Source organism: Actinomadura soli, assembly GCF_005889715.1.
In the GTDB taxonomy this organism is placed as follows: Bacteria; Actinomycetota; Actinomycetes; order Streptosporangiales; family Streptosporangiaceae; genus Spirillospora; species Spirillospora soli.
Window position 1 is genome coordinate 1 of record NZ_VCKW01000009.1, and the last position, 56,290, is coordinate 56,290.

Genomic DNA, 56,290 nt, shown 5'->3' on the forward strand with positions numbered 1-56,290 from the left:
CGGCTGGAACGGGTCGGGCTCGAACAGGTCGTCGGCCAGGTCGCGCTGCCGGCGGTCGGCCTTCTTCGGCTCGTCCTCCAGCAGGGGCGTGTCGTAGGGCGGGGAGTGCTCGCCGACCTCCAGCTCGTCGCCCTCGTCCTTGACGGACTTCCTCTTGCGGCGGCGCTTCTTCGGCGCCTCGCCCTCGCCGTCGCCCTCGCCCTCGTTCGCGTCGCGGGACGGGCGCTGCGGGCGGCCCTGCAGCGTCGCCACCGCCCACAGGTCGGAGACCCGCTCGGGCACGCGGTTGATGGGCGTCGCGGTGACGACCAGGAGGCCGAACCCGGACAGGAGCAGCAGCAGCGGGACGGCCACCCACCCGCTCAGCGCCGCGTCCAGGGGGGCCGACACGACCCAGCCGATGACGCCGCCCGACTCGCGGACGCCGTCCATGTCCTTCGCGGGCGACGGGACCCCCGCCGCGATGTGCAGGATGCCGAGGACGCCGACGCCGAGCGCGGTCATGCCGATGACGATGCGTCCGGTGTCCTCGTGGTGCTCGGGGTGGCGAAGCGTCCGCCACGCCAGCAGGGCCAGCAGGATGGGCAGGATCATCGCCATGATGCCGATGCCGCCGCGCACGACCTTCTCCAGCGCGATGGTGACGACGCCGTCCGGGCGGAACCAGGTGACCGAGGCCAGCACGATCGACGAGCCGAGCAGCGCGAGCCCGAGCCCGTCTCGCCGGTGCTCGGGGTCGAGGCTGCGGGCGCCGTGCCCGTAGGCGCGGAAGATCGACCCGACCGCGACCGCCGCGAGCAGGTACAGCTTGAACAGGAGCTTGAAGAACCCGAGCACCGCCTGGGAGATCGGGTCGGGCTTCTGCGGGGAGCGCCCACGGCCCGAGCCGCGGTTCCCCTTCGAGCTGCCGCTCGAACGCTTCCGGGGGGACGACCCGGCGGACTTGCGAGCCGTGCTGCCCCCCGCACGCGAAGAGGTTTTCGTTCCCCCAGACGCACGTGTGGCCATGGTTATGAGAGTAACCAAGGACCCAAGAGGTTCCCGGGATGGCGGACGGGCGTGTTGACGCGCGTCCGCCGTCCCGGTACCGGACCTCCGGCTACACCTCGACGACCACCGGAACGATCATCGGGCGGCGGCGGTAGTTGTCGCTGACCCACTTGCCGACGGTGCGGCGGATGAGCTGGCCGATCTGGTGCACGTCGTTGACGCCGTCGCCGGCCGCGTCCCGCAGCACGCCCTCGATCCGCTCGATGATCTCCTCGAAGTCCTCGTTCATGATCCCGGCGCCGCGGGCGTGCACCTCGGGCCCGGCGACGAGCTTGCCGGACGTGGAGTCGATGCCGACGACGATGGACACGAAGCCCTCCTCGCCGAGGATGCGCCGGTCCTTCAGCGAGGTCTCGGTGACCTCGCCGACCGACAGGCCGTCCACGTAGACGTAGCCTGCGGGCACGGCGCCGACGATCTTGGCGCGGCCGTCGACGAGGTCGACGACGACGCCGTCCTCGGCGATGACGATGTTCTCGTCCGGGACGCCGGTGAGCGCCGCGAGCTTGGCGTGCGCGCGCAGGTGCCGCCACTCGCCGTGGATCGGGACGAAGTTCGCCGGCTTGGTCACGTTCAGCACGTACAGCAGCTCGCCCGCGGAGGCGTGCCCGGACACGTGCACGAGCGCGTTGCCCTTGTGGATGACGCGCGCCCCCCACCGGGTGAGCCCGTTGATGACGCGGTTGACGGCGTTCTCGTTGCCCGGGATCAGCGACGACGCGAGCATCACCGTGTCGCGCTCGGTGATGCGGATCGAGTGGTCGCGGTTCGCCATCCGCGACAGCGCCGACATCGGCTCGCCCTGCGACCCGGTGCACACCAGCACCAGCCGGTCGCCGGGGATGTCGTCCAGGTCCTTCTGGTCGACCATGATGTCGTCCGGGACGGTGAGGTAGCCGAGCTCGCGCGCGACGCCCATGTTGCGGACCATCGACCGCCCGACGAAGCAGACCTTGCGGCCGTTGGCGACGGCGGCGTCCAGGACCTGCTGGACGCGGTGGATGTGCGAGGCGAAGCAGGCGACGATGAGCCGCTCCTGCGCGGTGCGGAACACCTCGTCCACCACCGGGCCGATGTTGCGCTCGCTGGTGACGAAGCCCGCCACCTCGGCGTTGGTCGAGTCGGACATCAGCAGGTCGATGCCCTCGGCGCCGAGCCGCGCGAAGCCGGGCAGGTCGGTGAGCCGGCCGTCCAGCGGAAGCTGGTCCATCTTGAAGTCGCCGGTGTGCAGGACGAGCCCGGCGGGCGTGCGGATGGCGAGGGCGAGCGCGTCCGGGATCGAGTGGTTGACGGCGAGGAACTCGATGTCGAACGGCCCGAACGTCCGCCGCTCGCCCTCCACCACCACGTCGGTGACCGGTTTGATGCGGTGCTCGGTCAGCTTGGCCTCGATCAGCGCCAGCGTCAGCCGCGAGCCGACCAGCGGGACGTCGCGGCGCTCGCGCAGGAGGTACGGGACGGCGCCGATGTGGTCCTCGTGGCCGTGCGTGAGGATGACGGCCTCGATGTCGTCCAGGCGCTCCCTGATGTACTCGAAGTCGGGCAGGATCAGATCGATTCCGGGTTGCTCGGTCTCGGGGAACAGGACGCCGCAGTCGACGACGAGCAGGCGGCCGCCGTACTCGAACACCGTCATGTTGCGGCCGATCTCCCCCAGCCCGCCGAGCGCGACGATGCGCAGCCCGCCCTCGGGCGGGGCGGGCGGGTCCGAGAGCTCCGGGTGAGGATGACTCACCGGGTGACCTCCGGCACTTTGACTCCCCCTATCGTGAGGTCTTCACGCAGGCGCGCCGCGAACTCCGGCGAGGCCTCCACGAGCGGCGCGCGAAGCGGGCCGCCGCCGGGAAGGCCGAGCAGGTTCAGCGCTGCCTTGACGGCGATGGCGCCCTGCGTACGGGTCATGATGGCGGCGACCACGGGCAGCAGCCGCCGATGGATCTGCAGCGCCCGCGCGTGCTCGCCGGCACGGTAGGTCTCGATCATCTCATGCAGCTCGGTGCCGACGACGTGCCCCACCACGCTGACGAACCCGGCCGCGCCGACCGACAGCCACGGCAGGTTCAGGTTGTCGTCGCCCGAGTACCAGACGAGGTCGGTCTCCGCCATGACCCTGGACGCGCCGAACAGGTCGCCCTTGGCGTCCTTGACGGCGACGATCCGCGGGTGCTCGGCGAGCTGCATCAGCGTGTCGTTCTCGATCGGCACGCCGGCGCGTCCGGGGATGTCGTACAGCATGGCCGGCAGGCCCGTCGCGTCGGCCACCGCCGTGAAGTGGCGGATGAGGCCCTCCTGCGGGGGCTTGTTGTAGTAGGGCGTCACCACGAGCAGCCCGTTCGCGCCGGCGGCCTCGGCCTGCCGCGCGAGGTTCAGAGTGTGCTCCGTGTGGTTGGTTCCGGCACCGGCGACGATCACGGCGCGGTCGCCGACCGCGTCGATGACCGCGCGCAGAAGCTGCTGTTTCTCGTCGTCGCTCGTCGTCGGCGACTCGCCGGTCGTCCCGTTGACGACCAGGCCGTCGTGGCGCCGCTCGTCGACCAGGTGGGTCGCGAGGCGCGCGGCGCCGTCGTAGTCGACGCCGCCGTCCGGCAGGAACGGGGTGACCATAGCGGTCAGCATCCGCCCGAACGGAGCGTCAGGTGTTGTGCTGGGTGCCATGCATCGAACGGTACCGTTCCGGCCGTACCAGGTGGACCCGCAGGTCCGGCTGAGATCCGAGGCGGTGCGAAGGTGTTACCGGACGCGGCGTGGAGGAAGCCGCCGCCACACGCTCGGGGGTACGCGTGGCGGCGGCTCCACCTCCACATCGTGGCACGCAAATGCGACGTTACGGGGTCAGTCCGGCCACTTCCCGGACTCGGTTGCGTAACGTGACCCCGCGGTCATCCTGGGCGGCCCGACGTGCGGGTATTCCGGCGGCGGGCCGGATGGGACCGTTCCGCGACCGCCGGGCCCGCAGCGGTCCGGACGGCCTCAGCCGCCGGCGGTCTTCGCCGTCCGGGGCAGCCACGCGGAACGGTAGTGGGCCCATTCGTCCGGTCCGGTGGTCCAGTCCGCGTACACGCCGACGCCGAACGGGCGCCTGGGCGGCCGCTTCAGATCGTCGATCCCGCGCCGGACGCCGCGCAGCGCGACCGGCAGGTCCTCCGCCCAGCCCATGAGGGGGCGGTAGGTGGGGACGCCCATGAACACGGTCGTGCGGTCGCCGATGAGCTCCAGCGTGGTGCGGGTGTGGCGGGCGAAGTGCCATCCGGCGAGGGCCTCGGTCGGCAGCGACACGTCGTAGGTCATGATCGCGACCTGGTCGGCGAGCCCGGCGACGTCGCGCAGGAACTCCTCGGTCGGGCGGGGCGGCTGGTGGTACCGGCCGCCGCGCGGGAGCAGCGCCTTGTAGAAGGGCTGCGCCTCGTCCATGAGCGTCTGCTGCTCCAGCGCCACCGACAGCAGCTTCCCCCGCGAGCGGGTCAGCTCGCTGGTCGCCTTCATGAGCGTCATGAACGACGCGTCGTCGGGGTAGATGGGCTCGAAGTCGTAGTGGATGCCGTCGAACCCCAGGTCGAGGAAGACCTCGTCGGTCTTGAGCACCTGGGCGCGCACGTCCGGATCGTCCAGCTCGATGAGGCCGTCGCCGTCCACGATCCGGATCTGCCCGAGGTACGCCTGGGCGCGCACGCCCGGCGCGTACTCGCGGACGGCCGCGATCAGCTGCCGGGCGTAGCGGTACTTGCGGGCGGGGACGGTCCCGTCCGCCTCGAAGGGGCCGGTGTGGAAGAACACGTCGGTGATGCGGTTCCTCCGCAGCAGTTCTCCGAGCGCGCGGTACTCGGCGTCGCTGTGCGGCTCGCCGACCCACTGATGCCTCGCCCACAGCGCGTTGGCCTCGGTGCCGCGCGCCTGCGGCTCCTGCTGCCACCACACCCACGCCCCGGCCAGCACGAGCGCCACCAGGCCGAGCGCGTAGGCGGCGGCCCAGCCCGTCCAGCGCAGCACCCTGCCCGATACCCCACGAACCCGTCCGCTTCTCACCACCCCGCAATGATCCCGGATCTAACCGGCAGATCGGACACGCCATCTCTCGCTCCGCCCTCGCTCCGCCCAGCCGCCGCCCATGAAACGACCAGGCTTTGGACGTGATCGCGCGCCGCGCGCGGCGGCCGTTGACAACGGGGGAACCCTGTGATGACCAGGCGGCTCGGCGCCGCGGGCCCACGGTTCCCGACGAGGGCCGCGAGTCCCGGCGGGAGCAGCCCGGATCTCACCCGTCCACCGGGATGGAGGTCGAGCCGACATGCGAGTACGACCGGATCGGGCCGAACCAAGACCTCTGATCAGCACACGCGCCTTAGTGATCATCATCGTGGCCGTCGGCGCGGCGGCACTGACCGCCGCCGCTCCGCGGTTCGCGATTCCCATCGGGGTGGGCGTGGGGGTCGTCACCCTCCTCGCCCAGATCGTCAAGGACTGACTAGAACACCGGAATGATGTCTTCGGGGTCGATCATGGTGACCTCGACCCCGGAGATGTCGAGCTCGGGGATCGCCGGGAACGCGATGCCCCAGCGCTCGACGATGGCGCGGACGCGGGCGATGGCGACCTTCCAGTTCTCCGCCTGCTCCTCGAACGACAGCACGCCGAGCCCGGCGTCGCGGGCGTGGTCCATCAGGACGCGGTGGTTGGGGAGGAAGTAGGGCGGCAGGTCCCAGAAGCCGTCCGGCGGCTCCCAGAGGATCATCGACAGGAACACGAACCCGGCGCGGAGCTGCTTGGTGATCTGGCCCTTGACGTCCTCGGTGAGGCCGGGCCACTCGTTCTCCAGGATGGTCATGCAGATCTGCAGGTGCCGCGACTCGTCCCGGCCGATCTTCTTGAACATCTCGTCGAAGACCGGGTGCTCGGTCCCCGTGGCCATGCCGCGGAAGAGGGTGGAGGCCGCCATCTCGCCCATCATGAAGCTGGTGAACAGGACGGCGAGCGAGTACTTGCGGACGGCGGTGTTGTAGCCCTGCCAGTAGCGGCCGCCGTTGTGGTAGAGCCAGCCGATGTTGTTGTGCGCGGCCTTCTCCAGATCGGTCTCCGGACGCCAGTCGAGCGGGCCGCCCGGCCAGAGCTTGGCGATGGTCCGCTGGCAGCACTCCTCGTGGTTCATCTCGTCGCGCGTGATCGAGAAGAAGCACTTGCGGACGGGGTCCTCCTCGTGCTGCTCGAACGCGTGGATCGTGGCGCGGGCGAAGACGGCGGGCCCGGAGGCGTCGAAGTTGGCGAGGACGGCGAACCAGTACATGATCCCGAGCCGCTGCTCCGGCGTGAAGTCGCCGGGGCGCAGGTCGTCCCAGGGCAGGTCGGCGGGGTTCCAGACCACGCGCTTGGACTTCTCGTAGATGGCGGCGAGCTTGTCGGTCTCGACCCGCCACTCCATCGGGTAGATGTTCGGCTGCGGGATCTCCGGGGCGGGCCAGAACCCGCCCTCGGGCACGGTCAGCTTGCCGTCCATGGACGCCCCCCGGAAGTCATCGATGTGTGACGCTCCCTTCCTCCATCGTGCGCGACGGCCGCGCGTCCCGCAAACCGTCCCGCAGGCCGTCGGGCGACCGGTCGACGCGGGTGCGCTGGGTGAGGGCCACGCAGACCAGCACGGCGACGGCGGCGAGCGCGGTCGTGGCGTCGATCCGCTCGCCGAGGAGGATGCCCGACCAGAGCAGGGTCATGACGGGCTGGGCGAGCTGGACCTGGCTGGCGCGCGCGATCCCGGCCCGTGCCAGGCCCTCGTACCAGGCGAAGAAGCCGATGTAGGCGGAGAAGGCGGCGACGTAGGCGAAGCCGAGGGTGGCACGTCCCGTCCACTCGGGATCGGTCGTCGCGAGGAGCCAGACCGTCACCGGGACGGTGATCGGCGCGGAGAGCACGAGCGCCCAGGAGATGACGCGCCAGCCCGGCATGTCACGGGCGAGCCGCGCGCCCTCGGTGTAGCCCGCCGCGCAGGTGACCAGCGCGCCGAACAGCAGCAGGTCGGCGGCCGTGACGTGGCCCGCGCCGCGGATCAGCGCGAACCCGGTGACGCAGACCGCGCCGGCCGCCCCGGCAAGCCAGAACGCGCCGGACGGCCGCTCCCCCGCGCGCAGCACGCCGAACACGGCGGTGACGGCGGGCAGCAGCCCGACCACGACGGCCGAGTGGGCGGACGAGGCGCCGTTGTCGAGCGCGAGCGTGGAGAGCACCGGGAACCCGAAGATGACGCCGGCGACGACGACCGCGAACCCCGCGAGCTGGTCGCGGCGGGGGCGGGGCGCCCGCACCGATAGCAGTACGACGGCGGCGAGAACGCTCGCCGCGGCGGCGCGGCCGACGCCGATGAGGTACGGGTTCAGCCCGTCCAGCCCGAAGACCGTGCTGGGGATGGTGAAGGAGAAGGTCAGGACGCCGATGGCGGCGAGCCAGAGGCCCCGTCCCTGGCCGGTGCCCGCTATCGGCGCGGGGGCAGTAGCGCTATCCTTAGTTCTCATGAGACACGATAGCAGTGTTGCGGCGCTTGCCGATTCGCTGCGTGCCGACGTCCACCGGATGAGCGCCGGGGAGCGGCTCCCGTCCAGCCGGAGCCTGGTCGAGCGGCACCGGGTCAGCCCGGTGACGGTGTCGCGGGCGCTGGCCCTGCTGGCCGCCGAGGGCCTGGTCGTGACGCGGCCGGGCAGCGGCGCGTTCGCGGCCGGGCGCCGCGCGACCGCCGCCGAACCGGCCGACCTCGGCTGGCAGGCGGTGACGCTCGGCGACCGGTCCGTCGACGCGGCAGGGGTCTCGGGGCTGCTCACCCCGCCGCCTGAGGGCGTGATCGCGCTCAGCGGCGGCTACCTGCATCCGACGCTGCAGCCGGCGCGGGCGCTCGCGACGGCGATGGCGCGGGCGGCCCGGCGCCCGGACGCCTGGGAGATGCCGCGGCTCGGCGGGATGCCCGAGCTGCGCGCCTGGTTCGCCCGGGCGGTCGGCGGCGCCGTCTCCCCCGCCGACGTGGTGATCACCAGCGGCGGGCAGCAGTCGCTCACGACGGTCCTGCGGGCGCTGCTCCCGCCGGGCGCGCCCCTGCTGGTCGAGTCGCCGACGTACCTGGGCGTCCTCGCGGTCGCGCGGGCGAGCGGGCTGCATCCGGTGCCCGTGCCGGTGGACGCGGACGGCGTCCGTCCCGACCTGCTCGCCGAGGCGTTCGCGATGACCGGGGCACGCGCCTTCTACAGCCAGCCGACCTTCCACAACCCGACCGGCACGGTGCTGAGCGACGAGCGGCGCGCGCAGGTGTTGGAGGTGGCGCGGGCGGCCGGCGCCTTCGTGATCGAGGACGACTTCGCCAGGCACCTCGGCATCGCCCCGCCCCCGCCGCCCTTGATCGCGCAAGACGGCGACGGCCGGGTCGTGCACATCGCGTCCCTGACCAAGGCGACCGCGCCGAGCCTGCGGGTCGCGGCGGTCATCGCGCGCGGCCCGGTCGCCGAGCGGATCCGCGCGACGCAGCTCGTGGAGGAGTTCTTCCCGGCCAGGCCGCTGCAGGAGGCGCTGCTCGAACTGGTCAGCTCGCCGGGCTGGCCGCGGCATCTGAGCGCCGTCCGCGCGGCGCTGCGGTCGCGCCGCGACGCGATCCTGACGGCGTTCGCCCGGGACCTGCCCGAACTGGGCGTGAACCGTCCGGGCGGCAGCCTGCACCTGTGGGCGCGGCTCCCGGACGGCGTGGACGACGTGGCGCTGGCCGAGGCCGCCCTGCGCGCCGGTGTGCTGGTCAGCGCAGGGCGGCCCTTCTTCCCCGCCGAGGCCCCCGCCCCGTACCTGCGAATCAGCTACGGGACGGCGGCCTCGGAGCCGGAACTGGCGGAGGGCGTCCGCCGGCTCAGCACCGTCCTACATTTCTGAAGCGGTACAGAAGCAGAATTCGTTACCCTCCGGGTCGCGCCAGACCTGGAAGGGGGTCCGCGGGTTCCCCATCGGCTCGCCCGCGGGCGTCGCGCCGAGCCGCCGCGCCCGCTCCCCCGCCGCGTGGATGTCGGGGACGTCCAGGTCGAGGTGCACCCGGTTCTTGGTCGCCTTGGTCTCGGGGACGAGCTGGAACGCGAGCACCGGGCCGTCGCCGGCGAGCGGCTCCAGGTCGAGCCAGTCGTCCTCGCGCGAGGTCGTCTTCATGCCGAGCAGCCCGCCCCAGAAGGCGGCCATGGCGTCCAGGTCGGCGCAGTCGAACACGACCGTGGTCACGGTCGGGGTGATGCCGCTCATCGCACCCCTCCGGGCGCTCCCTCGGCCGTCCGCAGGATGCGCGCCGAGCGGGCGGAGCGGGCGGCGGCCCGCCTGCAGCCGGCCGCCGGCGGCGCCGGGTGCCGCCGGTGCCGCTGGGCGCCGATCCGGTCGGGTACCCCGCCGACCAGCCACCTGCGGACCCGCCGGGCGCGTTCGATCGACCGTGCGCGGGCGGCGAGGGTCGCTTCGACGATGTCGGCCTGGAGCCGGGCGTACTCACGCTCCGCCCATGCGTGCCGCGTGGCCGTCCCGGCGAGGTACGGCAGCGCCTTCATGATCGTCCTCCCATTGGTTGACACCGTCTAAACACTAACGCTGGTGTCGCGGACATGCAACCAGTAAAATGGGAATGCCAGTGTCGCAGGTTGGTAGACTGCGCGCGAACAGGCAGGAGAGGTGATGGCCGAGTCTCAGGACGACCCCGCGCCGCTGCTCAGGGACTTCGTCAACACGCTCAACGTCGAGGCCGCCGAGGACGAGCTGATGACGCCCGGACGGCTCGCCGCGTGGCTGGCCGGGCGCGGGCTCGTCCCCGAGGGCGCGCGGGCGTCCGGCACCGACCTGGTCACCGGGATCGCCCTCAGGGAGGGCCTCCGCGAGGCCATGTCCGCGCACCACGGGCCCCGGGGCGCCGACTTCCCGGACGACCTGGACGACGCCCTCGCCGCCCTGCCCCTGCGCGTCACGCTCACCGAGGGGCGGCCGCGGCTCGTCCCGCTCGACCCGCCCGGCACGGCCGCCGCCGGCCTGGCCCGCCTCGCCGCCGCGATCATGGACTCGGTCGCCGCCGGGACCTGGCCCCGGCTGAAGGTCTGCCAGGAGGACACCTGCCGCTGGGCGTTCCTGGACACCTCCAAGAACCGGTCCCGCGCCTGGTGCTCGATGAGCGTCTGCGGGAACCGCACCAAGACCCGCGCCTACCGGGCCCGCCGCCGGGCCTGACCGCGTCCCGGGGGCCTAGGGTGGGCGATGATCCCGGACGGAGAGGACGTGCCACGCCATGGCCGATGTCGGAGTGCGGCCCGCCCGGCGCGCGGACGCCGCCGCCGTCGCCGACATCCAGGTGCGCGCCTGGCGGCAGGGCTACCGCGACCTGCTGCCCGCCGCCGTCCTCGCCGAGGTGACCGGGCCCGCCGCGCTGGAGGTGTGGCGCGACAAGTGGACGGAGGCGGCCACGGCGCCGCCGAGCCCGCGGCACCGGCTGCTCGTCGCCGTGGCGTCCGACCTGGTCGTCGGGTTCGCGGCGCACGCCCCGGCCGAGGATCCGGATCTCGACCCCGCCGGCACCGCCGAGCTGATCACCCTGCTGGTCGACCCGCCGCACGCCCGCGCCGGGCACGGCAGCCGGCTGCTCGCCGCGACCGCCGACCTGCTCCGCGAGGACGGCTTCGCCACCCTGACCACGTGGACGTTCGAGGACGACGAGGTCACGCGCACGTTCCTCGGCTCGGCCGGCTGGGCCCCGGACGGCACGGCCCGGACGCTCGACATGGGCGAGCCCGTCCGGCAGATCCGCCTGCACACCGACATCAGCGGCTGACCTGTTCCCCAGGGGGCGGTGCGGACCTCGACCGCCCCGGCCATATCTTTGAAGCCGTGCCCGAGTCCACCTTCCTGACGCCGCCGCGCGCGCCCGTGCCCGCGGAGCCCGCCGCCGGACGCCGCCGCTGGCTCGGCATGGCCGTCATCAGCCTGGGCGTCTCGCTGATCGTGGTGGACGCCACGATCGTCGGCGTCCTGCTGCCGAGGATCGTCACCGACCTGGGCCTGACGACCACCGACGCCGAATGGGTCACCTCGGTCTACGCGCTGGTGTTCGCCGCGCTGCTGATCCCTTTCGGCCGGGCGGGCGACCTGTTCGGGCGGCGCCGGATGTTCGTGCTCGGCGTGGCGGTGTTCGCGGCGGCGAGCGTCGGCGCCGCGCTCGCGAGCGACGGCTCGGCGCTGATCGGCGCACGCGCGCTCCAGGGCGTCGGGGCCTCGATGGTCCTGCCGACGACGCTGTCGACGGTGAACGCCGTGTTCACCGGGCGGGAGCGCGCCGTCGCGTTCGGGATCTGGGGCTCGATGATCAGCGGCATGGCGGCGCTCGGGCCCCTCGCCGGCGGCGCGCTCGCCACCGGCGGCGGCTGGCGCTGGGCGTTCGGGATCAACCTGCCGCTCGGCGCCGCGCTGATCGCCGGCGCGCTGTGGCTGATGCCCGAGACCCGGCAGCCGCCGCCCGCCTCCGCGCGCCGCGCGGGGGCGCGGCGCGACGTCGACTGGCTGGGCGGGCTGCTGTCCACGCTGGGGCTCGGCGCGCTGGTCTGCGGGATCATCGAGGGCCAGACGTACGGCTGGTGGGTCGCGACGCGCCCGTTCTCGATGGCCGGGTTCGGCTGGCCGGAGTCGGGGCTGTCGCCTGTCCCGGTCGTGCTGGCGCTGGGCGTGGTGCTGCTCGCGGCGCTGGTCGTCGTCGAACGGTCCAGGGCGGCGGCCGGGCGCTCCGTCCTGCTCGACCTCGACCTGTTCCGCATCCCGAACTTCCGCCGCGGGAACCTCGCGTCCGCCCTGATCAACGTCGGCGAGCTGGGGCTGCTGTTCGTCCTGCCGCTGTTCCTGCTCGGCGTGCACGGCACGAACCCGCTGGAGATCAGCGTCGCGATCCTGCCGCTCGCCGCCGGCGCGTTCCTGTCCGGCGGGTACGCGGGCAACCTCGCCAACAGGCGCGGCGCGCACCGGGTCGTGCAGATCGGCATGGTGATTGAGGTCGGCGCGGTCGTCGCGCTGGGCGTCACGGTGTCGGCGTCCACCGGCGGGCTCGGGCTCGCGCCGTGGATGCTGCTGTACGGGCTGGGCCTCGGCCTGACGTCGGCGCAGCTGACGAACGTGTCGCTGGCGGACGTCCCGCAGGCGCGGGCGGGGCAGGCGTCCGGCACCCAGTCCACGGCCCGCCAGGTCGGCGCGGCGCTCGGCATCGCCGCCATCGGGACGGTGTTCGCGACGAGCCTCGGCCACGCGATGACCGACCGGCTCTCCGGCTCCGCGCTCCCGCCGGAGGAACGCGCGGCCGTCGCCCGCGACCTGCGCGAGAGCGCCGGGACCTACGGACGCGAGCTGCACGGCACGCCCGCGCGGGCCGCCGAGGCCCGCGCCGCCGACGAGAGCCTCGCCGTCGCGACCAGGCACGCCGCCCTCACCACCGCCGCGATCCTCGCGCTGGGGCTCGCCGTATCCCTGCGGCTGCGTCCCAGCGGTGATCACCATCGGGAAGAATCGAAGGGATAGTCCCCCTGTCGCCCCACGAGAACGAGCGGTAACTGTGGCCACGCTCTCCCAATGGGTCGCCGGTTCCCGGCCCCGCACCCTGCCCGCGTCCCTCGTCCCCGTCGTCGTCGGCACCGGCGTCGCCTCCGGTGAGGGCGGTGCGGTCTGGTGGCGCGCCGTGCTCGCCGCGGTCGTCGCGCTCGTCCTGCAGATCGGCGTGAACTACTCCAACGACTACAGCGACGGCGTCCGCGGCACCGACGAGGACCGCGTCGGGCCGCTCCGCCTCGTCGGGTCGAAGGTCGCGCCGCCGAAGCAGGTCCTCGCCGCCGCGCTCGGCTGCTTCCTCGCCGCCGCCGTCGCCGGGCTCGTGCTCGCCGCCGTCACGACCTGGTGGCTGCTGCTCGTCGGCGCGTTCGCGATCCTCGCGGCCTGGTTCTACACGGGCGGCAGGGCCCCGTACGGCTACCGCGCGCTGGGCGAGGTGTCGGTGTTCGTCTTCTTCGGCCTCGTCGCGGTCGCCGGGACGGTGTACGTGCAGGTCGAGGGCCTGCCGTGGGAGGCGTGGGCGGCGGCGGTGCCGATCGGGATGCTGGCCTGCGGGCTGCTCGTCGCGAACAACCTGCGCGACATCCCCACCGACCGCGAGGCCGGGAAGCGCACCCTCGCCGTCGTTCTCGGCGACCGCTGGACGCGCCTGCTGTACGCGGCGTGCACCGCGCTGCCGTTCATGATCGTCCTGGTGCTGGCGGCCCCGCATCCCTGGGCGCTGATCGCGCTGCTCGCCGCCCCGCTGTCGCTCCCGCCGACGCAGAAGGTGCTGGGCGGGGCGACCGGCCCCGCCCTGATCCCCGTGCTGGGCGAGACCGGCCGGCTCCAGATCGTCTACGGCGTCCTGCTGGCGGTCGGGCTCGCGCTCTGAGCGTCCGCGTCCCGCTCGGCGGCCCGGCCGGGGCGCTGAGCGTCCCGCTCGGCGAGCAGGACAGCGCCGGTGACGCCCATGAGGAGCCCGGCGAGCAGCCCGCAGAGCGTCGTCAGGTTGAGCGCGCTCGACGACCCCGAGTCGAGGAACTCCGGCTGGCTGAGCAGCGTGATGAGCCGGTAGAACGACCAGGCGAACGCGGCGCCCGCGCCGATCCACGCGCCCGCCAGCGGCACCGCGAACCGCTCCGGACGGCCGGCGCGCCGCACGATCGCGAGCAGCGCCACCGCGCCCCCGAGCGCCATCAGGCCCATCACACCGTCGGCCAGCTGCTGGACCGCGCCCCGCTGGTCGAGGTCCTCGGCGCGGATCCCGGCCGTGCCGCCGAACGCCCAGTAGAACTGCACCGCCGCGAAGACGACGGCGAACACCCCCGCCGTGCGCGCCAGGAGCACTTGCAGCGCATGCGTCGCGCCCCTTGCGACCTCGTTGGTGCGGGCTGTGAAAACGTCCGGCCACCTTTCGCGCGCGTGCAGGACGAAGGCGGTGAGCAGCCCGATCCCCTGCAGCGTGAAGCCCGCGTACACGACGCCGTACACCCAGCCCTGGATCGCGTCGTCGGACGTGGTGAGCGGCTCGGACGTGAACAGCGTCTGCACGAGGGAGCCGAGCGGGACGGCGAGGGCGATCGGCGCGAGCAGCCCGGCGCCGATCCACATCGGGGTCAGCACCAGCCACGCCGGGACGCGCAGGCCCCAGCGGAACGTGAACGCCAGGACGACCAGCACGGCGATCGCGTCCATGCCCATCGTGATCGCGTTGCCCACGAAGAGGGCTGAGTCTTTGGCCGCGTCCGCGTCGTTCCACCCGACCGTGCTGCCGGACAACCACGCGATCTTGAGACTGAGGTAGGGGACGCACGCCGCGACGGTCGCCGCGCACACGCCCAGCCGGAGCCGCCCCGGCCCGGCGCCCGTGACGGGCGCCCTCCCGGTGAGAACTGAAACGGTCATGCCCCGACGATGGCGCGAACGGCCCTCGTGCCACTTCCCGCCACCGGGTGAAACCGCCCCCGCCCTTCCCCCGCAGGGGTGAATCAGCCGGCGTGCGCGGCCGCCCCCCAGCTGATCTCGGGGAGGCCGGCGTCCACGAGGGCCTTGTTCACGGCGCTGAACGGCCGCGTCCCGAAGAACTTCTTGGCGCTGAGCGGGCTCGGGTGCGCCGACTCGATCACGGTGTGCTGCGCGCCGGTGATGAGCCGGGCCTTCTTGCGGGCGTAGGCGCCCCAGAGCACGAACACCACGCGGTCGGACTTGTCGTTCAGCGCGCGGATCGCGGCGTCGGTGAAGTCTTCCCAGCCCTTGCCCGCGTGCGACCCCGCCTCACCGGCGCGGACGGTCAGCACCGCGTTCAGCAGCAGCACCCCCTGGTCGGCCCAGCGGGTGAGGTCGCCGGACGTCGCGACCGGCACCTCAAGGTCGGTCGCCAGCTCCTTGTAGATGTTGCGCAGCGAGGGCGGCAGCCGCACGCCGTCGCGGACGCTGAAGCTGAGCCCGTGCGCCTGGCCGGGCCCGTGGTACGGGTCCTGGCCGAGGATCAGGACGCGGGCGCCGTCGAACGGGCAGTGCCGGAACGCGCTGAACAGGTCGTCGCGCGGCGGGTAGACGGTCTGGGCGGCGTACTCCCCCGCGACGAACGCTCCCAGCGCGGCGGTGGCGAGCGGGTCGAGCAGCGGGTCGAGCCGCTCCCGCCAGTCGCCGGGCAGCATTTCCATCAGGTCGAGGGACATCGTCGGGCCTCCGGGGACGTGATCTCCAGTCGCGGCTCACATTAGTGCGCGGCACTGACACGCCAGGGCCGAATCCCGGGAGCGCACCCGCCGCAACCCTAGGATGAAGCCATATGCCCGATTCCCCCCGTCGGCGGCGGTTCCGCGTGTCCGCCCTGCTCGTCGCGCTCGCCGTCCCCGGCCTCGGCGCGGGCTGCGGCGGCTCGTCCGGACCGGCGACGCTCACCGTCCTGACCGCCACCTCGCTGACGGAGGTGTCCGACGAGCTCGGCGCGGCGTACGCCCAGGTGGACCCGAACGTGAGGCTCCGGTTCGAGTTCGCCGCCGCGCCCGACATGGCCGACCGGCTGTCCGGCCACGACCCGGCCGACGTGCTGGTGGCGGCGGACAAGGCCGGCATGGACGAGGCCGCCGAGTACCTGGCGGAACGGCCGCGGATCGTCGCGCGCACCTCGCTGACCATCGCCGTCGGCCCCGGCAACCCCCGGCGCGTCCGCGGGCTCGGCGACCTGACGCGGCCGGGGCTGCGGGTGGTGGTCGGCGCCGGGACGGTCCCGGTGGGCCGCTACACCCGCCAGGTGTTCGCGAAGGCGGGGCTGTCCGTCCGGTGGAGGTCGGAGGAGATCAGCGCGCGGGCCGTCCTGGACCGGGTGCGCTCCGGCGAGGCGGACGCGGGGCTCGTCTACGTCACCGACCTGCGCTCGGCGGGCATCGCCGCAAGCAGCGTCCCCATCCCGGCGGACGTGAACGTCACCGCCGCCTTCCACGCGGCGGCCGTCCGGGACGGCGACCACGAGGAGGCCGCGAGCACATTCGTGTCGTGGCTGACCGGCCCGTCCGCGCGGAAGCTGTTCAACAAGTACGGCTTCGCCACCCCGCCCGCCCCGCGGTGAGCGGCGCTCAGGCGGCCTCGGCACGAGCCTTGACGGCGGCGTTCATCGCGGCGAACTCGTCCTCCATGTCGAGCTGCCCGCCCGCGACCGGGACGAGGGCCCCGGAGAAGCGCTCGCCCTGGATGAGCCGGACGCGCCCGTTCCCGGCGGGCTCGATCCGGAAGTAGTGCTCGCCGTCCACGATCCCCGGCATCCACAGGCGCCCGATCCAGCGCAGCTCGCGGCCGGGCTCGGCCTTGAGGACCTTCGGGGCGAACGCCATGGTGCCGCCGCCCGAGTCGCGCAGGACGTTGTGGAGCCGCGCGCCCTCCTTCGGCGCGCCCTCGGCCCTGACGATGAACGGGTTCCACTGCGGGAAGCCGTCGAAGTCGGTGACGATCCCGTAGACCTCGTCGGCGGACGCGGAGATCTCGATGGTGCTGCTGACCTCGTGCGGTGCGAGCTCGCCCCAGGCGAGCATCCCGCCGGCGATGGCGAGCGGAAGGGCGAGGGCGGTGACGGCGACTCGGCGGATCATGACGGCCTCCAGTTGGCTAATCTCATTAGCCAATAAGCTAGCTAACATCATTAGCTTTGGCAAGCCCCGCCTCCTCGGGAGGTTCCGGCGGCCCGTGTCACATCTCCCCGGCGGGTTCCGTCAGTGCTGTGAACATGGCTGACGAGGGGGATGGGATGGACGAGCGCGAGTTCCTGGCCGGTGAGTTCGAGAAGCACCGGGTGCATCTCAGGGCGGTCGCCTACCGGATGCTCGGTTCACTCGCGGAGGCGGACGACGCCGTCCAGGAATCGTGGTTCCGGCTCAGCCGCTCCGACGCCGACGCCATCGAGAACCTCGGCGGCTGGCTGACCACCGTCGTCGGGCGCGTGTGCCTCGACATGCTGCGCTCCCGCACCGCGCGCCGCGAGGACCCGCTGGAGGAACGCCTCCCGGACCCCGTCATCGGCCCGGCGTCCGGCGCCGATCCCGAGCACGAGGCGCTGCTGGCCGACTCGGTCGGGCTGGCGCTGCTGGTGGTCCTCCAGTCGCTCACGCCCGCAGAGCGGCTCGCCTTCGTCCTGCACGACACGTTCGCCGTCCCGTTCGAGGACATCGCCCCGATCATCGGACGCTCCCCCGCCGCCGCACGCCAGCTCGCCAGCCGGGCCCGCCGCCGGGTGCGCGGCTCCGCGCCCGTGCCCGACCGCGACCCGGCCCGCCAGCGCGAGATCGTCGAGGCGTTCCAGGCCGCGGCGCAGTACGGCGACTTCGAGGCCCTCGTCGCCGTCCTGGACCCCGATGTCGTGCTGCGCGCGGACGTCGGCGGTCCGACCGGGCTGACCGAGGTCCACGGCGCGGAGGCCGTGGCCGGCCGGGCGCTCATGTTCCGCCACGGCGGCGGCGAGTCGCGGCCCGCGCGGATCAACGGCACCGCCGGCGTGGTCGGCATCCTGGACGGACGCGCGAAGTCCGTCCTGTCCTTCACGATCGTGAACGGCAGGATCGCCGCCATCGACATCTTCGCCGACCCCGCCCGCCTGGCGGACCTGGACCTCACCGCCCTCGGCTGACCCGGACCTCAGCCGTCAAGCTCCGCGAACGGAACGGTCGCTCGGAAAGGCTGGTCGAGCACCAGTTCGTCCTCGTGCGTCTCAACGAGGCGGTAGGTCTTGCTCGCCCAATCGAGGCGGTACTCGTGGATCGTCTTGATGTAGAGGTCGCCGTCCAGGAAGACCACGAGGTAGACGGGGATTCCCTCGTAGGCGTACTCGGCGAGCTTGTCCACGGTGTCGGTGTAACCCGACCCCGGTGAGACGACCTCCACCACCGCGACCGTGTCGGCCGCGGTCAGCTTGGCGCCACGCGGAACGCATTTGTCGACCGAGACGTCCGGGCGCCTGAAGGAGAACTTCCCGTCCTTGCGAAGACGCTTGACGAAGTGGACGTCGATGTCCGTGGAGACGCGCAGGCACGGGTCGTCCGGTTTTGCCGCTTCGAGCCGGTTCGCCAGTCTCCGCGCCACGTCGCTGTGCTCGGCGGTGCCGCTCTGGCACAGGATGATGTTCCCGTCGATGACCTCGACCAGCTTGCGAACCTGATCGGGAAGTGCGTCGTACGCGGATTCGGTGAGCGTCAGCGACTCGGGATCGGACGTCCACGCCGGCAGGGTGCTCACGTTCGCATCCTAGGGTTCCAGGCCGAGGAGGGACTCGATGCCGAGGGTGAGGCGGTCGAGGCCGGGGATGCGGCGGACGGCGAGGAGGACGCCCGGCATGAAGGACGCGCGGTTCATCGAGTCGTGGCGGATGGTGAACAGCTCGCCGTGCCCGCCGAGGACGACCTGCTGGTGGGCGATGGCGCCGGAGAGGCGGACGGCGTGCACGCGGACGCCGTCCACGTCGGCGCCGCGCGCCCCGTCCACCTCGGACGTGGTGGCGTCCGGGGACGGGGACACGCCGGCCTCGGCGCGGGCCGCGGCGACCAGTTCGGCGGTGCGGTAGGCGGTGCCGGACGGGGCGTCCGCCTTGTTCGGGTGGTGCGTCTCGACGATCTCGACGGACTCGAAGAACGGGGCCGCCTTCTGCGCGAAGTGCATCATCAGCACCGCGCCGATGCCGAAGTTCGGCGCGATGATGACGTTGCCGGGCGCGTCGTCGGCCAGCCAGGAGCGGACCGTGTCGAGCCGGGACGGGTCGAACCCGGTGGTGCCGACGACCGCGTGCAGGCCGTGCTCGACGCACCACTGGAGGTTGTCCATGACGACGCCGGGGTGGGTGAAGTCGACGACGACCTCGGCGGCCGTCAGCGCCTCGCGCGCGTCGTCCTGGTCGACGGCGGCGACGAGCTCCATGTCGTCGGCCCCCTGCACGGCGCGGCACACCTCGGCCCCCATGCGCCCCTTCGCGCCCAGCACCCCGACCTTGATCACGTGTTCCTCCCGGTAGGCGTGGGCCGAGCCTATCGTCAGAAGCGCTTGCCGAGTTCGCGTGCCTCGGCGTGCGCGGTGCGGCGTCCGGTCTCGGCGTCGGCGGTGGCGAGGTTCGGGCGGAACGCGACGGTGCTGATGTCGGTGATCCCGGCCCAGCGCAGCCAGCCGTCCAGGAACGGCATCTGGTGGTCGGCGCCGAACGCGGGCGGACGGCCCTCGCCGTACACGGCGCTGGTGTACAGGACGGCGGCCTTCTTGCCGCTGAGCAGGCCCGTGTAGCCCTTGTCGGGGTCGAAGGAGAAGACCCAGCCGGGCTGGGAGACGACGTCGATGAACTGCTTGAGGATGTACGGGACGTTCGTGTTCCACATGGGGACGCTGAACAGGTAGCGGTCGTAGGAGTCGAAACGGTCGAAGACGCGGCGCGCGGCCCGCCAGGCGTCGGCCTGCTCGCCGGTCGGCTCGTTCCCCGCGAAGACGGCCATCTTGGCGGCGGCCGCGGCGGGGCCGAACTCTGGAAGCGTGCCGTCCCACAGGTCGTGGTGGTCGACCAGGTCATGGTTGCCGACAGGGTCGCCGTGGGTCTCGCGGTAGGCGTCCAGGAACGCGCCGGCGAGCGCCAGCGACTCGGACGCCTCGCCCCGGGGGGACGCGGAGATGTGCAGCAGGCGGGACATGGGGATCCTCTCCGAAGACATGCGGACTAGAGTCCGGTTAGCTTCTCCGGAGATTAGCGGACCTCGGTCCGGTTGGCAACTGGTCGTCGGCGACGAACAGGTTGAGGGCCCAGCTGACGACGCCGATGATGATCGCGCCCCAGAACGCGGGCCAGAACCACTCGACGTGGAACGGCAGGTCCAGCTCGCCCGCGACCCAGCTCGTCAGCATGAGCAGCCCCGCGTTCACCAGCAGGGCGATCAGGCCGAGGGTCAGGATGTAGAACGCGCAGCCCAGGACCTTGATGACCGGCTTGAGGACGGCGTTCACGACGCCGAAGATCGCGGCGACCGCGACCAGCGTCAGGGCCCGCTCCCCCGTGTCCCCGGCGGTGAGCTCGACGCCGTCCACCACGGCCTCGGCGACCCACAGCGCGATCGCGGAGATGACGAGCCTGATGAGGATCTTCACCCGCCGGGACCTACCCGATCATGGACGGGCTAACGTCAGGCGGCGAACTCGCGGTCGCCGACCGGGCCGATGACGGTGAGGGCCTGGGGGGCGGTGAGGACCTCGCTCGCGATGGCGCGGACGTCGTCCAGGGTGACGGCCTCGATGCGGGCCAGGACCTCGTCCACGGGCAGCAGCGACTCGTACACCAGCTCGCTCTTGCCGATGCGGCTCATGCGGGAGCCGGTGTCCTCCAGGCCGAGGACCATCGCGCCGCGGAGCTGCCCCTTGCCGCGCTCCAGCTCCTCGCCGGTGAGCCCGGCGCCCGCGGCCTTGCGCAGCTCGTCGCGGCAGATGGACAGGACCTCCTCGGCCTTGGCGGGCTGGCAGCCCGCGTAGACGCCGAAGATGCCGGAGTCGGCGTACTGGGCGGTGTAGCTGTACACCGAGTACGCCAGGCCGCGCTTCTCCCGGATCTCCTGGAACAGGCGGGACGACATGCCGCCGCCGAGCGCCGCGTTCAGCACGCCGAGCGCGAACCGGCGGTCGTCGGTGCGCGACACCCCGGCGCCGCCGAGGATGATGTGGGCCTGCTCGGTGTCCTTGTCGATCACGACGTCGCGCGGGTCGATCGGCGCGGGCGTCCCGTCCAGGCGCGGCGGGGCGGGCTCGGCGTCGCCCGCCAGGTGCTCCGCGAACGCCCGGGACACCAGCCGGACGACCTCGTCGTGGTCGATGTTGCCCGCCACCGAGACCACCAGCTGGGACGGGACGTAATGCTGCCGGTAGTAGCCGTGGATGCGGTCGCGCGACAGCGCGCTGATGGAGTCCTCGGTGCCGAGGATGGGGCGTCCGAGCGGGGTGTCGCCGTACAGCGCGGTGGCGAACTCGTCGTGGATCAGGTCGCCGGGGTCGTCGTCGCGCATGTGGATCTCTTCGAGGATCACGCCGCGTTCGGCCTCGACGTCCTCCGGGCGGTTCAGCGACGCCGCGACCATGTCGGAGACGACGTCAACGGCGAGGGGGAGGTCGGCGTCCAGGACCCGCGCGTAGTAGCAGGTGTACTCCTTGGCGGTGAACGCGTTGAGGTCGCCGCCGACCGCGTCGACCGCCGCGGAGATCTCCAGCGCGGACCGCCGTTTGGTGCCCTTGAACAGCACGTGCTCCAGGTAGTGGCTGGCGCCCGCGTCGGCGGGGGCCTCGTCGCGGGAGCCGACCGCCGACCAGATGCCGAACGCGGCGGACCGCACCGTCGGCATCGTCTCGGTGATGATCCGGAGCCCGCCGGGCAGGACGGTGCGGCGCACCGCGCCGGAGCCGTCGGCGTGGATCGTGGTGGTGGTGCCGGGCTCCTGCGCCCTCGCCGGCAGGGTCACGTGTCGCTCACATTCCGTGGTGGGAAAGCGACCGGCCGGCCGGCCCGCGCGGGGCCGGCCGGCCGGTCATGGGGCCGAGGTCAGGAGTTGCGCTGGCCGGAGTCGTCGCCGCGGCGGGTGCGGCGGCGGCGCGGACGGCGCTCGCCGTCGTCGCGGCGCTCCCTGCGCTCGCCGTCGTCGTCGCCGTCGCCGTCGGCCGCCGCGGCGGGGGCGGCCCCGTCACCGGGCTCGGACCGGTCGCCGGCCTCGCGCTCGATCACCTCGACCGGCACCAGCGACAGCTTGCCGCGCTGGTCGATCTCGGTGACCTCCACCTGGATCTTCTCGCCGACTCCCATCACGTCCTCGACGTTCTCGATCCGGGCGCCGCCGTGCAGCTTGCGGATCTGCGAGACGTGCAGCAGGCCGTCCTTGCCGGGCAGCAGCGACACGAACGCGCCGAACGTGGTGGTCTTGACGACGGTGCCGAGGTAGCGCTCGCCGATCTCCGGCATGTGCGGGTTCGCGATCGAGTTGATCGCCTGCCGGGCGGCCTCGGCGGACGGGCCGTCGGTGGCGCCGACGTAGATCGTGCCGTCGTCCTCGATCGTGATGTCGGCGCCGGTGTCGTCCTGGATCGAGTTGATCATCTTGCCCTTGGGGCCGATGACCTCGCCGATCTTGTCGACCGGGACCTTGATCGTGATGATCCGCGGCGCGTACGGGCTCATCTCGGCGGGCGCCTCGATGGCCTCCTGCATCACGTCCAGGATCGCGAGGCGCGCGCCCTTGGCCTGCTTCAGCGCGGCGGCCAGCACGGAGGCGGGGATGCCGTCGAGCTTGGTGTCGAGCTGCAGCGCGGTGATCACGTCGCGGGTGCCGGCGACCTTGAAGTCCATGTCGCCGAAGGCGTCCTCGGCGCCGAGGATGTCGGTGAGCGTGACGTACTCGTCGCCCTCGTTGATCAGGCCCATCGCGATGCCCGCCACCATCTGCTTCAGCGGGACGCCCGCGTCCAGAAGCGACATGGTGGACGCGCAGACCGAGCCCATCGAGGTGGACCCGTTCGACCCGAGCGCCTCCGACACCTGCCGGATCGCGTACGGGAACTCCTCGCGGCTCGGCAGCACCGGGATGAGGGCGCGCTCGGCGAGGGCGCCGTGCCCGATCTCGCGGCGCTTCGGCGACCCGACGCGGCCGGTCTCGCCGGTGGAGTACGGCGGGAAGTTGTAGTTGTGCATGTAGCGCTTGGTGCGCTCCGGGTTGAGCGTGTCGATCATCTGCTCCATGCGGAGCATGTTCAGCGTCGTCACGCCCAGGATCTGGGTCTCGCCCCGCTCGAAGATCGCCGAGCCGTGCACCCGCGGGATCACGTGCGCCTCGGCGGTCAGCTGGCGGATGTCCTTCAGGCCGCGGCCGTCCATGCGGAGCCCGTCGCGGATGACCCGCTCGCGGACCAGCTTCTTCGTGACGGCGCGGTAGGCGGCGGAGATCTCCTTCTCGCGCCCCTCGAACGTCTCGGCGAGCTTCTCCACGACACCGGCCTTGAGCTCGTCCAGGCGGGCCTCGCGGTCCTGCTTGCCGGCGATCGCGAGCGCCTGCGCGAGGTCCTCGCTGACGGCGTCGGTGACGGCGGCGAGCACGTCGTCCTGGTAGTCCAGGAAGATCGGGTACTCGGCGGTCTCCTTCGCGGCGACGGCGGCGAGGTCGCTCTGCGCCTTGCACAGCGCCTTGATGAACGGCTTGGCCGCCTCGAGGCCCTCCGCGACGGTCTCCTCGGTCGGCGCGGTGGCGCCCTCGCCGACGAGCTTCAGCGTGTCGCGGGTGGACTCGGCCTCCACCATCATGATCGCGACGTCGCCGTCCGCCAGGACGCGGCCCGCGACGACCATGTCGAAGGTGGCGTTCTCGAGCTCGGGATGGGTCGGGAAGCCGATCCACTGGCCCTCGATCAGCGCGACGCGGACGCCGCCGATCGGGCCGGAGAACGGCAGCCCGGCCAGCTGCGTGGACATCGAGGCGGCGTTGATCGCGACGACGTCGTACAGGTGGTCGGGGTGCAGCGCCATGATCGTCTCGACGATCTGGATCTCGTTGCGCAGGCCCTTGACGAACGACGGGCGCAGCGGCCGGTCGATCAGCCGGCAGGTCAGGATCGCGTCCTCGGACGGGCGGCCCTCGCGGCGGAAGAACGAGCCGGGGATGCGCCCGGCCGCGTACATCCGCTCCTCGACGTCCACGGTCAGCGGGAAGAACTCGAGGTTCTCCTTCGGCTTCTTGGACGCGGTCGTCGCCGACAGGACCATCGTGTCGTCGTCGAGATAGGCGACGGCGGAGCCGGCCGCCTGGCGGGCCAGCCGGCCCGTCTCGAAGCGGATGGTCCGGGTGCCGAACGTGCCGTTGTCGATCACGGCCTCGGTGCTCTGCGCGCCATCGATGCGCACGGCTTCTGTCACGGGAAACCTCCTCAGGGTTCCGTATCGGTCCTCGCGGCCGTTTCCCGTGGTCGTGCACGCTGCCGGTCTTCGATCGAAGCGCCCGGATCGAGAGCCCGCCGATGCGGCGGGACGGATCCGGAAGCCACTACCGAGGACCGGCCCGCACCAGCGGTGTCCGCGAGGCTTGTCTGAAGTTTTCGCGGCCCGCCCGCGCCCCGTACGGGGTGAGCGGGCGGCCGATATGCGCCGGGTGCCCGGCCCGTCCGGCGGGGCCCCGCCTGTGCGGGCGGACCCCATTGGGCGGGCTCCGGGCGCGTCCGGACGAGGCGTCGCGCCCCGTCCGGCCATCGGGCCCAAAAAGGAAGGGAGCGGCCCGGCGGGCCACTCCCTCACCGTCCTAGCGGCGCAGGCCGAGTCGCTCGATCAGCTGCCGGTAGCGGTTGATGTCCTTGTTGGAGAGGTACTTCAGGAGCCGGCGACGACGGCCGACCAGCAGCAGGAGGCCGCGGCGGCTGTGGTGGTCGTGCTTGTGCTCCTTGAGGTGCTCGGTCAGATCGTTGATCCGACGCGTGAGCAGCGCGACCTGGACCTCCGGGGATCCGGTGTCACCCTCAGTGGTCGCGTACTCCGAGATGATCTTGTTCTTGGTGGCGGTGTCGAGCGACACGTGGCTCCTTCGATGCGATCGTCACCCGCAGATCCGGGCCTGGTGAGCGCGCGGGTCCGCATGGTGCGTTTTAAGAGGGTGGCGGGCCGCATGAGGGTGCAGCCAGCCGCGCCGGGGCCCTTCCCGGCGACTATTCACCGTACCATGCCGGAAAGCCACCCGGTCACGAAGCGGAAAGCCCCGTTGTCGTAGGGTACGCACTTTTCGTGTGGTTCTACCCGGATGTGATCTCGCGGGCCCGGGCCACGTCCCGGTGCATCTCCTCGACCAGCGCCTCGACCGAGTCGAACTTCAGCGTGTCGCGGATGCGGGCGTCGAAGTCGGCGGCCATGTGCTCGCCGTACAGGTCCAGGTCGTCGCGGTCCAGCGCGTACGCCTCGACGGTCCGCTCCCCCGCGCCCTCGAACGTCGGGTTCGTGCCGATGGAGATCGCCGCCGGCCAGCGGAAGGCGGGATAGCGCCCGGAGTCGCAGACCAGCCAGCCCGCGTACACGCCGTCGGCGGGGATCGCGGTGTGCGGCAGCGTCTCCAGGTTGGCGGTGGGGAAGCCGAGCGCCCGGCCGCGCATGTGGCCGCGCACGACGACGCCCTCGACGCGGTGCGGACGGCCGAGCGCCCGCGCCGCCTCCTCGACGTCGCCCGCGTCGAGCCGCCCGCGGATGTAGGTGGACGAGATCGTGTCGCCGTTCGCCACCAGCGGCATGCCCTCGGTGGTGAAGTCGTACTTCTCCCCCAGCTCCCGCAGCAGCGCCACGTCGCCCTTGGCCTTGTGCCCGAACCGGAAGTCCTCGCCGACGATGACGTGGGCCGCGTGCAGCCGGTCGACCAGGACCGACTGGACGAACTCGTCCGGCGGCACCTTCGACAGCCCCAGCGTGAACGGCACGACGACGACCGCGTCGGTGCCGAGCCCCTCCAGCAGCTCGATCCGGCGCCCGGTGCTGGCGAGCAGGGGCGGATGGGTGCCGGGCCGGACGACCTCGTCCGGGTGCGGGTCGAACGTGATCACCACGGACCGCAGGCCGCGGCGGCGGGCCTCCTCGGCCGCCCTGCCGACGATCCGCTGGTGGCCGCGGTGAACGCCGTCGAACACCCCGATGGTGACCACCGAGCGGCCCCAGTCCTCGGGAACCTCGTCGAGGCCATTCCAGCGCCGCACCATGCTCTCCCTGCGTAGGACGTGCCTGCCCGGTCGTGTGGCCGCCCGGTTTTTGCTGCCGTCCTAAGAGTGCCATGCGCGGGCCGCCGGGGTGGCACCCGGGTTCACGCGGACCGGGTTCGCGCGGGCCGGTTTCCCGCCGGGCGGGCTCACCCGGACTGGTAGACGACCAGGGAGACGGCGATGTACTGGAGGATGTAGGCGGCGAGCGTGCAGGCGTGGAAGACCTCGTGGAATCCGAACCAGCGCGGCGACGGATCGGGGCGGCGCAGCCCGTACACCACGCCGCCGACGCTGTAGCAGACCCCTCCGATCGCGACCATGAGGCAGGCGGCGAGGCCCGCCCCGTCCAGGAACTGCGGCAGGAAGAACACCGCCACCCAGCCGAGGACGATGTAGAGGGTCACGTAGAGGGCGCGCGGCGCGCCGATCCAGGCGGTCCGGAAGACGACGCCGGCGATGGCGCCCGTCCAGACGAGGGCGAGGACGGCGACGCGGACGCCGCCGTCCAGCGCGAGGACGGCGAACGGCGTGTACGTCCCCGCGATGATCAGGTAGATGTTGGCGTGGTCGAAACGGCGCAGGACCTCCAGCAGCCGGTGCGAGGTCTGCCGGTGGTAGGTCCCCGAGATCCCGAACAGCATCCCCGAGGCCGCCACGTAGATCGCCGACGCGAGCCGCGCCTGCGTGCTCGGGCCGAGCGCGACCAGCACCAGCCCCGCGACGAGCACCGCGGGGAAGGCTCCGATGTGCAGCCACCCGCGCAGCCGCGGACGGGTCGGGGACGCCACCGGGGCGCTGTCGTTCACGGTGGTCATCGACACCTCCTCAGCAACAACCTACGGAATCGTAGGTTACGTGACCGTAGGTTGGAATGCACCGCTTCCCTCCGGTGATGATCGCCACCGGCGGTGCGTCCTGTCCAGGCCACTTCGCTGATCAGGAGGTGAACACGGCGAGCGGCTTGGCGACGTCCCCGTGCTCCTCGACGAGCGCCAGCAGCGACCCGTCGGGCGCGAAGACGCCGACCGGGCCCGGGCCCAGCCCGGCCGCCTTGAGGCGCCCGCCGTGCGCGACCTTGCGGGCGTCGTCGTCCGACACGTCCCGGCGCGGGAACACCGCGGCGACCGCCTCGCCCATCGGCAGGATCTCCAGCTCCCCGGCGAGCTGGTCGAGCGTCCGCGCCATGCCGAGGTCGTACGGGCCGACGCGGGTGCGGCGCAGCGCCGTCAGATGGCCGCCGCAGCCGAGGGACGCGCCGAGGTCGCGGGCGAGCGCGCGGATGTAGGTACCGGACGAGCACGCGATGGACGCGTCCACGTCGATCACGTCGTCGTGCCGCCGGACGTCCAGAACCGCGAAGTCGCGCACGGTCACCGGACGGGCCGCGAGCTCGACCTCCTCGCCCTTGCGCGCCATCTTGTAGGCCCGCTCGCCGTTCACCTTGATGGCGCTGACCTGCGGCGGGACCTGCTGGATCGGCCCGGTCAGCGCCGCTATGCCCGCGCGCAGCGCCGCGTCCGGCACGGACGCGGCGGACGCGGTCGCGGTGACCTCGCCCTCGGCGTCGTCGGTGTTGGTCGACACGCCCAGCCGGATCGTGGCGTCGTACCCCTTCTCCGTCAGCGCCAGATGCCCGAGGAGGCGGGTGGCCTTGCCGACCCCGAGGACCAGCACGCCGGTCGCCATCGGGTCGAGCGTGCCCGCGTGCCCGACGCGCCGGGTCCGCGCGAGCCGCCGCATCCGGCCGACGACGTCGTGCGACGTCCAGCCGGACGGCTTGTCCACGATGACGAGTCCCGAGTTCTCCACACCCGCTCCGAAGGTCAGTCGGTGTCGCCGGGGACGCGCAGCGCGCCGCGCAGCCGGTCGATGATCCAGGCGGGCTCGCCGCCCATGGTGAACGCGGCGGCCGTGCGGTGCCCGCCGCCGCCGAGCTCGACGCAGGCGCGGCCGACGTCGACCGAGCCCTTCGAGCGGGTGGACACGTACCACTCGCCCCGGTCGTTCTCCTTGCACACGACCGCGACCTCGGCCTCGTCGGTGCGCCTGAGCTGGTCGATGACGCCTTCGAGCTGGTCGTAGTCGACGTCGCGGGCGTCCCGGTCGGAGCGGGCGATCGTCGTCCAGACCAGGCCGCGGCCGCCCGCCGCGTCGCGTTCCAGCCGGGCCCGCGCCAGCGCGCCCGCGAGGACCTGCAGGTAGCCGAACGGCGCCCGGTCCCACAGCTCGCGGCTGACCGCCTCCGGCCGGACGCCCGCCGTCAGCAGCCGTCCCGCCAGGTCGTGGACCTCGGGCGTCGTGCACGGGTACTTGAACGAGCCGGTGTCGCTCGCCAGCCCGGCGTACAGCCCCTGCGCGATGTCCCGGTCGAGCGGGACGCCGAGCCTGCGGATCAGCTCCTCGACCAGCACCGCCGTGGCGGCGGCGTCCGGGTCGACGAGGCGCACCCCGCCGAACCCGGTGTTGGACGCGTGATGGTCGACCACGATCAGCGCCCCGGCCCGTCCGGCGGCTCCGGCGAGGGCGCCGAGCCGCGCCTGCCCGGCCGCGTCCAGCGAGATCATCAGCTCCGGCGCGGCGGGCATCCGCGCGGGCTCGACCAGCAGCTCCTGGCCGGGCAGGAACCGCAGGATCGCGGGCACGGTGAACGGCTCCCCGAAGGACGCCAGGCACCGCTTGCCCATCGCGCGCAGGGCCTGTGCGAGCGCCAGCATCGAGCCGAGCGCGTCCCCGTCCGGCGCCACGTGGCAGGCGAGGCACACCTCTTCCGCCGCGTCGATCAGCGCGACGGCCCGTTCCCAGTCCAGCTCCCCGAACGCACCGGCCGCCCCATCGGACACGAGCGGTTCGGCGACGACCGGCGATCCGACGGCGACCGGCGATCCGACGGCGACCGGCGATCCGACCGCTGCGGGCACCCCTACGGACGCAGGCGGTTCGACGAGCCCCGGTTGCCCGGCGGCCGTGGGTGATCCGGCGGCCGCGGGCGACTCGGCGGACGTGGTCAGCTCAGCCAGCAGCGGTTGCGCGGCGGGCGTGGGCGGCTCCGCGGGCAGCGGCGGGACGGTGGGCTCGGGCGGTTCTGCCGGGGTGGTGGGCCTGGCGGCGACGGCGCCGCCACGCGGGATGACGTCATGGCCGTTCGCGGAATGCCCGCCCTCGTCGTGCAGCAGCCATTCCTCGCTCCAGCCGGCGCCCGGCGCCTCCGCGCGCCCCTCCGGTCCGTTCACGACGGCGGGCGTCCGGAACGGCCGTCCTCACCGTCCCCCGCGGCGTCGTGCCCGTCGAAGTCCGCGTCGTCGTCCGCGTCGTCCTCGTCGAGGTCCTCGTCCTCGTCGGGGGCGTTCTCGCGGTACGGGTTCGCGTCACCGGCCGGGGACGCGTCCTGCGCGGCCTTCGCCACCTCGGCGTCCTTGGCGCGGGCCTTCGCGAGCAGGTCGTCGATGTGCGCCGCGTTCTCCATCAGGGAGTCCATGACGAAGGTGATGCTGGGCGTGTGCCGGACCCCGGTCTTCCTGCCCACCTCGGACCGGATGACGCCCTTGGCGCTCTCCAGCGCGGCGGCGGTCTCGGCGCGTTCGCCGTCCGACCCGTAGACCGTGTAGTAGACGGTCGCGTCGCGCAGGTCGTTGGTGATGCGGGTGTCCGTCACGGTCACGAAGCCGAGCCGCGGATCCTTGATCCGCCTCTCTAGCATCTCGGCCACGATCTGCTGGATGCGGTCGGCGAGCTTGCGCGCCCGAGCTGCGTCCACCATGATCGCACTCCCTTTCTATGGTCTGACGACCCTTCCATGGTCTAACGATGACCTGGCCCGCGCTCCGTTTCGGCGCAGTCAGTCCTCGTCGTGTCATTTGCGGGGGACGCCCCCCGCACCCCCGGGACGACCGCCGTCGCCTTCCATTCCGCTGGCGCTCCATTCCAGACGCCGGTCAGTCGTCGTCGGTGAAGAGCCGCTGCCGCGCGGACAGCAGCTCGATCTCCGGGCGTCCGGCCACGAACCGTTCGCACCGGTCGAGCACCTGGGTGCAGTTCGCGGCGGTGCCGGACACCACCGCGACCCCGATCTCCGCCCTGCGGTACAGGTCGTTGCCGCCGGTCTCGGCCACCGCCACCCCGGGGAAGTGCTTGTGCACCTCGGCGAGGAGCGGCCGCAGGACGGACCGCTTCTGCTTCAGCGAGCGGACGTCCCCCAGCAGCAGGTCGAGCGTCAGCGCACCCACGTACACCTGGTCGATCACCTCGGGATCTTCAGAAGATGGAACGACGGTGGTCACCCGCCGTGTTCCCGGCCGCAACCCCGAAGCGGGACGGGCCGGACATGACAGACGCCAGGCTAGAAGATCCGCCTGGCGCCGTGTCACCGATTGAACGATCACATCGCCCGTTGCCGGAGCCGCCGGCGATGAGCGGGGCGAGGGGACGTCCGCACGGACGTCCCCTCGCCCCGATCGCGAGCCTCAGTCGCGGGGCTTCTCCCGCATCTCGAAGCACTCGATGACATCTCCGAGCTTGATGTCGTTGTAGCCCACGCCGATACCGCACTCGAAGCCCTCGCGGACCTCGGTGGCGTCGTCCTTGAAGCGGCGCAGCGACGACACCGTGAGGTTGTCGGAGACCACGACGCCGTCGCGGACGAGGCGGGCCTTGGCGTTGCGCTGGATGACCCCCGAGGTGACCATCGAGCCGGCGACGCTGCCGATCCGCGGCACCTTGAAGATCTCGCGGATCTCGGCGGTGCCGAGCTGGACCTCCTCGAACTCCGGCTTGAGCATGCCCTTGAGGGCCGCCTCGATCTCCTCGATCGCCTGGTAGATGATCGAGTAGTACCGGATGTCGACGCCCTCGCGGTCGGCCAGCTCCTGCGCGTTGCGCTCCGGCCGCACGTTGAAGCCGATGATGACCGCGCCCTCGGACGCCAGCGAGAGGTTGACGTCGTCCTGCGTGATCGCGCCGACGCCGCGGCGGATGATCCGCAGGTTGACCTCCTCGCCCACGTCGATCTTGAGGAGGGAGTCCTCCAGCGCCTCGACGGAACCGGACACGTCGCCCTTGAGGATGAGCAGCAGCTCCTGCCGCTCGCCGCGCTCGAGGTCCTTGAACAGCTCTTCGAGGGAGCTGCTCTTGCGGCTCTTGAGCAGTTCGGCGTTGCGCTTGCGCGCGACCCGCTTGTCGGCGATCTGCCGGGCGACCCGGTCGTCCTCGACGACGAGGAAGTTGTCGCCCGCGCCGGGCACGGCCGCGAGGCCGAGCACCTGCACCGGACGGGACGGCCCCGCCTCCGTGACGTTCTCGAAGTTCTCGTCGAGCATCGCCCGGACGCGGCCGTGCGCCACGCCGCAGACGATCGAGTCGCCGACCTTGAGCGTGCCGCGCTGCACCAGCACGGTCGCCACGGCGCCCCGGCCCTTGTCCAGGTGGGCCTCGATGGCCGAGCCCTGGGCGGGCATGTCGGGGTTGGCCTTCAGGTCGAGCTCGGCGTCGGCGGTCAGGACGATCGCCTCCAGCAGCCCGTCGATGTTGAGCCGCTGCTTGGCGGACACGTCGACGAACTGGGTGGAACCGCCGAACTCCTCGGCGACCAGGCCGTACTCGGTGAGCTGCGCGCGCACCTTGTTCGGGTCGGCGCCCTCGACGTCGATCTTGTTGACCGCGACGACGATCGGGACCCCCGCCGCGGTGGCGTGGTCGATCGCCTCGGTGGTCTGCGGCTTGACGCCGTCGTCCGCGGCGACCACCAGCACCACCAGGTCGGTGGTGTCGGCACCGCGGGCGCGCATGGCGGTGAACGCCTCGTGGCCCGGGGTGTCGATGAAGGTGATCTTGCGCTCTTCGCCGTCGACCTCGGTCTCGACCTGGTAGGCACCGATGTGCTGGGTGATGCCGCCGGCCTCGCCCGCCTGCACGTTGGCGCTGCGGACGGCGTCCAGCAGCTTGGTCTTGCCGTGGTCGACGTGACCCATGACGGTGACCACCGGCGGACGGGACTGGAGGTTCTCCTCGCCGCCCTCGTCCTCGCCGTACTCGATGTCGAACGACTCAAGGAGCTCGCGGTCCTCGTCCTCGGGGCTGACGACCTGGATGTCGAAGTCCAGTTCGAGCCCGAGCGCCATCAGGTCGTCGGGGTCGACGGACTGGGTCGCGGTGACCATCTTGCCGAGATGCATCATGATCGCGACGAGCGACGCCGGGTTGGCGCCGATCTTCTCGGCGAAGTCGGTCAGGGACGCGCCCTGCGGCAGCCGGATGGTCTTGCCGTTGCCGCGCGGAGCGGAGACGCCGCCGACGGCGGGCGCCTGCATGTTCTCGAACTCCTGACGGCGCGCCCGCTTCGACTTGCGCCCGCGTGCGGGACGCCCGCCGGGACGGCCGAAGGCGCCCTGCGTGCCGCCGCGACCACGGCCGCCGCCGCCTGGGCGGGGACCGCCGAAGCCCGGACGTCCGCCGCCACCGCCGCCGCCACCGGCGCCCGTGCGGGGACCGCCGAAGCCGCCACCGGGACGGCCGCCGCCACCGGGACCGCGACCGCCGCCGCCCGGACCGCGGCCACCGCCGCCGGGGCCACGGCCACCGCCGCCACCGCCCGGTCCGCCGCGCCCGGGGGCTCCGCCACCGGACGGCCGCGAGGACGGCATGTTCATCGGGCTCGGACGCGGACCGCCCGGACGGGGCGGCATGCTTCCGGGGCTCGGACGCGGGCCGCCGGCGCCGGCCGGGCCGCCTGGACGCGGCCCACCGGGACGCTGGCCGCCCGGAGCGCCGCCGCCGGGACGGTCACCACCGGCCTGGCGCGGCCCGGGACGCGGACCCGGCTTGGGCGACTGGCCCATGCCGCTGGCGTTCGAGCTGAAGGGGTTGTTGCCCGGACGCGGCCCACCCGGACCGCGGCCGCCTCCACCGCCCTGCCGGGGGCCGGGACGCGGGCCCGGCTTCGGCGCGCGGGGACCCGGCTTCGGGCCGCCCGGCGCACGGGTCCCGGCGCCGCCGGAACCACCGGGACCACCGGGACCACCGGGACCACCGGGACCACCGGGACCGGACTGACCGGACGCGGGCGGGGCACTCGGGCCCTGCGCCGCGGGCGCGTCCACCGGCGTGCTCGGCACCGGCGGGACGGCCGGACGCGGCGGGCCCGGCCTCGGGCCGCCGCCGGGGCCGCCCTGACCACCCTGACCGCCACCCTGACCACCGCCGGGGCCGCCCTGACCACCCTGGCCGCCGCCCGGTGTGCCCGGGGCCGGCTTGGGAGTGGACGGACGCGGCGCGGCGGGCCGAGGGCCCTGCTGCCGCGTGCCCTGAGAATCGGAGGGGCCGCCGGACGATCCCGGACGCGGCCCGGCGGGACGCGGACCCGAAGAACGCTTCGGGGCGCCCCGCTTGTCCCCCTGCTTGGAGGACGACGAATTTGAGAAGGCTTCTGTCAGCCTGCGTACGACCGGCGCCTCGATCGTGGAGGACGCCGACCTTACGAACTCGCCCATTTCCTGGAGCTTGGCCATGACGACCTTGCTCTCGACACCGAACTCCTTGGCGAGTTCGTACACCCGGACCTTCGCCACTGCACTCCCTACTCGGTCCGGGGGTGCGGCCTCCGGACCGTCGCTAACTTGCCGTACTCATCGCGGCGTGCTCATCGAGCGCTCATAGCAATCTCGACCTGCTTCCGACTAGACGTCGCTTACCTTCGGCCTTTCAGCCATCCTGCTGCTGCGCGGCGCGTGCCGCAAGCCGGGCCCGCAGCGCACCGGCGTCGAGCGGGCCCGGAAGGCGGAACGCCCTCGGGAACGCCCGACGTCGCTCTGCGAGCTCGAGACAACCGGGATCGGGGTGCAGATGCGCGCCCCGTCCCGGCAGCCGCCCACGCGGATCGGGGACGATGACGCCCTCGACCACCACCAGGCGCAGCAAGTCGGACTTGACCGAACGAACCCGACAGCCCACACACGTGCGGACAGGGGCCGCTCGGCCACGTGCCATGAGTCTACCGCGCCGACGCGTCGGCGGGGCCGGTCGCATGGGCTCCTGGCGTAGAAGATCCAGATTCGCCGGGTTCGGCCGCCTTGGAGGCCGTTTCCCCGGAGGTGGCCGGCGGCCCCGGAGGGGCCGCCTGCTCGGGCTCGGTGTCGGACCTGATGTCGATCCGCCAGCCGGTGAGCCGGGCGGCGAGCCGGGCGTTCTGGCCCTCCTTGCCGATCGCCAGGGACAGCTGGTAGTCGGGCACGATCACCCGGGCGACCCGGGCGTCGGCGTCGACCACCTCGACATGGGAAACCCGTGCGGGGGACAGCGCATTCCCGACGAACTCCGCAGGGTCCTCGGACCAGTCCACGATGTCGATCTTCTCGCCGTGCAGCTCGGCCATCACGTTGCGGACCCGGCTGCCGAGCGGGCCGATGCAGGCGCCCTTGGCGTTCACCCCGGCCTTGCGGGAACGCACCGCGATCTTGGTGCGGTGGCCGGCCTCGCGGGCGATCGCGGCGATCTCCACGGTGCCGTCCGCGATCTCCGGGACCTCCAGCGCGAACAGCTTGCGCACGAGGTTCGGGTGCGTCCGGGAGAGCTGGATCGACGGGCCGCGGTGGCCCTTGCGGACCTGCACGACGTAGGCGCGCAGCCGCTCGCCGTGGTCGTACTGCTCGCCGGGCACCTGCTCCTGCGGCGGCAGGACGGCCTCGATCTTGCCGAGGTCGACCAGCACGTTCCGCGGGTCCTTGCCCTGCTGGATGATGCCGCTGACGATGTCGCCCTCGCGCCCGGCGTACTCGCCGAAGGTCAGCTCGTCCTCGGCGTCGCGGAGGCGCTGCAGGATGACCTGCTTGGCGGTGGTGGCCGCGATGCGCCCGAACCCCGTCGGGGTGTCGTCGTACTCTCCGACGGCCTCGCCGTCCTCGTCGGTCTCGGTCGCCCACACGGTGACGTGCCCGCTCTGGCGGTCCAGTTCGACGCGCGCCTTCGGCGCCGCGCCCTCCGTCCGGTGGTAGGCGATCAGCAGAGCGTCTTCGATGGCCTTGACGGCCACGTCGAGCGAGATGTCCTTCTCGCTCTCCAGGCCCCGCAGGGCGGTCATGTCGATGTCCACGAGGTTCCCCCCTCTAGTCCGGCTCAGCCGGAGAACGCGTTCCCTCGGCCGTGCCCGCAGGGTGTTTGAACTCCACCTGCACGCGGCCGCGCCCCAGCTCGCCCAGGCCGAACCGGCGCCGGACGGTCTCCGTCCCGGCGGCCTTCGGCCCGGCCGGTCTCGACCCGGCCGGCTTCGGCCCAGCGGACCTGCCGCCCTTGGCCCCGGCTCCCTTGTTCCGGCGCTTCTGGACGACGTCGATCTCCACGGCCTCGCCGTCGGCCGCGACCACGCGGCCCTCGATCTGGCCTCCCTCGGTCAGCGGGGCGACGACCAGCCGGCCGACGGCACGGCGCCAGTGCCGCGGCTCGGTGAGGGGGCGGTCGACGCCCGGGGAGGTCACCTCCAGCACGTACGGCGAGGTCCCCATGACATCGGCGGAGTCGAGCAGCTCGGAGGCCGTCTCGCTGATCGCGGCGATGTCGTCGAGGCCGACGCCGTGGTCGCCGTCCACGACGACGCGCACGAGGCGGCGCCGGCCGGCGGGCCGCACGTCGACCTCCTCCAGGTCGAAGCCCGCCTCGCCCACCGCGGGCGCGAGCAGCCTGGTCAGCTCGGCGGCGTCGGCGCGCGCCGGACGCCCCTGGCGCGCCGGGGCGCCGTCGCGGCCGCCCTGGTCGCGCCCCCCTTGAGCGCGGCCACCGTGGGACTCGACGCTCATGGGACCCTCCTCCTGTTGTGCCGCCTGCGAAGTGCGCCGCCTGCGATCGCGGATCTCGCCGCTCGTACCGTGACACCTCAAGACTATCGACAGCCGGGGACCGCAGCGGTTTTTCGTTCGGCTCACCGGCGCGGCGGATATGGAATGCTTGAGCAGGCCCGATGGACGAGTCCCGGGCCCCGGGCCGCTGAGGGCCGCCGCCACCACTCCACCGGGTGAGGAGACTCCCTTGCCAGAGGCCGTCCCGCGCCCGCCGGAAGCCCTGGCGCACCCGTCCGGATCGCTGTCGCGCCCGCCCGGATCGCTGTCGCGCCGTGCGCTGCTGGGCCGGGGGGCCGCGCTGGGCGGGGGCGCGCTCGTGCTGCCGTGGCTCGCGGGCTGCGCGGCGGAGGCGGCGGCGCCGCGCGAGGACGTGCCGACGCTGGCGGGCGCGATCGCGTCCGAGCAGAACCTGATCGCCACCTATGAGGCGGCGCGGTCCGTGAACACGTCGCTGGCCGGACGGCTGGATCCCGTCCTGGCCCATCACCGGGAGCATCTCGCCGTCCTGAAGCGCCATTACGTTCCGGGGTCGGGCGACCGGGCCGGTGAGGGCGGCACCATTCCGCCTCCGAGCGCCTTGCCCGTCCCCCGGGGCGGCGGGGTCCTCGTGGTGTTGCGGGCGGCGGAGGAGCGCGCCGCGGAGGAGCGCAGGTCCGAGGCCGCCAAGGCCGCCCCGGGCCTGGCACAGCTGCTGGCAAGCATCGGCGCGTGCGAGGCGGGCCATGCCATGCGGGTGAAGGGGCAGGTCCCGCGGGTCCGGTCGAAGTCCGGCGCCGAGGCCGTCCAGACGGCGCTGGCCGCCGAGCATGCGGCGGTGTACGGGTACGGGGTGCTCGGGGCCCGGCTGCAGGGGCCGCTCCGGCAGACCGCGAAGGCCGTCTGGAACGCCCACCGGGCCCAGCGTGACGCGCTGATCTCGCTTCTGTCCGGCACGCCGGTCGCCGCGGCGCCCGTCTACGAGCTGCCGGTCAAGGTCACCTCGGCGCGCAGCGCGGCTCAGCTCGCGGCGGCGCTGGAGGACGACCTTGTTCCCGCCTATGTCGGTCTCGTCGGCGTCTCCTCCCCCGACCTGCGCGCCTTCGCCGCCGACGGCGCGCAGCGGGCCATGGCGCGGTCGACGGCCTGGCGCAGCAGGTCGGGCGCGGCCGGGCTGGGGGACGCGTTCCCGGGGCTGCCGTCCACGGCGCTCTCCCCGCGCTCCGAATCGGGTGAGTGATCTTCCGCACGGTGGGAACGAACCGCCCGATTTATCGCGTTAGTCCCTTTACATGGGGATGACTCGGGGGAGGAGTCCAGACCGGCATGACCGCCATTCCTGAGGGAAGCGCCCTCGACGAGCTCCGGGCCGCCTACCACGAACAGCTGACCCAGCTCGCCACCGAGCGCGACGCCGCCCGCCGCCAGGCGCGCAGGGCCCAGGCCCAGGCCGACGTGGCCCGGGCCGACCTCGCCAGCCTGAAGAGCCGCGTCCACGAGCTGCTGAACGCCGCCGCGCGGCACCTGCCGGACCTTCCGGCCGTGGAGGCTCCGAAGGCCCCGGCGCGGCGGGCCCTTCCCGCCGCGTCCGCTCCCGCATCCGCCACATCGACCACGTCCACCGCGTCCGCCGGTTCCGAAGAGGCTGGAGAGCGTCCGGCCCGAGCCGCCTGACCACGGGAGGAACGGCCCCCGCAAGGGCCGTCGGAGACCGCCGGGAACGCCGTTCCCGGCGGTCTCCGCCGTCCGGGGCGAGGCTGTAGGGTCGGGCGAATGACCGCGTACGGCCTTCTCGTCTCCCACTCGCACAACCGGGTCTACGCCCAGGCCGCCGCCGCGCTGGTGAAGGCGGAGCTGACGGTGTTCAGCGAGCGGGCGCTCGGCGGGCGCGTCCGCGACGTCCGGGAGACCGCGATCGGCGGCGTCCCGTACGTGACGTTCTCCGCCGACGGGCTGACGGAACAGGACGTCCGCCTCCTGTCGAACCTGTCGTCGCTGTACGCGCTCTTCCAGATCGAGGACGAGCTCCTCCGTCCCGTCCCGCTCCAGCCGCTCGACCTGTTCGGCAGCGATCTGCTCACCATCCAGAAGTACTCGGGCAAGACGAACGAGTACTTCACCAAGCTGCTGCTGAACGTCACCGCGATGGCGACCGACTCCCCCATGGACCTGGTCACCGGCCGTCCGCGCGTCCTCGACCCCATGTGCGGCCGCGGCACGACCCTCAACCAGGCCATGATGTACGGCCTGGACGCCGCCGGGATCGACATCGACGGCAAGGACTTCGACGCCTACGCGGCCTTCATCAAGACCTGGCTGAAGAACAACCGGGTCAAGCACCAGGCCGAGGTCGCCAATATCCGCCGTGAGAAGGCCGTCCTCGGACGCCGCCTGCACGTGACGCTGGGCGCGTCCAAGGAGCGCTACAAGAGCGGCGAGACGATGGAGATCACCGTCGTGAACGCCGATTCCGTCGACGCCGGGAAGTTCTTCCGGCCCGGGTCGTTCGACCTGATCGTGACCGACGCGCCGTACGGCGTCCAGCACGGGAGCCGTCCCAAGGGCGGGCAGCCGGGGCGGAGGGGCAAGCCGCAGCTGTCGCGCAACCCGGTCGAGCTCCTCACGGCCGCCGTTCCCGGATGGGTCCGTCTCCTGCGCTCCGGCGGTGCCATCGGCATCTCGTGGAACACGTTCGTGGGGCGCCGTGAGGAGCTCGCGGACGTGCTCACGTCCAACGGCCTGGACGTCCAGGACTCCGACGCCTACCTCGGCTTCCGCCACCGCGTCGACCAGGCCATCACCCGCGACCTCATCACCGCCCGCAAGCCTTGATCATCTTCCCGGTCATGGAGCGTGCCAGCGTTCGATGTGCGGGAGCAGCTCGGTCAGGTCGTGGATGAGGGCGTCGGGCGGGGTGAGGCCGGGACGTTCGAAGGCGTGGGTGGTCTGGTGCCGGATCTGGACGGCGCGCAGCCCGGCCGACCTGGCGCCGTGGATGTCGTCGTAGGGGCGGTCGCCGACGTAGACGCAGGAGGCGGGATCGGTGGCGCCGACGGCGTCCATGGCGGCGCGGAACGCCTCGGCGTGCGGTTTCGTCCAGGGGATCTCGCTGGAGTAGACGGCGCCGTCGAGCAGGTGCAGGACGTCGTCGCGGGCGAAGATCCGCTCGTGCAGGTCGCGCGACCAGATGGTGTTGGACAGGACGCCGACGCTGATGCCGCGGTCGCGAAGGGCGTGGAACAGGCCGGGGACGGCGGGGTCGGTGTGGGTGTGCGGCGTCCAGGTCTCGAAGTGGGTGGCGAGGAGCGCCTCGGTGGGCTCGACGCCGGCGATCTCGAAGACCTCGGCGAGGGTGGCGCTGCGGTGCTCCCGGTCGCCGCGGCGCGAGAGCGCCAGCTCGGCGTCGGCGAGTGCGGCGGCGGCCTTCTCGACGTCGTCCGGGGGGAGGTGGGCGGTGCAGATCGCGCGCCACATGTCGGCCAGTTCGATGTCGTGCCAGGGGGTCAGCGTGCCGCCCCAGTCGAAGATCACAGCTTGTACGCCCATGCTCCGGATCGTAACCATCCGCGCGGCATGGACGATCACTCCCGAACGCGATGTTCCGGGAGTAGGGCGGCCGTCAGCGGGGATACCGGCCCGATCAGCGGAAACCGACACGGACCGGAGGAGCCATGAGGGCGCGCAAGCCCGGTGAGGCCAGGGACTTCCGCGACGACATCGACGATATGGGCGACGACACCCAGGACGAGCAGATCGGCCTGACGGAGGAGTACGTCACCGACCCGCCCGAGGAGTTCGAGATCGAGGAGCCCCGGCAGAGCAGGGACGGGCTGAGCATCACCGAGTACGAGCGGCAGGCGGCCCGGGAGGACGACGACGAGCGGCCCCATCCGGACACGCCCGCCGAGTCCGACGCCGTGAACCCCACACGGAGACCCTGAACGCGGGGCGCCGCCCGAGGCGCCGTCCGGACCGGTCCGGGTCGGCTAGGGCATGCCGGGCTTCTGCATTTCCTTGCGATAGATCCAGTACAGCATCCGCTGGCCGGGGCGCTCGGTGACGCCCCAGACGCGGTCGCCTTCCGGATAGGGGTCGAAGGCGAGGGACTCCCCGCCGATCGGCCCGACCTGCTTGAACGGCGCGTTGCCGTCCCCGTCGCGGTCGCTGTAGATGGAGCCGGGAGAGGCGCCGTTGGACGTGTTGTAGTAGATCGTGTCGCCCGTCCCGCTGTGGTAACCGGAGGCGCCCTGCACCTTCGTGAGGTTCGTGCCGTACACGACCGAGGACGTCACCCGTCCGGACGCGTCGGTCTTGAGCGACCCGTCCGCGTTGAGGGGCCACCGGACCACGCGCATGGGCCGCGCGGACGTCACCCCGCCCGCGGTCTTGAACTCGGCGGTGAGCAGGCTCTTCGGCGAGGTGGTCGGGTCGTAGGTGACCGTGCTGAAGCACAGGTCCTCGTCCTGCGCGCTCGGCGCCTTGTCCCAGGCGGGGCAGGAGCCCGCGTTCTCGGGGCTGAACGCGGCCGTCTGGAACAGCGCGTACTTCTCGTTGTGGGCGTAGAACCTGCCGTCGTCGCCCACGCCGAGGATGTTCTCGCCGGTGGCCACCTGGTAGGTGCGCCGGATGTCGTACACCCGCAGCCCGGACGTGCTGGCCGTGTAGAGGAAGTCGCCCGCGAGCGCGGTGCCGCCCTGGTGCTGCTTGGCCTCCGCGACGCCCTTGGTGGTGACCGATCCGGTCGGCGGCGCGGCGGGTGAGACGTCCTTGAACGCGAGCCTCCCGTCGGCGGTGGCCGTGGGGATCACCAGCGTGACGGGCTGGTAGGCGCCCTTGGCCTGGACGCGCGGACGGGTCCCCACCGTGATGCGCGACCCGTCCGTCACCCAGTCGTCGCCCTCCTTGTGCCGGTGGTACCAGCTGAGAACGACGCCGTCGAGCTGCTCGGTGCGGCTGATGGCGACGCCCTGCGGGATCCAGTACGGGGAGCTCTTGTCACCGTTGTCGAAACACCACGCGCCGAGCGTCACCTTGGCGTCGACGGCCTCGACGGCGTCGTTGGAGCCGCATTCGCTCTTCCAGCTCAGGCCGTTGCGGGCGCCGGACGCGGCGGCGGCGAGGTTCGGCCGGCGCGTCATGCCGCGGTCGGGGTTCGCGGCCATGGCGTCGAGCTGCCGCAGGGCCTCCGCCGACACGGGCGCGGACTTCATGGTGAACGAGACTCCGGGGAGCGGCGCGGTGTCGCCGGCGGCGGCCGCCGCGGCGGCGGGCGAGATCGCCACCGTCCGCGGGGTGCCGAACGGCAGCGCCACGGCCGCGGCGACGGCGAGGACGGCGCCGCCTCCGAGGCCGATCATGGTCGTCGTCCGGGGGGTGTACATGGTGACCTTTCCGGGAGACGGGCAGAAATTAGGACAGAACGGAGAGCCTAGGCACTCATTGATCATCTGTCAGAACATCCCGAGAGGTTCCCATGGTCCGCCGGCCGCGTCCCTGTGATGGGCGAGGCGATGGCTACCCCGCGATTCGCGGTCGTACCGCGCGGGGAATGTCATGGTTCGGGCCTAGGCTGCGCCAAAATAGGCGGATTTGCGGAGGTGACCGGAATATGCACGACACGGTCGCCGCACCGCCGAAGCGTCCGCCGTGGCGGCGGGCGGGCGTGCTCGTCCAGTGGGGGCTGGTCGTCGCCGCGCTCGCGACCCTTCCGCTCTACCGGGACGAGCTTCCCGACCTCGGCGCCGTCTGGACGGCGGCGAGGCACGCGGACCCGGGCTGGCTCGCCCTGGTCGTCCTGGGAGTGGCGGGCTCGATGGGCGCGTTCGCGCGGCTCCAGCGCCGGCTGCTGCGCATCGGCGGCCTGCGGATGTCGCTGCGGCGCGCATTCGCGATCACCTACGCGGGGAACGCGCTGTCCACCACGCTGCCGGCCGGTCCGGCGGTGAGCGTCGTCTACACGTTCCGGCAGTTCCGCCGCGGCGGGGCGTCGGCGCAGCTCGCCACGGCCGTGATCGTGGCCGGCGGCGTGATCACCACGACGGCCTACTCGCTGATCGGCCTGCTCGCGCTGCTGGCCGCGTCGCACGCCCATGGCCCGGCGCCGGCCGTCCTCGCCGCTCCGCTGGTGCCGGTGGCGCTGCTCGTCCCCGCCCTCCTCTGGCGGCCGTCGCGCGCCCTGATCACCGCGCCGATCCGGCGGGCCTGCCGGGCCGTGATCGCCCACCCCGGGATCGCCCCGCACGCCGCGCGGCTGGCGGACGTCCCGCACAGCCTGCGCCCGACCCGCCGCGACTGGGCCGCGCTGATCACGCTCTCCGTGCTGAACTGGGTGTTCGACATCCTGGCGCTGCTGTCGGCGGCGCAGGCGGTCGGCATCGACGCCGCCCCGGACGGCGTCGCCCTCGCCTACTTCGCGGCACAGGCGGCGGGCAGCCTGCTGCCGCTGCTGCCCGGCGGTCTCGGCGCGATCGAGGGCAGCATGGCCGCCTCGCTGGTCGCGCTGGGCGCCGCGCTGTCGCCCGCCGCCGCGGCGGTCGGGCTCTACCGGGTCGTGTCCTACTGGGCCGTCGTCGCGGTCGGCTGGGCCGCGTGGGCCGCCCTCCACGAGGGCCCGCGCATCCCGTCCCGGGTCAGGACGCTCCTGGCCGGTACCGGACGCCTGTTCCTGGACGGCCTGGCGTCCGTCGCCCTCGTCGCGCCGGGCGCCGCCGTCCACCCGCACGCCCGCACCGAGGCCCGCCGCCCCTGATCAGACGGGGCTGTCTTCAGGGGCCTTGAGGCGGGCCAGGACCTGGAGAGGGTCGGCCAGGACCTCGGCGAAGGCGAACTCGGCGGCGCCCACCAGGGTGGTGTCGTCGCCCAGGGCGGCGGTGCGGAGTTTCACCTTTTCGCGGGAGGCGGCCAAGGCGCCGGTGGCCAGGACGCTGCGGATCTGTGCGGCGGCGCCCAGGTAGATGTCGCGGAGCGTCCCGCCGAAGACGATGAGGCCGGGGTTGAAGATGTTGACGAGGTTGGCGACGCCGAAGCCCAGCCAGGTGCCGACGCGCTGCAGCGCCTCGCGCGCGACGATGTCGCCCGCGTCGGCGGACGCCACGATGTCGCGGACGGCGTCGCGGCCCGGCTGGCCCGGGATCTCCTCGCGGCCGGCGTGCGCGAGGAGCGTCCGCTCCCCCACCTCGGCCTCCAGGCAGCCCTTGGAACCGCAGGCGCAGGGCCGCCCGCCCGGGTTGACGATCATGTGGCCGATCTCGCCGCCGTAGCCCTCGTCCCCGGTGAGCAGCCGGCCGTGCGCGATGATGCCGCCGCCGACGCCGACGTCGCCGTGCAGGTAGATCAGGTTGTCGGAGTTGACGCCCGCGCCGCGCTCGTGTTCGGCGAGCGCGCCGAGGTTGGCGTCGTTGCAGACGGAGACGGGGATGCCGAGGCCGAGGCGGCGCGACAGCAGGTCGCCGAGCCGCAGGTCGCCGACGTCGAGGTTGGGGCCGAACATGATGGTGTCGTCGGAGCGCCGGACGGTCCCGGGGAACCCGACGGCGGCGCCGACGCAGACGGCTCCTCGCTCGGCCTTGCGGACGAGCGAGCGGGCCCCGGCGACCAGCACGCCGATCAGGTCGGCGGGGTCGGAGTCGCGGGACCGGACGCCCTCGCGGCGGTCCAGCACGATGCCCCCGAGCCCCACCCGCGCGACGACGAGCCGGTCGACGCCGACCTCGAACGCGAGGACGTAGACGCGGGTGGACTCGGGCCGGACGACCAGGGACGGGCGCCCGGCGCGCCGTCCGGGGCCGCGCGGCAGCTCCTCGCGGACGAGCCCGGCGGCGGTGAGGTCGGCGGTCAGCGCCATGATCGTGCTGCGGTTCAGGCCCAGGGACTCGGCGAGCGTCGCCCGGGACGCGGGCCCGCGCAGGTGGACGAAGCGCAGCAGCGTCCCGAGGTTGTGCCGCCGGATGTCCTCTTGTGACGGGCCGCCCTTCATCATCGGCGCTTTCCCGGCTCGCCGCTGGTCCCCGAGGTGATCAGCTCCACGACCTGCCGGTGCGTGACGTCGGCGGTGCTGACCTGGGCGACCATCCGGCCGAGGTACAGCGCGGCGATCCGGTCGGAGACCGCGAAGACGTCGTTCATGTTGTGCGAGATCAGCACGACGGCGAGGCCCCGGTCGGCGAGCCGCCGGACGATCTCCAGCACCTGCTGGGTCTGCGCGACGCCGAGCGCGGCGGCGGGCTCGTCCAGCACGACGACCTTGCTGTCCCACAGGACGGCGCGGGCGATCGCGACGGTCTGCCGCTGCCCGCCCGACAGCGTCGAGATCCGCCGCCGGACCGAGCCCATCGTCCGGACGGAGAGGCCCGACAGCGTCGTGCGGGCCATCTCCTCCATCGTGTCCTCGTCGAGCGCGAGGCCGCGGCGCCGCTCCCGGCCGAGGAAGAGGTTCTCGACGATGTCGAGGTTCTCGCAGAGCGCGAGGTCCTGGTGGACGATCTCGATCCCGAGCCGGGTGGCGTCGCGGGGGCTGCCGACCCGTACCGGGCGGCCCTCGAAGCGGTACTCGCCCGTGTCGAACGGGTGGATGCCGCCGATGCACTTGACCAGGGTCGTCTTGCCGGCGCCGTTGTCGCCGACGAGCGCGGTGACCTCGCCCGGATACGCGGAGAACGCGACGTCGTCCAGGACCTTCACGGAACCGTAGCTCTTGCCGATGCCGCGCAGATCCAGTGCTGGCGTCACTGACATGCCGAGAGGCTCCCACCGTGCCGCGCCGCCGCGCGCCAGGCGGTCGTGGTCCGTGAGCGTATCAGCAGCGTTCCACGGCCCGGAAGCACCGTCCGGGCCGTCGGGCAGGGCCGGGAAGCCGATGGGGCGGGCCACCGGCTCCCGTCCGTTCCCGGCCGGGTTCACGGGTCATCTCCCCGCGCTCGACCGCCGGCGCCTGGCCAGCGCGTCGATGCTCGCGGCCAGCAGCAGCACCAGCCCGGTGATCAGGTAGCTGAGGTAGGCGCTGGTGCCGAGCAGCCCGAGCCCGTTGTCGATGAGCGCGATGACGAGCCCGCCGAGGACGGCGTCGCGCGCCTTGCCGCGTCCGCCGAACAGGCTCGTCCCGCCGATGACGGCGGCGCCGACCGCGTACAGCAGCGTGTTCCCGCCGCCGGCGCTGGTGGCGACGGAGTTGAGGCGGGAGGCGGCGACGATGCCGCTGACCGCCGCCAGCCCGGACGCGATCATGAAGACGGAGATCCGGATGCGGGTGACGTTGATGCCCGCCCGGCGGGCGGCCTCGGAGTTGCCGCCGACCGCGTAGATGTGCCGCCCGTAGGCGGTGCGGCCGAGGACGAACGTGCAGACGATCAGCAGCGCGGCGACCAGCGGCACGCCCCACGGGATGCCGCCGAGCGTGATCAGGGGGCTCGGGGCGCGGTCGAGGCTGAGCACGTAGGTGCTGATCAGCAGGGCCGCGGCGACGACGGCGCACTGCGCGACGACGAACTCGATCGGCTTGGAGTGCAGCCGCCGGACGTGCTGGCGCCGCCACCGCAGCAGCTGCGTCGCGGTGTACCCGGCGACGCAGACGCCGGCGAGCGCCCAGCCGAGCCAGATCGGCATGTTCTTGTTGGACAGCGCGACGATGACGTCGTCGCGGACGGGCACCGTCCCGCCCTCGCCGATCAGCCGCAGCGTGACGCCCTGCAGGCCGAGGAAGAACGCGAGCGTGACGACGAACGACGGTATGCGCAGCACGGACACGAGCCAGCCGATGGACGTGCCGATGACGATGCCGATCGCCACGCCGCTCAGCACGGCGGTGTACCAGGGCTGCCCGGCGTCGGTGATGAGCTTGGCGAGCACGGCCGCGCACAGCCCGCTGGCGACGCCGGCGGCGAGGTCGATCTCGCCGAGGAGCAGCACGAACACCAGGCCCATCGCGAGGATCGTGATGGGCAGCGCCTGCACGGACAGGTTCGCCATGTTCCCCTTGCTGAGGAACGTGTCGGGCTTCAGCGCGGTGAACAGCGCGACCAGGGAGATCAGGCCGAGCACGGCGGGCAGGGCGCCGAGCTCGCCCGCCTTGATCCGGTGCCAGTAGTCCAGGAGCGCGGACCTCATGTCGTGCTCGCGCCGGTCGGTCGCGAAGTCCGAGTCCGCCAGCGTCATGGTCCCGCCGGTGGCGCCCTTCGTGAGGTCGGGGCGCTTGGTGAGGTCGGGGCCCTTGGCGACGCCGTCGCCCGGGATGTCGGTGGACACCTGCGTCCTCCCTTCAGATGCTCTCGGCGGCGGTCTGCGGCGCGAGGCCGAGATCGCCGGAACGGCCGGCGGTGATGAGCTCCACGACCTGGCCGTGGGTGACCTCGGCGCGGGCGACGTCCGCCGCGACCCGGCCGAGGTACAGCGCGGTGATGCGGTCGGCCACCTCGAACACGTCGTTCATGTTGTGCGAGATGAGCACGACGGCGTGCCCGGTGTCGGCGAGCCTCCGGACGAGGTCGAGGACCTGCCGGGTCTGTGCGACGCCGAGCGCGGCGGTCGGCTCGTCGAGGATGACGACCTTCGACTCCCACAGTGCGGCCTTGGCGATCGCGACGGTCTGCCGCTGCCCGCCGGACAGGCTCGCCACCTGCTGCCGGACCGACTTGACGGTGCGGATTGACAGCCGCGCGAGCGTCTCCCGGGCCGCCTCCTCCATGGACGGCTCGTCCAGCACGAGGCCCTTGCGGCGCTCCCGGCCGAGGAACATGTTCTGCACGATGTCCAGATTGTCGGCCAGCGCGAGATCCTGGTAGACGACCTCGATGCCGAGTTCGGACGCGGCGCGCGGGCCGTCGACGGTCACCGGGCGTCCGTCGAACTCGATCTGCCCCGAGTCGAAGGGGTGGATCCCGGCGATGCACTTGATCAGGGTGGACTTGCCCGCGCCGTTGTCCCCGACGAGGGCCATCACCTCGCCGAGCCGTACGGTGAAGTCCACGTCGTGCAGCACATGGACGGCGCCGAAGCTCTTGTTGAGCCCGGTCAGGCGGAGGACGGGGTCTCCGTTGTCTGCCACGTGTCTCCTTCCGTGTCTCCCTGCCGAGGTGGTCCCGTGGCGGGTGGTCCCGTGGCGGGACGGCGCTCGTGGCGGGGATGGGTGCTCGTGGCGGGCCCCTGCGTCCCGGGTTTCCGGGGGATCCAGGACGTCCCCAGTGGATCGGGGCCCGCCACGAGGTCAGCGGGGGGGCTACTGGACGCCCGCGTCCGCGCACTTGGCGGCGTAGGCGCCCTTGCAGAGGTCCGCCTTCTTGATGAAGCCGTCGTCGACGACCTGCTTGACGTTGTCCTTGAAGACGGCGATCGGGGTCAGCAGCACCGACGGGACGTCCCGCTTGCCGGTCGGGTCGTTGACCGTCCCGTTCGTCTCGCCCTTCTGGCCGTTGATCAGGGAGACGGCGAGCTTGGCGGCGGCGTCGGCCTCCTGCTTGACCGGCTTGTAGACCGTCATGCACTGGTTGCCGTCCAGGATGTTCTGGAGGCCCTCCAGCGTCGCGTCCTGGCCGGTGACGGCGACCTTGCCGGCCTGCTTGTTCTTCTTGAGGATCGACACGACCGCGCCCCCGAGCGCGTCGTTGGCGGCGACCACGCCGTCGATCCTGCCCTGCTGCTCGGTCCACATCTGCTCGAAGATCGTCGCGGCCCGGTCCGCCTTCCACTCCGGCACGGCCTGCTCGGCGGCCTTCGTGTAGGTCGCCGCCTTGTCGAGGACGCTGTGCGCGCCCTGCGAGAACAGGGTCGCGTTGTTGTCGGTGGGCGCGCCGTTCAGGTAGACGATGTTCGACTTCTTGTCGCCGAGGCACTTCTGCAGGCCCTTGCCGAGCTCCTCGCCGACCTTCACGTTGTCGAACGACACGTAGTAGTCGGCGACGCCGCCGAGCGTGAGCCGGTCGTAGTCGATGGTCTTGACGCCCTGCGCCTGCGCCTTGCGCTGGACGGCCGCCGCGGAGTTGGAGTCCAGGCCGTCCACGATCAGGACGGTGACGCCGCTGGTGAGCATCTGGTCGGCGATTGTCTGGAAGCGCTGGGCCGAGCCCTCGGCGTTCTGGATGTCGTAGCCGACGCCCGCCGCCTTGAACGCCTGCTCCAGGTAGGGCCGGTCGAAGCTCTCGTACCGGACGGACGAGGTGGTGTCGGGCAGGATCACGCCGACCTTGCCCTTGGCCGATCCGGAGCCGCCGCCGGACTCGCCGGAGTCGTCCCCGCACGCGGTGAGGGTGAGCGCCGCGGCCGCCGTGAGGGCCGCCAGGCTGAGGATCCCCTTGCGCATAGCCCGGGTCCTTTCTGGGGGTGGCCGCGCCGTGCCGCGGCCGGGGGGTAAGGCCGAGATGTCGGTGTCCGAGGCCACCGACGGGAATGTTGTGCCCCGCAACATATGTCGGCCTTGTCCGTCACGCCAGACCCGTCGCCCGGTTGATTTGTTGTTGGCGATAACAATCATGTAACCGCGAGATCAACCCGGCCCTGCCCCTGTGCCGAGCCCGCGCGCACTCGCCACCGCGCCCGCATCCGTGCCGGGCGCGGCGCATCCCGAATGTTCGGCGCGTCAACATTCCCCCCGCCCGGCGCGCAGCCGCACAGGGAGATCCGCCGGGGTCCGGGAGACCGGCCGGGGTGGCGAGATCGGCGATTGGCAGATCAGGCGGATAGCGAGACCGGCGTGCGGCGGATCAGGCGGGCGGCAAGACCGGCGTGTGGCGGATCAGGCGGGCGGCGAGATCGGCGGGTGGCGGGATCAGCGGGTGGCGAGGACCCGCGCGATGCGGGCGGCCGCGCCGGACGCGTCATCGGCGGGCACGATGCGCTCGGCCCAGGACCACCAGTACCACCAGCCGTCCGCGGCCTGCTCCGCCAGGACGTTCTCGGTCAGGGCCGACGCGTCCGGGTTCATCACGTGCAGGACGGGCGACTGGTCGCGGGGCAGGACGATCCGCACCCGGAACCCGCGCTCGACCAGCGCGTCACCGAGCTCTTCCAGATATTCGATCCGCGTCTTCGACGGCGCGGCGGTTCCCGTATCGTCAGGCGTCATCCTCGGTTCCTCACGGCAGTTCCCCACGGACTCCGCGCGGCCCGACGAGATCCCAGCCTCCCGCTTCGTCCGCCCGTGTGCAAGCACCGCCGGCCGGTCGGCCCGGCCATTGCCCCCGCCGCCCGCCCGGCCTGCCCGTTCGCGGGCCCGGCGTTCGGGGCGCGTTTCGGACGTCGGCGAGCGGCTATCCGGGATATCTTGCGCATAGCAGATGAACATGACTTGGGGGCGACGTATGACGCTGGGCCCGGATCCAGCAGCCGACCCGGACGCCACTCCGATCTTCGGTGTCCCGGCGGGCGCCGCACCGGGAGCCGCACCGGGCGCCCCGGGAGGCGCTCCAGGCCCCGGGCAGGCGCCCCCGCCTGCCAGGCCCCGCGCGGGCGGGCGGACGTGGCACCGGTTCCACTACGCGGTCGGCGTGTTCCTCATCGCGTACGGCGTGACGGGGCTGCTGAGCGGCTTCCTGCTGTGGAGCGACCGGCAGGACGAGATCGACGGCTACTTCGCCTCCGGCCCGGCGACGGGCATGCTCGTCCTGGTCAAGCTGGTCGAGGGGGCGCTCGTGCTGTGCGCGGTGGCGGGGGTGGCGCTGCGCCGCGACATCCTGTTCGTGCCGTCGACGGCCGGGTGGATGGCGGGGTTCGCGATGTTCGCCGTCCTGGACGTGTTCACCGGCAGGTGGGGCGGGCTGGCCGAGCACCTGCTGTACCTGGCGGGATTCGTCGTCCTGCTGTTCCTGTCGTACGGGCTGAGCGCGAAGGCCCAGCTAGCGAGCGCGCCGCGGCAGGAAGGCGACACCCCGCCCGGTGATTCGCCGGACGACGGCTCGTCCAGCGGCCCGCACCGGCTCACCCGGACGCAGGAGTTCGCGCTCCAGGCGATCAACCGGGCCGCCGCGCTGACCGGCCCGCGGCCCCGCCCCGGGAGACACGACTGATCTTGGCAGAAGTTGCCCTTGGTGGTGCTTCCGTCCGGTGACACGTTGTCGCCATGAGAGCCCGAAAACTGGTGTCGCCCCTGCTGGTGGCGATGTCCCTGGCGGTCCCCGCGGCGCTCGCGGTGCCCGCCGCCGCACAATCCCCGACGGCCCCGTCCGGCTGCGATCCGACGCGGACCGAACCGGTCTACCGGGGCAAGGTCCCTTCCCCCGAGCAGGTCCTCGGTTTCGAACTGGGTGAGCGGCAGGCCACCGCCGCCGAGTCCGACACGTACCTGGAGACGGTCGCCGCCAAGAGCGAGCGGGTGATCTCCGGGACGCTGGCCAGGACGGCGCAGGGCCGTCCGCTGAAGTACGCCATCGCGGGACGTCCCGAGCTCATGTCCAAGGCCGGGCTGGCCAAGGTGCGGGCGGAGGCCGGGCTGCTGCGCGACCCGCGCACGCCGCAGGCGCTGGCCAAGCGGATCACCGAGCGCGGCGTCCCGATCCTGTGGGTCAGCGGGAACGTGCACGGGAACGAGCCGAGCGGCACCGACGCGGCGCTCAAGGTGCTGCGCGACCTCGGCGACCGTACCGACTGCGCCGCCACGGCGATCCTGGACAACGCGCTCGTCATCGTCCTGCCGACGCAGAACCCGGACGGCCGGGAGGCGGGCACGCGCCAGAACGCCTACGGCTTCGACATGAACCGCGACTGGTTCGCGCGGACGCAGCCGGAGACCGACGGCAAGCTGGAGATGCTGAACCAGTACCCGCCCGCGCTCTACATCGACGCGCACGAGATGGGCGGGACGTCGTACTTCTTCCCGCCGAACGCCGACCCGATCTACCACGAGACGCCGGAGCAGGCGGTCGGCTGGATCAACGACCTGTACGGCGCGGCGATGGCGGCCGAGTTCACGCGGCAGGGCATCGACTATTTCAATCGCGACGTCTACGACCTCTTCTACCAGGGCTATGGCGACACGGTGCCGACGAGCGCGTTCCATGCCGCCGGGATGACGTTCGAGAAGGGCGGCGAGAGCCCGTACCCGGAGCGGGTGAAGGAGCAGTACCTCACCCAGTGGGTGACGCTGTCGGCCGCAGGCCGCAACCGGCATCAGATCCTGAGCCAGTGGCGGCAGATGACCGTGGACGCCTACGCGCAGGGCAAGGCGGGGAAGCTGGAGCCCAACCAGGTCTACAACCCGCCGAACCAGATCGACCGGCAGGTGCCCGACCGTCCGCTGCGGAGCTACTTCCTGCGGGACGACGACCCGGCCAAGCGCGACGAGGTGCGCACCATCGTCCGCCGCCTGCAGCGGATGGGCGTGGACGTGAAGAGGCTCGCCCGGCCGCTGACCGTCGCCGACTTCAAGGCGTACGGGCGGCCCGAAGCGAAGACGACCCTCCCCGCGGGCACGTACTGGATCTCCATGGCGCAGGGCCAGAAGCACTGGATCCAGGCGATGCTGAACGAGGACTCCTACACGCCGTTCCCGTACTTCTACGACGTGACGGCGTGGAGCCTGCCGCTGCTGGGGAACGTGTCGGGCGGGTCGTCCGGGGCCGTCCTGCACCCGCGCGCCACCCCCGTGGGGACGCTGCCGGCGCCGCGTCCCGGGCATGACGGCACGGCGCCGAAGCTCGGTGTGCTGCAGCTGTCGGCGACGTCGTCGGCGGCGCGCCAGTCGGCCGGCTGGCTGCGGCACCGCCTCGACCGCGACTGGAAGCTGCCGTTCACACTGCTGACCCCGGCGGACGTGGCCGCGGGCAAGCTGGCCGGGGTCGAGGTCCTGGTGACGCCGGACGGCCCGTCGAAGCCCGCCTACGACGCGCTCGGCGACACCGGGCGGGCCGCGCTCCAGCAGTGGACGCGGGACGGCGGCCGCTACATCGGCTGGCAGGGCGGCACGGAGCTGGCGGCGCTGCTCGGCCTGACGACCGCGACGCTGACGGAGCCGGCGTCCGACATCCCGGGCACGCTGTTCCGCGTCAAGGTGGACGGGACGAGCCCGCTCGCCGCGAACGTCGGTGCCACGGCCTGGAACTTCACGTCCTACGACCCGGTCATGAAGGCGTCCAGCGGGGTCGTCGTGGCGTATCCGGAGCCGGACTCACCCGACTGGTTCGTGTCCGGTTTCGAGCAGGGCGCGTCCGAGCTGGGCGGCACCGCGGCGGTCGTGGACCAGCCCGTCGGCGCGGGACGGTCCGTGCTGTTCGCGGCGGAGCCCAACTTCCGCGCGTTCACCGACGGGACGGCCACGCTGCTCTACAACGCGATCCTCGGACCGGACCCGGCCAAGGCGCGGGCCCCGCAGGCGGGCGCCACCGCGAAGGCGGCGGAGCGGGCGGCGGCGCTGCCGTCGCATGAGTCGCCGTTCCGCGTCTCGGTGAGGTCGGCCGACGCGGCGAGGGCGGCGTCGGTCCTGCGGTCGGCCGGCGCCCGGTGGGCCGAGAGCCGCAGCGGCGACGTCGTCCACTACGTGATCGACAACCCGCGCGGCCTGCCGACCGATCACCACCCGTTCGCGGGACGGCTCCCGTCCCTCATCCGGAAGGCGGGCATCGACCCGATCGCGGTCACCCTTCCCTGAGCCGAGCGGCGTGCCGGGCTGCGGGGGCCACCCGGCACGCCGCCCACTCTTACTTACGCACGATCCAGGCGATAGCGGTCATCGTTCCCGGCGGAACCTCGGTGAACCCGCCGTCGCGGACCGCAACCGTCGCCTTCTTCACACACTGCCGCCACGGGACGTTTTTCGCCGCTGTTTCCCGAGGGGGGACGACCCCCCACGCCCCCCGGTCCGACTTCGTCGGAGTCAGGTGGACGCGGGCGCCGCCGTCCAGCCACGCGGCCACGTCCTTCCGCCGCCCCTGGCGCAGCAGGAGCTGGGCCGCGTGCCCGCACTGGGCGGCGGCCTTGCCGGTCGTGATCGTCACGTCCGGGTTGATCGCGATGACCGCGTACGGGGGTTCGGGCGGCGGGCCCGGCTCCTCCGCCTCCGCCAGGTCGAGGCCCGCGACCTGCAGCTTCGCCAGCTCGGGCGGGACGTCCGCGACCGGGCCCGGCGGGAACGCCCGCACCTGCGCGCCCGCGTGCCCGACGGTCACGCCGGGCAGCGCCTCCGCCTCCGGCCACCGCACGCCCCGCGCCCGCCGCGTCACCTTCCGGATCCGGCGCGCCTCCCACTCGCGGACGGCGCCGTGCCACTCCCCGTCCGGCTCGGTGGCCCGGGGGTCGGCGAGCAGCCGGACGACCGCGGTCGCCGCCGCCTCGCAGACCGCGGCGTGCTCGGGCGGGGCGGCCTTCTCGGCGCGCACCACCAGCTGCATCGCCCAGGGCGGATCGTCGCGGGGATCGAAGTCGGGTCGCACGCGTGGAGTATTCCAAACTCCGCGCGGCTTTCCGGACCCGGATGTGGGTACGGCAACTTGTGCCGTCCCTCGGACGTCTTTCCTGTTACGGGCCGAACGGCCCTCGCCGGTCACGGCGGGGGATGGCGGAGCAGTCGGGTCGGAGGTCGCCGGTGACCAGTGGCGCGTGGAGCGACTCCATACCGGGAGTCGGGACGTACTTCGTGGGGATCGACGTCGCCCCGGGACGCTACCGGTGCGACGACGGCAAGGGCGGCTGGTGGGTCCGCTTCACCGGCCCCGGCGGAGGCGAGCCGGTCGGCTCGTGGCCGCTGCCCGCCGGGCCCACGGAGATCGAGATCGCGCGGACCGACTTCGCGTTCGAGACGCACGTGTCCACGTACTGGCACCGGATCGCGCCGCCGCGCGCCCCCGAGGACGGCGTGCCCGCCGAGCCCCGCCCCGTCGCCGACCCGGCGCTGCGCGCCGATCTCGACACGCTCGTCGCGCGCCGCAGGCCGCTGCTGTGGCTCGCGCCGATGACCGTCCTCGGCCTCGGCCTGCTCGGCTCGCCGGTGCTCGGCTCGCTGTGGCTGATCGCCCTCGGGATGCTCGCCGTCCTGGTCGCGCTCGGCACCCCGTCGGTCTCCCTCGACCTGCGCCGGGCCCGCGAGCTCGAACGGCGCCGCGACCGCTACTTCACCCCCGAGGACTTCGACGACGAGGGCCGTGCGCTGCTGGCGCGCGTCCAGGCGGCGGTCGACGCCGTCCAGGGCTCCGCCGTCAACCGGGACGGCCTGCTGGACGCGGTCGACAACGCCGTCACGCTGCCGCGCCAGGAATGGGAGATCGCGCAGGTGCTGGCGCGGCAGTCGACGCTGCGCGCCGACCAGGCGCGGATGGAGGGCGCCTCGACGCTCCCCGAGGTGGCCGCGGCGCTGCGCCCGCTGCGCGACAAGCTCGACATCTCCGTCGCGGCCGTGACGCGCCGCGTGGAGGCGCTCGAACGCTACGCCGAACGCGCCAAGGAGGCGGACGAGGTCCTGCGCGCCCAGCGGCACCTGGAGACGATCGCGGAGAAGGCGCACGAGTACGACGAGCTGCTCGCCGACACCGTCCGCGACGACCTGGCCCTCCCCGCGATCGAGCGGCTGACCGAGCAGAGCGACGAACTCGTCCGCACCCTCCGCGAACGCCTCTCGAAAGCCGCCGAAGCCGCCGAGGAGCTCCCTCCGCCGTCCTGACGTCCGGAGGGCGGTCAGAGAATGGCGCGGATCTGGGTCGGGGACGTGAAGAGTTCGGCGCGCATCCCGGTCTCGCGGGCGGCGACGACGTTGCGTTCGGTGTCGTCGAAGAAGAGGACGTCGGCGGGGCGGACGCCGAGGCGGTCGGCGCAGATCTCGTAGGCGCGCGGATCGGGTTTGGCGACGCCGATGTGGCAGGAGTAGGTGAGCGCGTCGAAGCGGGAGAGCCAGCCGCCGTGGCGGGCCTCGAAGCGGGGCACGAGGTCGCCGATGATGTTCGACAGGAGGCCGAGGGTGCGGCCCTGGTCGGCGAGTTCGTGGACGAGGGCGACCATCGTGTCGTCCACGTCCGTCCAGCTGTCGAGGTCAGCCTCGATCAGCGCGGGGACGTCGGGGAACGCGACGCCGAGGACGCCGGCGACGTCCGCCCAGTAGTCGGCGCTCGCCCGGCCGGCGTCGTAGGCGGGGCGGCAGGACCAGTAGGCGTCCCAGAACGGGGTCCCCCGGACGCCGGCGATCTCCTCGATCCGCCGCACGGCCCCGGGGGTCTGCGTGCGGGCGATCACTCCGTACAGGTCGAAAACGATCACATCGGGCATGCCCCGAGCCTATGCGGGATGCGCGGCGGCCGAACGTAGCAAGCGCTTGTGCGAGCGCGTACCCTGGAGCCGACGATCGAGCGGGCGACCGGGCGAGACGGCATAATGAGGGGGTGACGACCACGAGCGCCGAATCCGGACGATCCAGGCCACGCGCGGCCGGCGAGGGCGGTGCCCGCCGCCGCGGCAAGGGCTCGGCTCCCCTGGCGTCGGAACGGCGCGAGCACCTGGTGAGACTGGCCGCGGAACTGTTCGCCGAGAAGGGGTTCCAGGCGACGACGGTCCGCAACATCGCCGACGAGGCGGGCATCCAGTCGGGCAGCCTCTACCACCACTTCGACTCCAAGGAGTCGATCGCCGACGAGATCCTGTCGAGCTTCTTCAGCGAGATCATGTCGGCCTATCAGGCGGTGCTCGACCGCGGCGACAATCCGCGCGACACCGTCGCCGGGCTCGTCCGGGTGGCGTTCGGCACCCTGGAGCCGCACCGGGCCGCCGTCACGGTCATGCAGAACGACTGGAACTACCTGAAGGGGATGGCCCGCTTCGCCTATCTCACCAAGTCCGAGGACGAGGTCGAGAAGATGTGGGTGGACACCCTCAGGACGGGTCAGGAGCAGGGCCTCTTCCGCGCCGACCTCGACCCGAAGCTCACCTACCGGATGATCCGCGACACCATCTGGGTGGCGGTCCGCTGGTTCCGTCCGGGCGGGCGGCTGAACGCCGAGGGCCTCGCCGAGCACTACCTCAAGGTGATGTTCGACGGCATCAACCGGCACTAGACGCGCACGCCGTCCTGGCTCGACTGCTCGGCGGGCACGCGGCGGGACGGCAGGAGCCGCCCCAGCGGCCGGGGAAGCCACCAGTTCGCCTCGCCGAACAGCTCCATCAGCGCCGGGACGAGCAGCAGCCGCACGATCGTCGCGTCGATCAGGATCGCGACGCCGAGGCCGAGGCCCATCTGCTTGACGGCGACGTCCGCGCCGAGCAGCACCGACAGGAACACCATCACCATGATCGCCGCGGCGGCGGTGATGACGCGCGCCGTGCGGGACAGCCCCAGCGCCACGGCCTCCCGGGTGGGGACGCCCGACTCGTACGTCTCGCGGATGCGGGACACGAGGAACACCTCGTAGTCCATGGAGAGCCCGAACAGGATCGGGAACATCATCAGCGGCACCCAGGTCGTCACCGGCATGTCGGTGGGGAACCCGAGCACGCTCCCGGCCCACCCCCACTGGACGACGGCCGTCAGCACCCCGTACGCCGCCGCGATCGACAGCAGGTTCATGAGGGCGGCCTGCAGCGCCACCGTCACCGACCGGACGAGCCCGACGAGCAGGAGCAGCGACAGGCCGACGACGACCGCGATCAGCCACGGCAGCCGGGTGCTCACGTCGTCGGCGAAGTCGATCGCGCCCGCGTTCGGCCCGCCGACGTAGGTCTCGGCACCCGTCCCGTCCATGACGCGGGGGATGACGTCGTCGCGCAGCTCGTGGACGAGCTCCGGGGTCGCCTCGTCC

At 72.6% G+C, this 56,290-nt stretch carries 55 protein-coding genes (1 of these 55 cut by a window edge); 16 read left to right on the plus strand and 39 right to left on the minus strand.

From position 1 onward, the window contains the following. The 6 genes from ETD83_RS03100 to ETD83_RS03125 all read right to left on the minus strand — a co-directional run. Positions 1 to 837 (minus strand): DNA translocase FtsK 4TM domain-containing protein (locus ETD83_RS03100; RefSeq protein ID WP_230420639.1); only part of this gene is annotated, 837 nt, incomplete at its 3' end. Between the two features lie 262 nt (positions 838 to 1,099). Further along, a complete protein-coding gene (locus ETD83_RS03105; protein WP_138643499.1) occupies positions 1,100 to 2,785 on the minus strand; it encodes a ribonuclease J in 1,686 nt (561 codons plus the stop codon). Next, positions 2,782 to 3,705 carry a 4-hydroxy-tetrahydrodipicolinate synthase gene (gene dapA / locus ETD83_RS03110; protein WP_138643500.1) on the minus strand — a complete coding sequence of 308 codons (924 nt, stop codon included), beginning with the start codon at positions 3,703 to 3,705 and terminating at the stop codon, positions 2,782 to 2,784. Before dapA ends, ETD83_RS03105 begins: the two co-directional genes overlap by 4 nt. Before the next feature lie 315 nt (positions 3,706 to 4,020). Next, a complete protein-coding gene (locus tag ETD83_RS03115; RefSeq protein ID WP_230420640.1) occupies positions 4,021 to 5,076 on the minus strand; it encodes a glycoside hydrolase family 18 protein in 1,056 nt (351 codons plus the stop codon). A gap of 436 nt (positions 5,077 to 5,512) precedes the next feature. Beyond that, complete coding sequence (locus ETD83_RS03120; protein WP_138643501.1) at positions 5,513 to 6,538, minus strand: hypothetical protein; 1,026 nt, start codon at positions 6,536 to 6,538, stop codon at positions 5,513 to 5,515. A gap of 16 nt (positions 6,539 to 6,554) precedes the next feature. Next, positions 6,555 to 7,547, minus strand: coding sequence for a DMT family transporter (locus ETD83_RS03125; protein ID WP_138643502.1), 993 nt, complete (start codon positions 7,545 to 7,547; stop codon positions 6,555 to 6,557). Between ETD83_RS03125 and ETD83_RS03130 the strand changes: the two genes are divergently transcribed. Further along, positions 7,546 to 8,937, plus strand: coding sequence for an aminotransferase-like domain-containing protein (locus tag ETD83_RS03130; RefSeq protein ID WP_138643503.1), 1,392 nt, complete (start codon positions 7,546 to 7,548; stop codon positions 8,935 to 8,937). The two genes, ETD83_RS03125 and ETD83_RS03130, sit on opposite strands and share 2 nt — an antisense overlap. Here the strand turns inward: ETD83_RS03130 and ETD83_RS03135 are convergent. Beyond that, entirely contained in the window at positions 8,926 to 9,294 is a 369-nt protein-coding gene (locus tag ETD83_RS03135; protein WP_138643504.1) for a VOC family protein, read from the minus strand. The two genes, ETD83_RS03130 and ETD83_RS03135, sit on opposite strands and share 12 nt — an antisense overlap. Next, positions 9,291 to 9,590 (minus strand): hypothetical protein, encoded by a 300-nt coding sequence (locus tag ETD83_RS03140; protein ID WP_138643505.1) that lies wholly within the window; start codon positions 9,588 to 9,590, stop codon positions 9,291 to 9,293. Before ETD83_RS03140 ends, ETD83_RS03135 begins: the two co-directional genes overlap by 4 nt. Before the next feature lie 124 nt (positions 9,591 to 9,714). On the opposite strand from ETD83_RS03140, the gene ETD83_RS03145 reads away from it, so the two are divergent. The 4 genes from ETD83_RS03145 to ETD83_RS03160 are packed head-to-tail and all read left to right on the plus strand — an operon-like array spanning position 9,715 to position 13,483. Beyond that, positions 9,715 to 10,257, plus strand: coding sequence for a CGNR zinc finger domain-containing protein (locus ETD83_RS03145; protein WP_138643506.1), 543 nt, complete (start codon positions 9,715 to 9,717; stop codon positions 10,255 to 10,257). A gap of 58 nt (positions 10,258 to 10,315) precedes the next feature. After that, positions 10,316 to 10,855 (plus strand): GNAT family N-acetyltransferase, encoded by a 540-nt coding sequence (locus ETD83_RS03150; protein WP_138643507.1) that lies wholly within the window; start codon positions 10,316 to 10,318, stop codon positions 10,853 to 10,855. A gap of 56 nt (positions 10,856 to 10,911) precedes the next feature. Continuing rightward, positions 10,912 to 12,582, plus strand: a complete 1,671-nt coding sequence (locus tag ETD83_RS03155; RefSeq protein WP_230420641.1) for an MFS transporter — start codon at positions 10,912 to 10,914, stop codon at positions 12,580 to 12,582. 34 nt (positions 12,583 to 12,616) lie between these two features. Further along, positions 12,617 to 13,483: a 1,4-dihydroxy-2-naphthoate polyprenyltransferase gene (locus ETD83_RS03160; protein WP_138643508.1), complete on the plus strand. Its 867-nt coding sequence runs from the start codon at positions 12,617 to 12,619 to the stop codon at positions 13,481 to 13,483. Here the strand turns inward: ETD83_RS03160 and ETD83_RS03165 are convergent. Further along, positions 13,447 to 14,496 carry a hypothetical protein gene (locus ETD83_RS03165; protein WP_138643509.1) on the minus strand — a complete coding sequence of 350 codons (1,050 nt, stop codon included), beginning with the start codon at positions 14,494 to 14,496 and terminating at the stop codon, positions 13,447 to 13,449. The two genes, ETD83_RS03160 and ETD83_RS03165, sit on opposite strands and share 37 nt — an antisense overlap. 83 nt (positions 14,497 to 14,579) lie before the next feature. Continuing rightward, positions 14,580 to 15,272, minus strand: a complete 693-nt coding sequence (locus tag ETD83_RS03170) for a uracil-DNA glycosylase (protein ID WP_138643510.1) — start codon at positions 15,270 to 15,272, stop codon at positions 14,580 to 14,582. A 113-nt stretch (positions 15,273 to 15,385) separates the two neighbouring features. Between ETD83_RS03170 and modA the strand changes: the two genes are divergently transcribed. Further along, positions 15,386 to 16,165, plus strand: coding sequence for a molybdate ABC transporter substrate-binding protein (modA, locus tag ETD83_RS03175; RefSeq protein ID WP_138643511.1), 780 nt, complete (start codon positions 15,386 to 15,388; stop codon positions 16,163 to 16,165). A gap of 7 nt (positions 16,166 to 16,172) precedes the next feature. On the opposite strand, the gene ETD83_RS03180 is transcribed toward modA, so the two are convergent. Beyond that, positions 16,173 to 16,682, minus strand: a complete 510-nt coding sequence (locus tag ETD83_RS03180; protein ID WP_138643512.1) for an SRPBCC domain-containing protein — start codon at positions 16,680 to 16,682, stop codon at positions 16,173 to 16,175. 155 nt (positions 16,683 to 16,837) lie between these two features. Here ETD83_RS03180 and ETD83_RS03185 point away from each other — a divergent pair, with 155 nt between their 5' ends. Beyond that, positions 16,838 to 17,713, plus strand: coding sequence for a sigma-70 family RNA polymerase sigma factor (locus ETD83_RS03185; RefSeq protein ID WP_138643513.1), 876 nt, complete (start codon positions 16,838 to 16,840; stop codon positions 17,711 to 17,713). An 8-nt stretch (positions 17,714 to 17,721) separates the two neighbouring features. On the opposite strand, the gene ETD83_RS03190 is transcribed toward ETD83_RS03185, so the two are convergent. The 17 genes from ETD83_RS03190 to rimP form a co-directional block, all read right to left on the minus strand. Next, positions 17,722 to 18,318 (minus strand): Uma2 family endonuclease, encoded by a 597-nt coding sequence (locus ETD83_RS03190; protein ID WP_138643514.1) that lies wholly within the window; start codon positions 18,316 to 18,318, stop codon positions 17,722 to 17,724. Positions 18,319 to 18,327: 9 nt separating this feature from the next. Beyond that, positions 18,328 to 19,071, minus strand: coding sequence for a 4-hydroxy-tetrahydrodipicolinate reductase (gene dapB, locus ETD83_RS03195; RefSeq protein WP_138643515.1), 744 nt, complete (start codon positions 19,069 to 19,071; stop codon positions 18,328 to 18,330). A gap of 35 nt (positions 19,072 to 19,106) precedes the next feature. Further along, a complete protein-coding gene (locus ETD83_RS03200; protein WP_230420642.1) occupies positions 19,107 to 19,769 on the minus strand; it encodes an FMN-dependent NADH-azoreductase in 663 nt (220 codons plus the stop codon). A 16-nt stretch (positions 19,770 to 19,785) separates the two neighbouring features. Then, the gene (locus ETD83_RS03205; protein ID WP_138643516.1) at positions 19,786 to 20,199 is read right to left on the minus strand and encodes a phage holin family protein; all 414 of its coding nucleotides are present in this window, start codon (positions 20,197 to 20,199) and stop codon (positions 19,786 to 19,788) included. A 35-nt stretch (positions 20,200 to 20,234) separates the two neighbouring features. Further along, complete coding sequence (locus ETD83_RS03210) at positions 20,235 to 21,554, minus strand: M16 family metallopeptidase (RefSeq protein ID WP_138643517.1); 1,320 nt, start codon at positions 21,552 to 21,554, stop codon at positions 20,235 to 20,237. Positions 21,555 to 21,634: 80 nt separating this feature from the next. Continuing rightward, the gene (locus ETD83_RS03215; RefSeq protein WP_138643548.1) at positions 21,635 to 23,971 is read right to left on the minus strand and encodes a polyribonucleotide nucleotidyltransferase; all 2,337 of its coding nucleotides are present in this window, start codon (positions 23,969 to 23,971) and stop codon (positions 21,635 to 21,637) included. Between the two features lie 397 nt (positions 23,972 to 24,368). Next, a complete protein-coding gene (gene rpsO, locus ETD83_RS03220; protein ID WP_067884254.1) occupies positions 24,369 to 24,638 on the minus strand; it encodes a 30S ribosomal protein S15 in 270 nt (89 codons plus the stop codon). A 214-nt stretch (positions 24,639 to 24,852) separates the two neighbouring features. Continuing rightward, positions 24,853 to 25,797, minus strand: coding sequence for a bifunctional riboflavin kinase/FAD synthetase (locus tag ETD83_RS03225; protein ID WP_205717469.1), 945 nt, complete (start codon positions 25,795 to 25,797; stop codon positions 24,853 to 24,855). Between the two features lie 149 nt (positions 25,798 to 25,946). Continuing rightward, complete coding sequence (gene trhA, locus ETD83_RS03230) at positions 25,947 to 26,615, minus strand: PAQR family membrane homeostasis protein TrhA (protein WP_138643519.1); 669 nt, start codon at positions 26,613 to 26,615, stop codon at positions 25,947 to 25,949. A 121-nt stretch (positions 26,616 to 26,736) separates the two neighbouring features. Beyond that, complete coding sequence (truB, locus tag ETD83_RS03235) at positions 26,737 to 27,609, minus strand: tRNA pseudouridine(55) synthase TruB (RefSeq protein ID WP_138643520.1); 873 nt, start codon at positions 27,607 to 27,609, stop codon at positions 26,737 to 26,739. A gap of 14 nt (positions 27,610 to 27,623) precedes the next feature. After that, positions 27,624 to 29,030: a DHH family phosphoesterase gene (locus tag ETD83_RS03240; protein WP_230420643.1), complete on the minus strand. Its 1,407-nt coding sequence runs from the start codon at positions 29,028 to 29,030 to the stop codon at positions 27,624 to 27,626. Continuing rightward, positions 29,027 to 29,557 carry a 30S ribosome-binding factor RbfA gene (gene rbfA / locus ETD83_RS03245; RefSeq protein WP_138643521.1) on the minus strand — a complete coding sequence of 177 codons (531 nt, stop codon included), beginning with the start codon at positions 29,555 to 29,557 and terminating at the stop codon, positions 29,027 to 29,029. Before rbfA ends, ETD83_RS03240 begins: the two co-directional genes overlap by 4 nt. Before the next feature lie 175 nt (positions 29,558 to 29,732). Then, complete coding sequence (locus ETD83_RS03250) at positions 29,733 to 30,029, minus strand: DUF503 domain-containing protein (RefSeq protein WP_138643550.1); 297 nt, start codon at positions 30,027 to 30,029, stop codon at positions 29,733 to 29,735. Between the two features lie 231 nt (positions 30,030 to 30,260). Continuing rightward, positions 30,261 to 33,359: a translation initiation factor IF-2 gene (infB, locus tag ETD83_RS03255; protein WP_138643522.1), complete on the minus strand. Its 3,099-nt coding sequence runs from the start codon at positions 33,357 to 33,359 to the stop codon at positions 30,261 to 30,263. Between the two features lie 133 nt (positions 33,360 to 33,492). Further along, positions 33,493 to 33,816: a YlxR family protein gene (locus ETD83_RS03260; protein ID WP_329602673.1), complete on the minus strand. Its 324-nt coding sequence runs from the start codon at positions 33,814 to 33,816 to the stop codon at positions 33,493 to 33,495. Next, positions 33,782 to 34,867 carry a transcription termination factor NusA gene (nusA, locus tag ETD83_RS03265; RefSeq protein ID WP_138643551.1) on the minus strand — a complete coding sequence of 362 codons (1,086 nt, stop codon included), beginning with the start codon at positions 34,865 to 34,867 and terminating at the stop codon, positions 33,782 to 33,784. The genes ETD83_RS03260 and nusA overlap by 35 nt, the downstream gene beginning before the upstream one ends. Before the next feature lie 25 nt (positions 34,868 to 34,892). After that, positions 34,893 to 35,579, minus strand: coding sequence for a ribosome maturation factor RimP (gene rimP / locus ETD83_RS03270; RefSeq protein WP_138643524.1), 687 nt, complete (start codon positions 35,577 to 35,579; stop codon positions 34,893 to 34,895). Positions 35,580 to 35,808: 229 nt separating this feature from the next. Here rimP and ETD83_RS44195 point away from each other — a divergent pair, with 229 nt between their 5' ends. From ETD83_RS44195 to ETD83_RS03285, 3 genes are all read left to right on the plus strand, one after another. Further along, complete coding sequence (locus ETD83_RS44195; protein ID WP_230420645.1) at positions 35,809 to 36,837, plus strand: ferritin-like domain-containing protein; 1,029 nt, start codon at positions 35,809 to 35,811, stop codon at positions 36,835 to 36,837. Between the two features lie 86 nt (positions 36,838 to 36,923). Beyond that, entirely contained in the window at positions 36,924 to 37,271 is a 348-nt protein-coding gene (locus ETD83_RS03280; RefSeq protein WP_138643525.1) for a hypothetical protein, read from the plus strand. Positions 37,272 to 37,370: 99 nt separating this feature from the next. Next, entirely contained in the window at positions 37,371 to 38,429 is a 1,059-nt protein-coding gene (locus ETD83_RS03285; protein WP_138643526.1) for a TRM11 family SAM-dependent methyltransferase, read from the plus strand. A 12-nt stretch (positions 38,430 to 38,441) separates the two neighbouring features. Here ETD83_RS03285 and ETD83_RS03290 read toward each other — a convergent pair whose 3' ends face one another. Further along, on the minus strand, positions 38,442 to 39,143 hold the full coding sequence (locus tag ETD83_RS03290) for an HAD family hydrolase (RefSeq protein WP_138643527.1): 702 nt from the start codon (positions 39,141 to 39,143) through the stop codon (positions 38,442 to 38,444). A 125-nt stretch (positions 39,144 to 39,268) separates the two neighbouring features. On the opposite strand from ETD83_RS03290, the gene ETD83_RS03295 reads away from it, so the two are divergent. Then, positions 39,269 to 39,538: a hypothetical protein gene (locus ETD83_RS03295; RefSeq protein WP_138643528.1), complete on the plus strand. Its 270-nt coding sequence runs from the start codon at positions 39,269 to 39,271 to the stop codon at positions 39,536 to 39,538. Positions 39,539 to 39,583: 45 nt separating this feature from the next. Here the strand turns inward: ETD83_RS03295 and ETD83_RS03300 are convergent, their stop codons facing one another. Beyond that, the gene (locus tag ETD83_RS03300; protein WP_138643529.1) at positions 39,584 to 40,978 is read right to left on the minus strand and encodes a hypothetical protein; all 1,395 of its coding nucleotides are present in this window, start codon (positions 40,976 to 40,978) and stop codon (positions 39,584 to 39,586) included. A 227-nt stretch (positions 40,979 to 41,205) separates the two neighbouring features. Here ETD83_RS03300 and ETD83_RS03305 point away from each other — a divergent pair, with 227 nt between their 5' ends. Further along, positions 41,206 to 42,345 carry a lysylphosphatidylglycerol synthase transmembrane domain-containing protein gene (locus ETD83_RS03305; RefSeq protein ID WP_138643530.1) on the plus strand — a complete coding sequence of 380 codons (1,140 nt, stop codon included), beginning with the start codon at positions 41,206 to 41,208 and terminating at the stop codon, positions 42,343 to 42,345. On the opposite strand, the gene ETD83_RS03310 is transcribed toward ETD83_RS03305, so the two are convergent. The 6 genes from ETD83_RS03310 to ETD83_RS03335 form a co-directional block, all read right to left on the minus strand. Then, positions 42,346 to 43,572, minus strand: a complete 1,227-nt coding sequence (locus ETD83_RS03310; protein WP_138643553.1) for an ROK family transcriptional regulator — start codon at positions 43,570 to 43,572, stop codon at positions 42,346 to 42,348. Next, positions 43,572 to 44,330 (minus strand): ATP-binding cassette domain-containing protein, encoded by a 759-nt coding sequence (locus tag ETD83_RS03315; RefSeq protein WP_138643531.1) that lies wholly within the window; start codon positions 44,328 to 44,330, stop codon positions 43,572 to 43,574. Before ETD83_RS03315 ends, ETD83_RS03310 begins: the two co-directional genes overlap by 1 nt. A 168-nt stretch (positions 44,331 to 44,498) precedes the next feature. After that, entirely contained in the window at positions 44,499 to 45,836 is a 1,338-nt protein-coding gene (locus ETD83_RS03320; RefSeq protein ID WP_230420646.1) for a sugar ABC transporter permease, read from the minus strand. A 13-nt stretch (positions 45,837 to 45,849) separates the two neighbouring features. Next, positions 45,850 to 46,635 carry an ATP-binding cassette domain-containing protein gene (locus ETD83_RS03325; RefSeq protein ID WP_138643532.1) on the minus strand — a complete coding sequence of 262 codons (786 nt, stop codon included), beginning with the start codon at positions 46,633 to 46,635 and terminating at the stop codon, positions 45,850 to 45,852. A 171-nt stretch (positions 46,636 to 46,806) separates the two neighbouring features. Continuing rightward, a complete protein-coding gene (locus ETD83_RS03330) occupies positions 46,807 to 47,886 on the minus strand; it encodes a sugar ABC transporter substrate-binding protein (protein ID WP_138643533.1) in 1,080 nt (359 codons plus the stop codon). A 465-nt stretch (positions 47,887 to 48,351) separates the two neighbouring features. Beyond that, a complete protein-coding gene (locus ETD83_RS03335) occupies positions 48,352 to 48,648 on the minus strand; it encodes a hypothetical protein (protein ID WP_138643534.1) in 297 nt (98 codons plus the stop codon). Between the two features lie 235 nt (positions 48,649 to 48,883). On the opposite strand from ETD83_RS03335, the gene ETD83_RS03340 reads away from it, so the two are divergent. Continuing rightward, on the plus strand, positions 48,884 to 49,588 hold the full coding sequence (locus tag ETD83_RS03340) for a hypothetical protein (protein ID WP_138643535.1): 705 nt from the start codon (positions 48,884 to 48,886) through the stop codon (positions 49,586 to 49,588). A 53-nt stretch (positions 49,589 to 49,641) separates the two neighbouring features. Further along, entirely contained in the window at positions 49,642 to 52,164 is a 2,523-nt protein-coding gene (locus ETD83_RS03345; protein WP_138643536.1) for a M14 family zinc carboxypeptidase, read from the plus strand. A 49-nt stretch (positions 52,165 to 52,213) separates the two neighbouring features. Here the strand turns inward: ETD83_RS03345 and ETD83_RS03350 are convergent, their stop codons facing one another. Further along, positions 52,214 to 52,945, minus strand: coding sequence for a peptidyl-tRNA hydrolase (locus tag ETD83_RS03350; protein ID WP_138643537.1), 732 nt, complete (start codon positions 52,943 to 52,945; stop codon positions 52,214 to 52,216). A 152-nt stretch (positions 52,946 to 53,097) separates the two neighbouring features. On the opposite strand from ETD83_RS03350, the gene ETD83_RS03355 reads away from it, so the two are divergent. After that, a complete protein-coding gene (locus ETD83_RS03355; RefSeq protein WP_230420647.1) occupies positions 53,098 to 54,168 on the plus strand; it encodes a hypothetical protein in 1,071 nt (356 codons plus the stop codon). A gap of 14 nt (positions 54,169 to 54,182) precedes the next feature. On the opposite strand, the gene ETD83_RS03360 is transcribed toward ETD83_RS03355, so the two are convergent. Then, positions 54,183 to 54,767: an HAD family hydrolase gene (locus ETD83_RS03360; protein ID WP_138643539.1), complete on the minus strand. Its 585-nt coding sequence runs from the start codon at positions 54,765 to 54,767 to the stop codon at positions 54,183 to 54,185. 113 nt (positions 54,768 to 54,880) lie between these two features. Here ETD83_RS03360 and ETD83_RS03365 point away from each other — a divergent pair, with 113 nt between their 5' ends. Continuing rightward, positions 54,881 to 55,549 (plus strand): TetR/AcrR family transcriptional regulator, encoded by a 669-nt coding sequence (locus ETD83_RS03365; RefSeq protein ID WP_230420648.1) that lies wholly within the window; start codon positions 54,881 to 54,883, stop codon positions 55,547 to 55,549. Here the strand turns inward: ETD83_RS03365 and ETD83_RS03370 are convergent. After that, positions 55,546 to 56,290: the 3' portion of an MMPL family transporter gene (locus ETD83_RS03370; protein ID WP_138643541.1), read on the minus strand. The gene runs 1,391 nt beyond the window's last position; 745 of the gene's 2,136 nt are visible here — the last part of the coding sequence; its start codon lies off the right edge, out of view — the gene reads right to left on this strand; its stop codon occupies positions 55,546 to 55,548. The genes ETD83_RS03365 and ETD83_RS03370 overlap by 4 nt on opposite strands.

Excerpts from the sequence above, each read along its gene's own strand:
- dapA (WP_138643500.1), bottom strand. The coding sequence starts at position 3,705 with ATGGCACCCAGCACAACACCTGACGCTCCGTTCGGGCGGATGCTGACC.
- ETD83_RS03120 (WP_138643501.1), bottom strand. The coding sequence starts at position 6,538 with ATGGACGGCAAGCTGACCGTGCCCGAGGGCGGGTTCTGGCCCGCCCCG.
- ETD83_RS03130 (WP_138643503.1), top strand. The coding sequence starts at position 7,546 with ATGAGACACGATAGCAGTGTTGCGGCGCTTGCCGATTCGCTGCGTGCC.
- ETD83_RS03125 (WP_138643502.1), bottom strand. The coding sequence starts at position 7,547 with ATGAGAACTAAGGATAGCGCTACTGCCCCCGCGCCGATAGCGGGCACC.
- ETD83_RS03135 (WP_138643504.1), bottom strand. The coding sequence starts at position 9,294 with ATGAGCGGCATCACCCCGACCGTGACCACGGTCGTGTTCGACTGCGCC.
- ETD83_RS03140 (WP_138643505.1), bottom strand. The coding sequence starts at position 9,590 with ATGAAGGCGCTGCCGTACCTCGCCGGGACGGCCACGCGGCACGCATGG.
- ETD83_RS03145 (WP_138643506.1), top strand. The coding sequence starts at position 9,715 with ATGGCCGAGTCTCAGGACGACCCCGCGCCGCTGCTCAGGGACTTCGTC.
- ETD83_RS03150 (WP_138643507.1), top strand. The coding sequence starts at position 10,316 with ATGGCCGATGTCGGAGTGCGGCCCGCCCGGCGCGCGGACGCCGCCGCC.
- ETD83_RS03165 (WP_138643509.1), bottom strand. The coding sequence starts at position 14,496 with ATGACCGTTTCAGTTCTCACCGGGAGGGCGCCCGTCACGGGCGCCGGG.
- ETD83_RS03170 (WP_138643510.1), bottom strand. The coding sequence starts at position 15,272 with ATGTCCCTCGACCTGATGGAAATGCTGCCCGGCGACTGGCGGGAGCGG.
- modA (WP_138643511.1), top strand. The coding sequence starts at position 15,386 with ATGCCCGATTCCCCCCGTCGGCGGCGGTTCCGCGTGTCCGCCCTGCTC.
- ETD83_RS03180 (WP_138643512.1), bottom strand. The coding sequence starts at position 16,682 with ATGATCCGCCGAGTCGCCGTCACCGCCCTCGCCCTTCCGCTCGCCATC.
- ETD83_RS03185 (WP_138643513.1), top strand. The coding sequence starts at position 16,838 with ATGGACGAGCGCGAGTTCCTGGCCGGTGAGTTCGAGAAGCACCGGGTG.
- ETD83_RS03200 (WP_230420642.1), bottom strand. The coding sequence starts at position 19,769 with ATGTCTTCGGAGAGGATCCCCATGTCCCGCCTGCTGCACATCTCCGCG.
- trhA (WP_138643519.1), bottom strand. The coding sequence starts at position 26,615 with ATGACCACCGTGAACGACAGCGCCCCGGTGGCGTCCCCGACCCGTCCG.
- rbfA (WP_138643521.1), bottom strand. The coding sequence starts at position 29,557 with ATGGTGGACGCAGCTCGGGCGCGCAAGCTCGCCGACCGCATCCAGCAG.
- ETD83_RS03260 (WP_329602673.1), bottom strand. The coding sequence starts at position 33,816 with ATGCGACCGGCCCCGCCGACGCGTCGGCGCGGTAGACTCATGGCACGT.
- nusA (WP_138643551.1), bottom strand. The coding sequence starts at position 34,867 with ATGACCGCCCTGCGGGGCCTGGAGAGCGAGAAGGACATCTCGCTCGAC.
- rimP (WP_138643524.1), bottom strand. The coding sequence starts at position 35,579 with ATGAGCGTCGAGTCCCACGGTGGCCGCGCTCAAGGGGGGCGCGACCAG.
- ETD83_RS03280 (WP_138643525.1), top strand. The coding sequence starts at position 36,924 with ATGACCGCCATTCCTGAGGGAAGCGCCCTCGACGAGCTCCGGGCCGCC.
- ETD83_RS03285 (WP_138643526.1), top strand. The coding sequence starts at position 37,371 with ATGACCGCGTACGGCCTTCTCGTCTCCCACTCGCACAACCGGGTCTAC.
- ETD83_RS03290 (WP_138643527.1), bottom strand. The coding sequence starts at position 39,143 with ATGGGCGTACAAGCTGTGATCTTCGACTGGGGCGGCACGCTGACCCCC.
- ETD83_RS03295 (WP_138643528.1), top strand. The coding sequence starts at position 39,269 with ATGAGGGCGCGCAAGCCCGGTGAGGCCAGGGACTTCCGCGACGACATC.
- ETD83_RS03300 (WP_138643529.1), bottom strand. The coding sequence starts at position 40,978 with ATGTACACCCCCCGGACGACGACCATGATCGGCCTCGGAGGCGGCGCC.
- ETD83_RS03305 (WP_138643530.1), top strand. The coding sequence starts at position 41,206 with ATGCACGACACGGTCGCCGCACCGCCGAAGCGTCCGCCGTGGCGGCGG.
- ETD83_RS03310 (WP_138643553.1), bottom strand. The coding sequence starts at position 43,572 with ATGAAGGGCGGCCCGTCACAAGAGGACATCCGGCGGCACAACCTCGGG.
- ETD83_RS03315 (WP_138643531.1), bottom strand. The coding sequence starts at position 44,330 with ATGTCAGTGACGCCAGCACTGGATCTGCGCGGCATCGGCAAGAGCTAC.
- ETD83_RS03330 (WP_138643533.1), bottom strand. The coding sequence starts at position 47,886 with ATGCGCAAGGGGATCCTCAGCCTGGCGGCCCTCACGGCGGCCGCGGCG.
- ETD83_RS03335 (WP_138643534.1), bottom strand. The coding sequence starts at position 48,648 with ATGACGCCTGACGATACGGGAACCGCCGCGCCGTCGAAGACGCGGATC.
- ETD83_RS03340 (WP_138643535.1), top strand. The coding sequence starts at position 48,884 with ATGACGCTGGGCCCGGATCCAGCAGCCGACCCGGACGCCACTCCGATC.
- ETD83_RS03345 (WP_138643536.1), top strand. The coding sequence starts at position 49,642 with ATGAGAGCCCGAAAACTGGTGTCGCCCCTGCTGGTGGCGATGTCCCTG.
- ETD83_RS03360 (WP_138643539.1), bottom strand. The coding sequence starts at position 54,767 with ATGCCCGATGTGATCGTTTTCGACCTGTACGGAGTGATCGCCCGCACG.